We start from the raw sequence: 57671 nt of genomic DNA, 5'->3' as shown, positions 1-57671 counted from the left end.
TTCCAAATCCTGGATTACAATGGTATATTGCCCTTTGCTAAACACCTTGGGAGCAAAAGTATCGGTTGGCATGCGCACAGTATAAACCAACTGTTGTTGTTTGTCAAAAACAGAAATAACTGGTTTTAATCCATTTTCAACCTTTATGGTAGGTAGCCAAGCAACCGCTTTACGTCCGTAATTGTCCATCTGTTTAACGGTAATTGGCCAACCTGGAAATTGTTCCTTTAGACCTTTTGTTGGATCTGAATAGCGGGGCCAGCAAGCTGTTGTGATAGTTCTTTCACTTTTATTAAAAGTTACCAGACCATATCCTGTTGCCCTATTGTGTATTATGGCAGGTTCCAGTGCGGTATCAAAAGGATTGCCTACGGCATGCACGGATATTTTATTTCCAAATCCGTCTTCATGATCCCCTACATATGCAGGGTTTTCATAGGTGTGTTGGCTAGCGTCTACTTCTGGCCAGAATCTTCTGGGCCATATATTGTTCAATGCGGGTCCTGCAAAGGCATAGCCACTATCCCCGTGTTCCTCAACACCATATTGGATAAAACTACCCAAGTGCTGATCACCTGCTATATGAAAGGCAAAACATTTTCGCAATGCCTTAACGGCCCTATCCCGTTCATTTGCAGGCCAGCCATTGGAGTCCATGTCCACAGTGGGCACATCGCCCACAACATATTCCCCTTTTTTAGGAATTGGTAGGGAGGGGACCACATCGTCATTCATAGCTGTTTTGGGTAGGGTAGCCACGGTGGCAAAATTGGTCTGTGAGAGTACTACTTTTAGGGCGGCCCCATTGTTCCAATCCTGGGTCCAATCGTCTATAAAATCGTGCTGTCTCTTTCCTAAAAGTACGGCATCATGGTCCCTGTGTTTTTTTATATCAAAATCTTTGTTCTGTATCCAGCCATTCCTTACTTGGGCTTCTGGCGGCAGAACATGTTTTGGAGCTGATTTAAACTTCCTATCCTCCAATATGGCAAAGCTTATTCCGGCGTAATTCCAATGGGTGTAGTACACCCCTATATCTTGTTTTACAGGGGTAGGGTCATAGGGATCTGGTAAGTGACTTGTTTGTGTAAATTGCACCATATTAACCCATTCTGGGGGCATTTTATAACCACCGGAGTCCTGTGCCAGCATGCCATAACCGGTAGAGGTATCGGCTTTTTTGCCACTTTCGCCCCAAACATTTCCGTGATATACATCATGGTCATCCGGGATTATGGCGCAGGGTTTATGTCTAAAGAGTTCGCGGTAAGACCAGCCGAACATCATCCACTTGCGCAAATAATCCAGACATAGATCGTCCAAGCTTGCGTTTCGCGCTGCCCCAAATCCACCCGTAGCCTCATAGAACTGATCTCCTAAAAAGAGCATAATGTCCGGATTAAGTTTGGTTACATTTCTATGGATATCATTATCGGGGAAACCATAGTGAAAATTGCAACTGAAGACGGCTGCGGAAACCATTTCCTTGTCCATAGGTTCTTTGGCTATGGTACCCTCATAGGTGTAGTGGTGGGTTTCGTTTTTTAAGGGGATCTCAACCAAGATACGGTACGGAACATCCGATTGGGCATTCCAATTTTCCAATTCAAAATTTACCGCCCTTCCTATATGTTTCAGCTCAGTTGTACTTTTTGTTTTCCAACTGCCCTCCTCCTTACATTGCAAATGCACGGAATGGCCGCTAATTTCTTCAATAGGCGCTAGTTGGGCGGTTAGTTTTAACTTTTTGTCATGCAAGGTATACTGGGCAAAACAAATGGGGCCAAAGAGTTGTTCTTTGTGCTGTATAAGTTTTTCAGATATAATAGCCCAATTTGAAAATGCAGCAAAAGATTGATTGCTCATGGATTTGTCTATTGTGGCATCTGCCAGAAGGGCAAAATTGCCCATTACCGTTGCGTTGCTTGTATCAATATCCTTTTGATGGTGCAGTACTTGGTGTGTTTCCGGATCTTTTATGGTTACACTCAAAACATAAGCATCGTTTTTGGGCAGCAGATGGACCACTAGCTTAAAAGAACCTGGAATTTCCTTTAGGGCCGTTTCATAAATGCGTTCTCCTATTTGAAGGGAGCCATTGGCGGTAAGGCCTATATCCAATCCTTTGCCGAAAACAGCTGCAGATCTATAGTCGTCAAAAGGGCCTTTACACCCCAATCGCATACCTAGACACACTTTATCGGTGGGGTTAATACTTGTGGTTTGCAAGGCTATTTCCACGCCAACCTCTAATTCTGAGAGTTGTTCAGTTTTTTGGACCGTCAATAATTGTAAGGTTCTATTTTTTGCTGTTACCTTACAAACGGCCATTCCGTTTTTTAGTTGCCAATCTTGGAGTCGGTTCCCCCAGTATTCAGGACCTACCCACTTCATATCGGGCCAATGGTGCCAATTGCTTTTAAAATTGGTTTTTTCCAGTTGTTTTGAAGCATTATTTACTCCAAAAGGGAATGCGTAGGAGGAAAAAGTGGGTAATAGGGAACCTAGGGCAATGGTTTTTATATATTTTCTTCTGTTCATTTAGCGTGATTTATGTTATGGTTGTATTAATGGATAACTATCGTCGTATTGGGAAAGCTGTCGTTTTTTCCATTGGGCACCTTCCAAGAATAGCGGGTGGGGGAGAGATACATCCCAATTTCCTAATTTTTCCAGTAGGTCTTTGGTGATATCCAAGTTGTCCAGAGCTATGTTATGCTGTTCAGCAATGTCCGAAGGAAGATGAAACAATAAGGGAAATCTATCTGGAAGCCTGATCAATTTATAGTCCCCTTCCCTTATGGCCGCACTAATGGTAAAGCGCCACTTAAGATTGGCATGGGGCGCTTGGCTGTTATCTTCTACTAGATGGGGTATTAGATTGGTACCGCTAAAAGGGTATTCTTTTATACTTCCACCTGCCAAGGCCAAAAAGGTCGGGGCAAAGTCCAGTGAAGAAACCATATGGGAGTAGGTTTTTCCTGAGGGTAGGGTTTTAGGCCAATTTATTATAAAAGGGACATGTATTCCACCTTCCAACAAGCTGCCTTTTTTCCCGTTGTAAGGGGAGTTGATGGAACCGTTGTGAATAGGACCTCCATTGTCACTTATAAAAACGACAAGGGTATTTTTGTCCAAACCATGTTCATTTATAGCATCTATAATTTTGCCCACATTAACATCAAGCCTATGTACCATTGCCGCGTATGTCCTTCTTTTTTTATCCTTTATATGACCGTATAATGACAAATCGGCCTTGGTCGCCTGCATTGGGGTATGGGGAGCATTGAAGGAGGCAAAAAGAAAGAAAGGTTCGTTTTTATGTCGTTTTATAAAATCAACACATTCGTCCCCCTTATCGTCCGTGATATAAGTAATTGGTTGTACCGTCTTATAATTGCATTCTATCGGAGCCAAGTATCGCTTATCATTTGGCTTGGAATTGAAGTAATCGTGTCCGCCTCCGAGATAGCCCCAAAATTCGTCGAATCCTCTATTTAAGGGATGAAATTGGTTCTCATGGCCTAAATGCCATTTCCCTATAATGCCACTTGTGTAGCCCAAAGGTTTTAGATGATCGGCTATGGTCTTTTGTGTTATGGGCAATCCTAAAAACTGGGGATCGAAACCAGGTTGGTTGTTGGCCAGATTGTTGTCATGACCAAATTCTACTTGATTGATGCCCGTTAAAAAACCAGCTCTTGAAGGACTGCAAACGGCAGAAGAAACATAGCCTTCAGAACAAAATACCCCCGTTTGGGCCAATTTATCAATATTAGGAGTCTTTATTTGTGTACTTCCTGTAAAACCCAAATCTCCATAGCCAAGGTCATCGGCAACAATAAAAACAAAATTGGGCCTATCATTTGATTCACGCACTTCGTCAAGGTCTTTTTGGGAAAATAATACTAAGGGGATTAGATAGATTAGAATATGGAAAGTGAATTTCATGGTTGAAGTTTGGACGGTATGAGTTAATATTTTATTGGAATTAAGGATTGTCTTGTAAGGATGGCATTATTAAAAAGGCTTACTCTATTGGCAATATTTCCTATTACTGTTTTCAAGCTTACTTTCATATTAAAGTGCTTCACTGATTTTTGATTTGCCAACAATTTTGAGAAGCCATTATCTGTTGTTAAACTGTAAACGATCAATTAATTTTTATGAGGCCAACTCTAGAGTTGGTTTTCCCAGTATCCATAATTCCTCATTTAAAATTTGGCCAATATAATACTTAGATTATTGCATATGATGAATTTTTCGATATTCAAATGGATGGTCATAAGGTAATTTTTAATGGCATTTTTACGATAACAATTTAGTTAAAAGTAGATAAAAAAATGGTTTGCTAAGGAACTTCAGTTCCCTAGCAAACCATTTTTTGTATTGTCTACTTCCTATATCCTTTAAAGTTTTCCAAATTACCTTTTTGGTACTTATTTTACTTTAAATTGAAAAAGATTGGAATAGGAAATATTTCCTTTAGAGTCCTTAGTTATTATCTTCCAATAGTAATTGGTTGCTGGCTTCACAACAACATTTTCTACTTTAGGGGTGTTAAGGTTTTCTTGATATAGTTCAGGTGGGTTGCTAAATCCAAAATAGATATCATAGGCTACTATATCCTTATCCACATCGCTCCCTGTCCATTCCAATACTATTCCTTCGGAAGAAAAAACTATCTCCTGGTTTATTGTCGGGGAAACTAGAAGGGCTGGGAATGGGGCATAGGAAGAAATAGTTGCATTGGCATTGTAGAATCTCCAGACAGCACTCTCTGAAATTTCTTTGGAATTTTTACTTTTAGAAATAACATACCAAGAATAGGCACTGCCTCTATCCAATTCAATGGTTACTTCATTTTGGATGACATTATAACCTGTTGTAACTCCAGTTGATAGATTTTTTAATTTAAGTTCATAACTGTCCGCGTTGGTGGCATCTTCCCATTGAAAGGTAACCGAACTTTGGGTATCATTTTTTACCACTCCTTCAATACATTCCGAATTATTAGAAGGAAAAATTAGGGATGCTGCAGCCGGTAAACTTAACTCTTCCTCCTTTGGTGTATCCCCACCTTTACTACAAGATATAATTGGGAAAATTAGAAGTAATAGTATTATAGATCGAATCATTTTTTTATAATTTTAAAGTTATGTGTTCCTTGCCTGTCAGTTAGACGAATGGTATACATTCCGCTTGGAACGAAAGCCACATCCAGGTATATCAGGCCGTAGGTAGCACCAAGGGTTCTAGAAAGTATTAACTTACCACCAATATCATACATTTGAATTTGAGTCGGCTCAGAACTATTTCTACCTACATTTATGTAGAGATTGTTCTCGACGGGATTGGGATACACCAATATTTTTTCGTTGAGCGTTATTTGTTTTTCAAATATTCCTTGACAGTCTTTTTCCGTTGTGACCAAAATATGATTGGATCCCTCTTCCAAGGTGGTGGAAAATTCACTTTCTGTTGTTTTCCAGATATTTCCGTTAACGGAAACCTTGTAACTTGTGCCATTGTACATTTTTAAGGATATTTTTTGGGTATCGGGGTCATAATAAGATAATACTGCTATATCCTTAGGTTCACTTACCGTAAGGTCATAACAACGCTCAAAACCAATTTCACCTTCCACATAAATGCATAGCCCATACACTCCTGATTCCAGATCGTCTATTTCAATAGATTTAGTAAAATTATATGAAAGATCCTGCCCGTTATAAGAGATATTTACCTTATAATCCAAGGCTTCCAAGGCAGTAATAATTATTTTACCATTGTTACTCTCCCTACAGGTTTCTGATACCGCTTGCAGTGAGAAATTATTTACCGGCAAGACAAAAATGGAACAACCCTTTACATTTACTTGTGCGTTTAAATCGGATTTGGGGCAATCATCTACTAGGTCTGGAACCCCATCATTATCGTCATCATCATCACATGCATCTCCCAAACCATCATGGTCGAAATCTGCCTGATCTTGATTATCAATATTAGGGCAGTTATCCGATAAACAACCTGTTAATGTTATTTCGGATATAGACGTCCATGCTCCTCCATTAACCTCAGAAAGTGCAACTATTCTCATATATCTTCCTCTTATGGGTTCGGGAAATTTAATTATCTGTGGACTGGAAGAGTTTTCGAATGTTCCAGTTACAGTAGCTGGCCCCCAATTGTTTTGGTCATAGTTAAAATAGATGGCATATTCATTGATTCTTCCGTTTTGACCGTCGGATCTAGGTAAATATTCAAATTCACTAATGCTATATGAATTGCCAAGGTCTATCTGTATCTCATGGGGATGGTGATCGGTTCCTGAACTCCATCTGGTATGCCATATGGTGTTTGGGTCATCATCAAAGGCCATTGTGGCCAAACCAGGGTAATTGGCTTCCTCACTATTTGCATATAATAAGGTCCATTCATTCTTAGGTAATATTCCAGGGTTACTACAATCATTAATGGAAGGGCAAGTAGTTGTGGTCACCATATTCTCTATAGTTTTGGTATATACCTTTCCATTTTGGTTAACAGTCATAATGACCTTGTAGGAACCTGGATTTCCAAGTACTACTTTTGGATTCCTTATGTTAGGGTCACTGATATAAGCGGGTTCAGGTGTTATTTGCCAATTCCACGTGGCACCCTCGTGATTAATCATGGAATGATCATCAAAGTTTAGGGTGTCCAACATACATTTATTTACATTATTTTCTACCCAGGGATTCAATACTGGTTCAAAGTTTTGATCCTGCATGGGAGTTTCCCATACGCCCGCACCTCCAGCAACCCTTATCTTGGCGTCCCTGTAAAAGGGTAGGGCAGTATTGATGTCAAAGTTTTCTGGGAAATTATTGGAAAATAACTCCCAATTGGCCATGGAGGTAGTTTTATAATAAACTTGGGCTGGAACATTTTTTGCCCTTTTGCCAAATATGTAAATAAGGTCTTCATTGTTAGAGGTGGGTTGAATCACTAAACATTTGGTATTGAGATCCAAACCTCCTGTGATATCTTCCCAAGAGTCCCCTCCGTCCAAGGATTTAAACACCTTCCCTTTTTCGGAGGTCCAAGTACCATTGGAATAGGTGGCATATAGGGTATTTTCATCGTAAGGGGACAGCACCATATTAATTCGGCCATTAATATTGGTTCCTGCGTTTGAAGCATCGCTTAGAGATGGTTTGTGTTCCCAGGTTTTACCGCCATCTTCACTTTTATATAAGCCGTTTCCCTTGACGTCTAAATACATCACCTTAGGATTGTTCGCACTGACTTCTATTTCCATTACCAAATCTGAAAATTGATGAAGTGATGAAAAGGTTTGTCCCATATCCGTACTTTTCCATAACGTATTGCCTTCCCCAAGAAAAATTATATGGTGGTAATTGGGATGATGGATAAGGCTTCCCCTATTTCCTCCATATTCCAACATATTAGGATACTTGGAAAAAATAAATCTACCCTGGGGAGCAGATTCCGCCGTCTTTGGTAATATCCAACCATTACCCAGATCATTAAACGCTACGTGACTTTTTTTGCCATGAAGAACCCAGCCAGTGGCAGATTCAGCTCCTCCCATTCTAAGAGCCTTATTTCCATAAAAATCGGCCATCGCAGTATTCCCATTGTGATATCTTCCACCAACAACAATATCTTCGTTCCAACCTTGGTCAAAGCCCCACATATCAGAACCTATCAGACCATTTATCAACGGTTGAAAATCAGTTTCAAAGCCATCTGTGGAAAAACTTATTCCTCCGTCAGTAGCTACGTAAACGGATCCATTTGGAAGCCAAATGAGGTCTTGTATGTCTGGATGAATAGAAAATCGGCCATCATAACCGCCAATTGCATCAAAAGTAGCCCCCCCATTATTGGTTTTGAACAAGGTTACGGTACCTACCATAAAGACATTCTCATCCGTGGGTGAAACTTCAAGTACCAGATCATAATATCCTTGACCGTTATTGTATCCAAAGCTGTCGGTATTACATTCAATTACTTTTCCCCAGGTCCATGCTCCCTCATTAAGTATTCCTTTATACAGTAAAGGAGTATTGTTTTCGCTTAACATGGTTACATAAAGCAAGTTGGAATTAGCTTCCGACATGGCCAACAATCCTCCTGCTACATCTTTAAAATCGGAAGGAAAACTATTTAGTTTTGAAAAAGTATTACCGGCATCCGTGGAAAAAAGTATCTCAAAATTATTGGAATTGCTTTTTGCCAATGCATAAACTTCATTGGGATTTGCTGGTGATACCTGTAAATCATAAACCATATTTGTAGTACGTTGTACCCAATTGTTTCCTGCATCTGTACTCAGGTAAATACCCTTGTCCGAAGAAATAATTAGTTTGTCTGTATTGTTTTCGTCTATGAAAATATGATTAACGTCCAGGTCCATGTTAAGTAAGGGAAACCATGTTTCCCCTCCGTTCAAGGTTTTATGAATTTGTTTGGAAGATGCAGCAAATACTATATTGGGATTGGTAGGGTGTACCACAATACTGGTTATGCCAGATAGAAAAAGGTAATCTTGTGCCATTAAACGCCAAGTTAGTCCTTTGTCGGTAGATTTGTTTATATAGCCAGTTTCCGTACCGGCGTATAGGATATCATTATTGGATTTAGAAATGGCAATTGAATAAACATTTACTTGCCAAGGTGCTATATTAGGAATTTCAGGAGAATTTGATTCGTTTAGCCAATAGGTATTTTTTGGTCCCAAGAAGGACCAATTTGCGTTAGAAGTATCGGAACCTTTTGCTGTTAAACCTGTTTTAGTATTGCCTAGTTTTGTTGAGTTTACTTTTGGTAACACTATGGTTCCATCCGAAATAACATAGTCTGCGATAACCCGCTTCCATATTTTGTAATATCTTTCAATGGGTGTTTTACCCGGATCTTTTGCCTTATAGGCCAAATATCCTTTTTCTATTTCATTGTAGTTAATGGGGTATTCATATAATAGTTTGGCCCAGTCAGGGAAGGAGGATTGGTAGTTTGGTTTATAGGTATTGATAATTCCCGGCAACTCATCATAGGGTGTTGTTTTTAGTTGAGCGTGTAGCTGCTCTCCACATATAATAAGTACAAATGAAGTTAAAATAAACTTGAATTTGGTTGCTATGATTTTCATTGTTTCGGCAGGTTTTATAGGGTTTTTTGGCTAAAAAAAAGAGGGTTGCATACAACCCTCTTTTTTAAATTTATGGAAAAAACTAATCAATTGCTCCCAATACTCTTATTTCACCTAAATAGGTAAAGGTATTTGGCCCTTCAATCGCAACATACTTTACATATTTTGCGGTTGTCAGGGCATCAGCATAAACTAAAGTACCATTGTTGGGATCCAAACCGGAGTCAAGCGTGGCTACTTTTGTAAAGGTTACATTATCGTTACTTACCCAAAATTCATGAACAGTGGCTCCGCCATTAAAACCACTTCTTGTAAAAATCTCAAAACCGGCGACACTTCTTTCTTGTCCTAAATCGATAGTTAAATGATGTGGGTAGGATGAACCAGTACTAGACCAATTCGAATGCCAAAATGTTGCTGTATCTCCATCAATTGCAGCAGTAGCATATCCATTTACAGGACCTTCACCTCCAGCTTCTTCTGTTGAAAAATCAACAATAGACCAATCTGAATTATCCAAAGACGTAATAACATTTAATTCTCCTAGAAAGGTGAAATTTTCTGGGCCTGCCGTAGCTATATACTTTACGTATCTTGCTGTTGTAACTGCATCAGTAGCAACCAGGGTACCATTATTAACATCTATAGGAGCATTAAGTGTTGCTATTTTAGTAAAGGTTATATTGTCATTACTTACCCAAAACTCATGTTCTGTAGCACCACGACTATCTCCACTTCTTGTAAAAATCTCAAAACCAGCGACACTTTTTTCTTCTCCTAAGTCAATAGTTAAATGATGTGGGTAAGATGAACCAGTACTAGACCAGTTTGAATGCCAAAACGTAGCTGGATCACCATCAATTGCTGCTGTTGCATATCCGTTTACTGGACCTTCACCGCCTGCTTCTTCAGTTGAAAAATCAACAATAGTCCAGTTGCCCTTGCCGGCTGCTGGTAAAGGGGTTACAGTGTATGACATTGATTGTGAATTCCCATAGATGTCTGAAATGGTGATTTCAACATCCTGTTCTTCACTTTTCATGCCCTCAAATGTATACGTCCCCGTAGACTCTGACGATGTTACAGTATTTATGACCTCTTGATCTTGTTTGTTCATATTTTTGAAATCAAACGTCATGAGGTCATTTTCTGAATTTTCCCAATTTGCTATTACACCTCCTGAAATTGGCTCCAATGTCATACTTGTAAAGATTGACGAAAACACACTTGGAAATTCATATGTATACCAATCGGATTCAAATTGGTCTATTGAAGTTTCCTCACCTTCTACCGCCTGCGTGGGTACATAATAAGTCCGGTAGGCGATAGGATTGTTTAAAGATATATTCTCCAAAATCACTTGGTTGTCTTCCGCTGAAACCGTTATTATATTTTCAGTATTATTAGTATCGGTGAATCTAAATTCGGTATCCCTTTGTAGTTCACTGCTCAAGGCTAGAACTAATTCAGCGTTGGTCTCATCAAAAGAAACCTTGTTTACAGCTCTTGGTTCTAAATTGGATTGATACTTTTCACCATAAGCCGATCCAAATACTACAACAGGGATGGACTTGTTGCCATCTTCATCCTTACTATAAATATTAAATTCATAGTTGTCCTCGTCTAAATTAGTAACGATTAAGTCAATAGGGTCAGTTTCCTCATCGGATTTCTGATAAGGAAAAACCTGCTGATTCAATCCTTTGTTCCAAGTTACCACTACCTCATTCACGTTAAACCCACCTGTAATATATCCGGATATTTTAACCCTGTTCTTACCGGCAAATGTAGTTAGGGAATCTACTTTGTTTGTGTATATTATTTCACCATCCGCCACATATTGTTCATGAACTTCATCCATATCTTGACATGAAATGATTCCCAATACCAAGACAAGGAGAAACAATTTTATATAATTATATCTTGTTTTCATAATATTATTTTCCATTAGTTAGTAATATTTCCCCAAAAGGTTATTTGAGAGGCATTGATATATCCTGCTCCATCCCATGTTTCAGTTACTGCGATTCGGAAATATCTAATTTCGGGAGCTTCCTCAAAGGTATACTCATCACCAGCATATAGATGATCAATGTCTTCATCAGTATTTTGTCCTATAGGCAATCCAGAAGGTTTTATGGACTCACAATCTTTTAATTCTATCCACCCTTCCATAGTTCCGTTGTCTTCTGGCAGTTCTTTGGCTCCATAAACAGTATACTTCTTGGGGTTGCCATGAGTATAGGCATGCGCAGATCCGTGCGATAACCTCTGATGTAGGGTAAACCTACTTAATTTAACGACTACTCCTAAGTCTATGGAATAGATTTGGGGCATAGGATGATCCCCTTGAGTATGGACTATAGTTTCCATATTATCGTCGTAGAAGTTTGTATAGTCTCCTTCCCACGCATCCCAATTGGTATCATTACTTAAAATGAGTTTCTTAAATTTGGTTTTATCCAATCGTTCCTCAAATAAGGGGACTAGCATTTTATCTTCAGTTGCTGGATAAATAGTATCCGATATATTGTCGTACCGGTCTCTGATCACGGCGGCAAATTTTTGGGGTACCGCATCATATCCTCTTAGTGAATTGCTGGTTTCGGATTGAGAGGTATAGACAGTTTCTACTTCCACCAGGCTACCATCGTCTTCCTGTGCCAGTAAGCCGATTATGATAGGTACTTTTTCTTCATTTACCCAATGAAATTTAGCTCCTCCGAAATCTTCAGTAATGCTCATGGTTTCCTTTATAACATTAACTGGGGACTCCAATGGTTTTGCTGTAAAGGAAATAGCTTCTGATATATTCTCTGACCTGTCCACAACATAGATATCAATTGTTCTATCAGAGGTGTCACCAAATCCCAATATTTGTATTTTGTTATTATAGGAGGATGCTCTTACTTCTGATACTTCACCTTTGGTGTTAATATAGGATGCTTTTACATACAGTATATCCTTGTCATCAGGAATGTCGTACGAAATATTAAAACCCCCATGAATAGGCTCATATTTTAAGTTTTCTATAGGTTTAGGAGCACTAGAATCTGCTGCTATAGGGCTGTGTTCATAATCTTCCTCACAACCAGTTAGTACAAATAAGCTGATAGCTAATAGACTAAATAATTTTTTCATAATTAATATTTTTAAATTAAAATTACCACCCTGGGTTTTGTTGTAGATTGGGATTGTTTACCAATTCCCCTTCTGCAATAGGCCATAAGTAATCTTTTTGAGAAAAAGAAGGATTGTATAAAACCCTAACATTGTAGTAGTCCTCCACATCTTGTTCCAATACGCTCCATCCCTTGATTGGTTTGTTCATGTAAATTTCAGAAAGCTTCCATCTTCTTAAATCCCAGAACCTTCCACCTTCAAAAGCCATTTCGATCAATCTTTCCTGTTGAATGATTTCTCTCATACCCTCTTTAGTAGTAGGCTTATTGGGGTCTTTGGAATAGTTAGACCAACTTTCCACCACTCCGTCAAGACCTGCTCTTTCACGAACAAGATCAATATATTGATATACTTCATTATCAGGAGCACTCTTCATCTCGTTTAAAGCTTCGGAGTAATAGAGGTATAAATCTGCCAGACGAATAATGGGAAAGGCATATCTATTGGTACTTAAACTTGTACCATTTTTTACTGTTGTTTTGATGTTGATCAATTTCTTAGGCCAATAGCCGGTAACGGAATATTGGGAAATTTCGAAAACAGAGGCGAATTCGCCCTTTCTGGAGTGAATATACCATGGGTCCGTGTCCAAATCCCTACCATTACCAAACCAAACTCCTCTGTCAAAAGATAGATCTGCATAAAATCTGGTTTCCCGGTCAAAGTTCAACACGGCAGTTTTTTGTCCTTGCTCAACATGAAAGCGATCTGCACTGGAGGCTTCTTTAATTTTATATCTATTGTTATAGTCAAAATTAACATCCTCGTCAATTGGAACACCGTTTTCCGAATAGTACATTTCTGCGATTCTCAGCGGTGGACTGTGTCTTGAAGCAACCGGATTTGAAGTATACCCATACAATCTTGGCATGGAATTATATTGAATTCCAGAGGTATTTTCTGTATGTCCCCAAAGTATTTCTTTGTTCCATCTTTCGGTTACCCGTCCTCTAAGTGCAGCCTTTAAGAGTGTTGTATCGTTTTGTGGAAAGGGATCTACATAATCTGCTTTTTGATAAAGCGCGGCCCCAACCCCTTCGGCCATATCTATGGCTTCCTTACAGGCTTTTGCAGCTCTTTCCCATTTACTGGCATCATAACTGCTGGGAAACATTGACTTCCCTTCTGAATTTTTAATACTGCTGTATACGGTATTGCCATTAAACAGTGGACTGGCATATGTCATTAGAACCCTCGCCTTTATTGCGGCAGCTATAGGTTTTGTAACCCTCCCCATTTCTTCGTCCTCAAATTGCAATGTCTCGGGTAAGCCACTAATGGCTTTGTCCAAAAGGGAGATTACATACTCAAAAGCTTCTTCTACCGTATTTTTATCTACCTTGACTTCATCTGTAGAGGCAGAGACAGATAAAGCCTCATCATTTATTACAATAGGCCCATACATTCTTAGAAGGTAAAAATGATAATAAGCCTTTAGAAAGTTGACTTCGGCTTTCCATTTCTCTTTAATAAATTTATCCAGTCCGGGTACATTATCAACATTATCCAAAAATATATTGCAATTTCTGATTCCCACGTATAAGGCCTTACCGCCATTATTTCCCCTCCAAAAGTCAAATCTTGGGGTGGTGATATTTTGAAAGCCTTGTGCTACCGTAGGACCGTTGTTGTTGCGCTCCGTTTCAGGATACCAAATTTCATCACCGGCATTTAATGCTGGGTTTTCATTAATGGCACTTGGGCTAGGTAAATACGAATAACAGGTATAAAGGTATTTTTCCGCATTATACTGATTTGTAAAGGCAAGGTCTATTGTTGCCAGATTGTCTGGAACAATGTCCAAAAATTCTTTTTCACATGAAGTGAATATGGATATGAAAAAGAAAACTAATAAATACTTATTATATCTCATGTTATATTTTTTATAATGATAGTTGAACACCAGCGTTGATAACTCTTTGGGTAGGATAACTCAATCCGTTTCCGGCCATTTCTGGATCCCATAGTTTAAAATTGCTGAACGCCAATAAATTGTTTCCGGTAACATAGAAGCGTATACGGTCCATTTTAATTTTATCCAATACATTTTGTGGAAGGTTATAGCCCACTTCCAAGGATTTTAATCTTAGAAAGGAACCGTCTTGCATAAACCAAGTACTGGTTTGGGTATTGTTACCTGAAATATTTGGTGACAATCGGGGCCATTTGGCGTAGAGATCCCTATTGTTTTCAGACCAATGGCTGTCTGCCCATACTTGTAATAATTGATTATTGGTATCCCAGTTAGGTTCACCATCATAGTGAATATCTACAAAGGGAGCTGTTTCATATGGGTTTATCCAAAATGATTCATTGGCCAGACCTTGAAAGAAACAAGAAATATCAAAACCTTTATATCCTGCGGAGACACCAAAACCATAAACAATTTCCGGACTGGTAGGATTACCTATGGGAACCCTGTCCAAGCCTGATATTCTTCCATCCCCATTAATGTCCTTATACTTTATATCTCCTCCTGAATACTCTCCAAAAGTTTGGACAGGAGAGTTATTGACTTCATTTTCGTCTACGAACAACCTTTCGGCTACATAGCCCCATACTTGGTTTATAGGTTGTCCTACTCTTGATAACCAAGGGGTTTCAGAGTAATCAGGTTCTTCAATTTTAACGATTTTACTGGTAGCGTAGGTAAAATTGGCCCTGGCCTGAACCCAGAAATCTTTATTAAAACTATTGTTGTACACCAAGGTTCCGTCTATACCCGTGCTCTTGGCTTCCCCAATATTGGCCCTTACGCCGCTTTCTAAGCCCATACTGGCCAATACAATACGATTCGCAAGAATGTTGGACCTGTATTCCTTGAAGAAGTCTGCTTCTAAATTCCATTTGTCAAATAAGCCTAATTCAAGACCAAGATTAAATTTTTCCGCAGTTTCCCAACTAATTTGATCATTTGCATATCGTTGTATGGAAACCCCGGGAAGGTAATTATCAAAGTCACTACCTGTAACATATCCTCTTCCATCGTCACTTAAATTAACCTGTGAAAGGTAAAAAAATCTATCACTGGCACTACCTATTTGGTCATTTCCTACCAAGCCATAGGTAGTTTTTAACTTTAAGTTGGTAACGACGTCCTTGTAATCTTTAAAAAACTCCTCGTTAGAAATGATCCACCCAAGCCCTAAGGAAGGGAAATAGCCCCAACGTTCTTTCTTGTCAAAACGTTCAGAGCCGTTGTAGCCAAAGGTAAATTCACCAAAATATTTATCCCGACTAGATAAGGTAAAACGTCCTGCCAACCCCATATTTCTAAACGGTAATGATTCCTGCAAATTTCCTGCATTGGATACCCGCCGGTTGTTCATGGTAAACACCAACATACCGGATACATCATATAGCTCATTAATGTTTTTGTTGTAGGTAAGGGAAGACTCAAAATAGGTGGAAGATGTAACAAATTTATTACCTTCATTGTACCCTAAATATTCCGTGCCCGTTTCCTCATTTAAAGGGTTTAATATGAGTTCATTGGTCAACGTACTAATTCGCGGTTGATAGTAGAATGGATTATAGGATCTGTTAACTGCATTGCCAGACTCTCTATTTGCATTAATAACCACTTTACCCATTAAACCTTGAGTTATGGACTTCAAATCTTGCTCTAGTTCTATTTGGGTTATAATTTTGGAAGACCCGGATTCCCTATACCCTTTAACCATATCGGCATAAGGGTTTAGATAGTTGCCATCTCCATAATTTCCGAATAAAATATGGTTGGTATATTCATTGGCGGCATCAGCCTCGTAATAAGGTCTAAAATATACAGGATTACTTCTCATGACCTTTTTATACAGGGCTTCACCAGAATCAAGTGGACCTGTGTAATCATCATAATTTCCTATGAAGCTCATTTTTAACTTTGTGGTTTCCGTAAGACTAATATTAGTGTTGGACCTGAGCTGAAATTGCTGATAATTGATATTACTATTGTAATTGCTAACGGAGGGTACATCTAGAACCCCGTTATCTTGGCTAGCTGCCACCGATACATAATATCTAGCTACTTTACCTCCTCCGTTTACACTGAAGTTAAAACGCTTGTTGAGGGTATAGTCCTTAAATAATTCTTCCTGCCAATTGGTAGTAGGGTATAAAATTGGGTCATTTCCAGCAATGGTTTGATCTACTTTCCTTTGTGAATAAGGCAATATGCCTAAAGGGTCTCTGGTCCTCACTGCTTCATTGTGTAGTTGCATATAAGTAATGGGGTCTGCGAAATCCACATTCTGGGTAGCGCTAGAAATAGATGCTTCAATCCTAGCACTAATTCTAGCAGGTCCTTCAACCCCTTCCTTGGTGGTAACATAAATAACACCATTGGCTCCCCGGGCCCCGTAAAGGGAGGTAGCTGTGGCATCCTTCATAATTGAGAAAGAAGCAATATCATCAGGTTGAAGTCGCGCTAAATCTCTAGTGGTAAGCTCAACCCCATCAATAAGGATTAGGGGACTATTACCGTATCCGAAGGACGTTACTCCTCTAATAAAGAAATTGGCATCGTCGGCACCTGGTTCCCCGGTGCGCTGATAGGCAATTATACCGGCTACATTACCTGCCAAAGCAGTGGTTAGGTTACTGGACGGAATTTTTAAATCAGCTGGTTTTACGGTTGAAATTGAAGAAATTAAACTTTTTTTCTTTTGTTTACCGAAACTTACGAGAACTACTTCTTCCAAAGCTTCTGCACTTTCTTCCATAGTAATGTCTATAGTATCACTATCCCCAACAGTAGCTCTTTTGGTTGCCATACCTAAAAATGAAAACTCCAGTACGTCACCAGTATTGGCTTTAATCTCATATTCACCATCAAAATTAGTAAGAACACCTCTTGCAGTACCCAGAACTACAACGTTGGCACCCATTACCGGTACTCCACTGGCATCTTTTACAACTCCTTTAATGGTTCTGATCTGCTCTGGGAAAATGATTTTTTCATTTGCCCAAACAGTATTGGAGTATCCCAAATGAAAATTAAATGCCAGGGCAAACAATAGTGAGAAAAGCACATATTTATGTTTTCCCCTCTCTCTTGAAGAGCCCAAAACAGGCTTTTCCTTAAACAAAATAAATTTTTGTTTCATAAAAAATGGTTTAAGTTATTTAGTTATTAAAATTGAAAAGTGTTATGATATATTCTTCATCCAGTTATATGGTTTTCTATTCACCTTATTGCCTTTGGTAAAATCCGGGAAGTTATGAGGTTTCCCTTTGTTTCCACAAGGCAGCTTTAAGTATGGTGTTTGATACACCAAACTACAATGTCTTGTATAAATGCCGCAATGGGGGAATTGGACGTTTATCAAAATCTCTTGAACTGTGTTCAAAATTCAAACAAATTTGATTTTTAGTTGCGTGTTGGAAAAAAGACTTTTAGAATGCTAAAAAAATACCCAAATTTTTATTAGTTCATCAGTATTTTTCCTAAATCAACATTTTACAAATATGAAAATAGGAGCGGTGTAAAAGGTGGATATTTTTTGCTTTTTAAGGGTAATTTTTCATAAATTATCCTTCTATGGTCTTAATATTCATAGAATTTGGGGGGAGGAAGAGAAATTTAAATATTAATTATAGAAATTTTCTCCTTTTTGTACTGGAGAGAAATGGAATATATAAAAAAAGTAAAATGGTTTGAACAGGACACGAAGTGGAACTGAACAAACCATAGTTGAATTATTTAATATCAATTAAAGAGACTATCTCAATTTTAGTATTAATTAAATGTGATTAATTCACTCTAATTAGGCTGAGTTCTCCATTGTTTCTTGCAAATAAGATACCTTTGCCACTGGCTAAATTAATATTAGCAGCGTCTTTTATATCACCTTTTGCCCATAGGTTTGCTTTTTGATTTGCTAGGTAATTAAACTCTTTGCCATTTGTTCCCAATAACAGAAAACCATAACTGGCATCGTTTCTGGGTGTTTCTACTTCTGAACCGTATAAGTTTCCCAGCAATAAAATATCCCTTTGTTTGTCTTTGTTGTAATCGTCAACTAATATGCTATTAACAGAGGACAGTTGTACACGGTTGGGTAGGGGAGAAAAAGAAAAGTTACCACCTTGATTATATAATATGGATGTTGAAAAATCAGTAGCCTCATAGGATATGCCCTGCTTTAATTTGTCCCCGTATATTTCGTTTATTGTGGCACTTCCAAAATCGTTATAAGTTTTAAACTTTTCTTTTATAAATGGCATTTGTTCAGAAGAACATTGGCGTCCACGAACAGGGTAAACCGTACTGTCTTGTTGGTAACCTAGGACTATATCTTCTTTTTTGTTGTCATCAAAATCATTGATATACATATAAAATGGAGCTTTAAAGCTAGCCTTGTACTTATAGTTAAGTCCTAAATTTCCTGCTATTATGTCCATGTCACCATCGTCGTCTATATCTTCTAAGGTTAAGCTACTCCACCAGCCAATATTTTTATCAAGCCCATAGTCTTTTGTCATATTTTGCAATATTCCTCCTTCATTTACAAAGAGTTCAATAGGCCCCCATTCATTGGCAACCAAAAGGTCTGGGTAGTTATCACCATTGAAATCGTGCCAAGTAGCGGCAGTCACCATAGTGTGATCTATCATTTCTGGGATGCTGGAATTGGTTACATCTGTAAATTTAAGAATCCCATTTGCACTTTGGTTTTCCAATAAATAGCTTTTTGTTAACCTACCGTAACTGCCGGGCAAAACGCGTCCACCAACAAAAAGGTCCAGGTCACCGTCTTGGTCATAATCGGCAACAGCGGCCCTTAACCCGCTATTTACTACATTTGGTAGGGCAGTAGCCGATTTTAAGAACTTTCCCTCTCCATCATTAACATATAACCGATCCAGATAGTATTGATCATTTGGTGTCTTTTCGGAGCCACCACTGATTACGTATAAGTCTAAGTCTCCATCATTATCGGCATCAAAGAATATTGCACCTACATCTTCATGCTTGCTATCTTTGGCAAAAGGACGTGTAGTAGCTCTAAATTTACCTTCAGAATCCTGAAAAAATAATTGACTAGCTTGATCCTTGGCACCACCAATAAAAAAATCGTCCAAGCCATCATTATTAACATCTGCCACAGCCAAAGCAGGGCCAAGTTGTGACATTCTGTGCGGTAGTAGGGTTTCTTCCGAGAAGTCGTTGAAATCGTTCTCTTTATGGCTGAAGTTGATTTTTGAAGCCTTAGTTATATTTGTGAATATTCCTTCACTGCTAGTAGAATAATTGTAAGGGGCAACTTTTTCTTTGTTGTAGGCCAATGTTACAGTTTTGTTGATGGGTACGTCAACAAAAACTTCATAGGTGCTGTTTGGCCATACAACGACTATACTATCAACTTTTTTGTCTTGGCCAATTCCAAAATGTAAATTATGTGCCATGGCCGATTGGAACCCTCTAGTGTAATAATGTTCCAGATATTGATTACCTGATTTGGACCATAGGATAACTCGGGCTCCAAGTGCATCTACATTGTTGGCTGTACCCTGTAGTTTAAGTCCTACATAATTGTTGTTACTGCTATTGTTTCGGTAAATAAAAGATGAGCTGGATGAATTATTCACTACAATATCTAGATCTCCATCATTGTCAAAATCGGCATATGCAGCTCCATTGGAATTGGATAGGGGCTGAAATATATCCTGTTTTATATATTTTAAGTCCGCTCCATTGTTAAGAAAAAAGTAATTCTCCTTTTCTCGTGTTGGCATTTTGCTAAGGAGATCGGCAATATAACTTTCGGTTTGGATTTCCTTGTTCGCGATAACTTCGGCTTGCTTTTTCTTACGATAATTCACAAAATCGTTGTTTCTAAAGTCCCTTTTAATACCATTGGATACGAAGAGGTCCTTTTTTCCGTCGTTGTCCATGTCAAAGAAAAGGGGAGCCCAACTCCAATCTGTACTAGTTACACCCGCAATTGGAGCTATATCAGAGAATTGTGGGTTTCCACTTTCCTTGTTAATACCACTGTTAAGCTGCAGTGCATTATACATATATTGGTTGTGCAACCCTAAATTCACATGTTTATAAAATTTAGCCGGATTCATACCACTCATACTGGTTTTTTGGGTATAATTGTCTTCTGCCATCATATCTACCGTCATGATATCCAATAATCCGTCGTTGTTAATGTCAGCAATGTCATTTCCCATCGAGAAGTTGGATACATGGCCAAAAGCATCTAAAGATACTTCTCTAAAGCTGCCGTTTTTATTATTTATATATAAGTGGTCTTTTTCCGAAAAATCGTTGCCCACATAGACATCAGGCCAACCGTCGTTATTAAGATCACCTACTGATATACCCAAGCCAAATCCTAATAAACTGTTTATAATACCAGCTTCATCGGATACGTTGACATATTTTCCATTGTCGTTTCTAAATAATCTTTCCCCTCTAAATTCAGATTTCTGATGTATTAAATCTTCCATCACGTTTTCATCGTACAATTCAATACCATGATTGATTACAAATAAATCCAGATCACCATCCTTATCATAATCAAAAAAAGTTGCCTGAGTGGTAAAATCAGGGAAGTCCAGTCCGTAATTGTGAGCCTCATTTTTAAAAACTGGTGTACCTTGGGCATTTACCCCTTTGTTTATCAGTAGTTCGTTTCTTCTTTTGTCAGGATCAGATATTTTGCCTGATTTACAATAATAAATATCCATAAGTCCGTCATTATTGATATCCACTACAGTTACCCCTGTTCCGAATCCATATCCACCACCGGCATTAGCAGCCTTGGAGACATTTTGGAATTGCATGTCGCCTTTATTGAGGTATAATTGATTCTCAGACAAACTACTAATGAAATATATATCGGCTAAATCGTCATTGTTAAAGTCTGCTACAGCTACACCTGCACCATTGTAATAGTATTCGTAAAACAGCCCATTCATATAGGTGTTTTCCTTTAGTTCATTTGAAAAGTTGATACCTGTAGTTTCTGACTCTAAAACAGTATACAGTGCTTCATTTCGTGTAGGAAGCTCCTTTACTTCAGATTTTTTGTGTTGACAGGAAGCTAATAAAATACTTAAAATTAATAAGGTCTTTTTCATGGGGTGAATATACAATTTATAGATACAACAAAAACCCATTTAAACTAGACTTAAATGGGTTTGAGATAATAATTTAGCTTATAATAATCCTAACTTATTCGTAGCCTGGGTTCTGATTCAGGTTGGTATTAATATCAATTTCACTTTGTGGAATTGGCATCAAATAATCCCTATCGTTCCAGTTTCTGGTCTCCCAGATAGTCTTGCCAGTTCCAATTAAGTTACCGTCGCTGTCCATATCCATTTTATAAATATTCAACACTTCCGGATCACCTGCAATTCGCCATCTTCGAATATCCCAAAATCGGTGCTCTTCAAAAGCCAACTCTATCCTTCTTTCATGTCTTACTTTTTCACGAAGTTCACTTTGTGAGCCAAGAGATATTAGAGGCATATCGGCTCTTTCTCTTACTTTATTTATGGCGGCTGTGGCCAAATCTAAATCCTGACCAGCTTCTATCAATGCTTCTGCATAATTTAGATAGACTTCTGCCAATCGGATAAATATCCAATGTTGGGTACTTATTTGATTATGGTTACGGTCTTCCTGAATGAATTTTTTCATGGAATAGCCTGTCCTGGTAAAATCACCACTTGTTGCAATTCCTGCATCCCCGCCCGGTCTATGGTTAATGGTAATTCCCTTCCATTGAGCGCCGTCATATAAGATAGAAGCATAGAATCGTGGATCCCTGCCATCATAGGGCTGGCTCATATCATAGCCCGAACCCGGCTCTTCAGGTTTTAATCCCGTATCCTTCATCTCGTATTGGTCTACCAAATTTTGAGTAGGTCCAGTACCTCCCCATCCACTAATGGGACCAGTAGACTTTGGGGTATTAAATAGATTGGCGTAGTGACCCTTGTCTGGATCTTTAAACTGTACGTCAAAAATTACCTCAGGAGTATTGTCATCCAAGAATACATTTTGGTAGTCCGGGTCCAATGTAAAAGCCTCAGTGTCCAGTAAGGCCTTTGAGGCCACTGCAGACTCCTCATATTTTCCTTGGTACAAAAGAATTCGCCCTTTCAACGCGTTGGCAGCAGCCCAGCTACCTCTTGTACTAGATGCGGCATTGCTATTCTCGAAAATACTCGCAGCCATGTCCAATTCAGAAACAATGAAATCTAAGGTTTCTTCTTCAGTGCTGCGAGATAGCAATAAATCTTCATCTTCCAATGATTGAGGTTGAGTAACAATTGGTACGCCTCCATAGGTCCGCAATAAATATGAATAATAGAATCCTCTTAGGTAATGAGCTTCTGCCTTTAGTCTATTTGTTAATCCTTCTGAACCTTCCAATTGGTCATAGTTTTGAATAAAATTGTTTAACCTTCGTATTTGTTCATATGCGTTAGACCATAACCCATTGAATGGTGAATTATCAGAGGTGATGTTGGAAGGATTAAAAATGGTGTTGGAAGAGGGCCATGGGTATGAGTTTTCTGCATCATCCGTGGCGGCGTCCAACATGTACCATCCACGATTAAAACCATGGGGTATGCCAGAATAAACCTTATTTAGAAATACTTCCGCAAAGGCAGGATCCGTAAAGATTACGTCCGAAGATATAGCGGTTTGTGGATCTAATTCTATGGAGTCGTTGGTACAAGAAAATTGTACGGTAACCAATAAAATTAGGATTAGGAATTTATATATATTTTTCATGATCAGATACAATTATAATTGAATATTAAATCCAAGGTTAACTACTTTTTGCTGTGGGTAGAACCATCCTCTTTGTTGAGGATTTTCTGGATCTAATTGTTTGATTTTGGACCAGGTAGCCAAGTTTCTACCATTAAGGTAAACTCTTAGTTTATCCAGACCTAATTTCTGTGTTACCAATTCAGGGAAGTTATAACCTATTTCGATGTTCTTAAAACGGATATAATCTCCAGATTCTAGCCAATATGAAGAGAATCTTTCGTTTACAGCATTATTGGATAAGGACAGCCTTGGGTAGGTAGCATCCGCATTAATAACGTTTCCGTCTGTCCCGATTTGTGCTCTGTCCAAATGGGCATCAAAGACTTTTCCTCCATTGAAAAAAGCAAAAGCTGCTTCATTTGATAAGTACATATCAAAGTTTCCTGCACCTTGAAAAAGAGCTGAAAAATCCCAATTCCTATACGTAAAACCTAGGTTTAATCCGAATGTTATTTCGGGTATATTCCCTTTGCCGATAACTGTTCTATCATCACTATTAACAATACCGTCACCATTGATATCTCTGTATTTAATATCTCCTGGCTGAGGATTCTGTGTTTGGTATACGGCATTGGTATCGCCTGTTTGCGTTTTGGCATTTTCATTTGCCGCATCTATTTCTGCCTGGGTAAGGAATAAACCATCTGCCATGTAGCCAATTCTAGTTCCAGCTTGGATAGGTTTACCAGTACGCTTAATTAAATCGTTCACAGATTCTGACTCCGCAATATCAATAACCTTGTTTTTTGCCAAACCAAAGTTGAAGTTGGCATAGTATTGAACCTCATTAATATTATTGTTGTGGTTTATAACTATTTCTACACCCCTGTTATCTACGATACCTATGTTTTGTAATGGCAATTGTCCGCCAAAAGTATCAGGAACTTCCAAGGCACTGGTAGTTAAAATGTCCGATGTTCGTTTGTAAAACAAATCTGTCTCTATAGAGAAAAGGTTGTTCCACAATCCTAGGTCTATACCGAGGTTATAGGTTTTCGCCTTTTCCCATGTAGTAGAGGGGTCGGGGATACCGTTACTTGATAGGGTTTTTACAACATTGCCGTTGTCTACAAAAGATTCGTTAAATGAATATACTTCGATATACCGGAATGCTCCAATATTGTCACTCCCCAATTCCCCATAAGAGGCTCTTAATTTTAGGTTGTTTATTACATTTGAATCTTTCAGGAAGTTTTCTTCAGAAATTCTCCAAGCAGAAGAGAATGAAGGGAAAAAACCAAATCTTGATTCCTTGCTAAATTTATACGAACCATCATATCTACCGTTAAATTCCAATAAGTACTTATTGTCAAAGCTGTAGGTCAACCTACCTGCATATCCTAAAATAGCTGTTTCATAGGTAGCATTGCTGTTCGTTCTGGTGGATTCATCTCCAGCCACAAAATAATCAATGGAAGTTCCCAAGAAATTGGTTCTTCCCGCACTTAAGATGTTATACTCGGAAGCGGTCCTGGAGTATACCAATTTTCCGCCAAAATCGTGCTTGCCGATAGTTTTGGCGTAGTCTAAGATAGCTTCTGTTGTTAGTTGGTATCCTTGGGCTTGGGACTCGTACAAACTAGCGGTTTCCCCTCTATCGGCTGGAGTGCTTATAGAGAATTCACCTGTGGTTGGGTCATAGGACGTATAGGAAGTAGGAACACTGAAAGATTTTGATCTTCCTACGAAATTATTGCGATCTGTGTTATTTCCTCCAGCTGATCGGTCATATGCAACTTGGGTAAGTAGGCTTAATCCTTCTGCAAAGGGGAAGTCTATTTTCAAAGCTAATTTAGACTGAAAGGCAAAATCCTCAGAATCGTTATACCCCCCATTTTTGATTTTGGGGGTATTGCTAAAAATGCTGTAACCTCCATTGGAGTATTGGTTCACCTCGGTAGGTGGTGTTCGCATAATGTTGGAAAATAAGGTTCCAGTAGCTATCCCGGGACGATTTTTATCTTCTAAATTCCCGCTGAAATCGGCTTGTAAATTTACGTGATCCGTCACGTCTACATCTATATTGGCCCTGAAGTTAAAACGGTCGTAGCTGTTATTGTCATATAGACCATCTTGGTGCAAGTATCCTAAAGAGGTGTAGTACCTAGCCTTATCGTAACTTCCCATAACACTAATATCATGAGATTGCATCATTGAAAAAGAATCAAGGGTTTCATCTATCCAATCCGTGTCAGGGTGGGTGTCCGGACTTGAGCCATCTTTATATTTCTGTAGATCTTCGGCAGAATAAGCAGCTGGCTTTCCATCGTTGATGTTGGCTTCATTGTAAAGAGTAGCATAGTCATATGAACCCAAGAAATTGGGCATTCTTGTGGGTACCTGGATTCCAGTATATGAATTAATGCTCAATTGAGGTTTGGAAGTTCCTCCTCTTTTTGTGGTAACCAACACAACTCCGTTGGCCGCACGCATACCATAGATGGCAGCAGCTGCAGCATCTTTAAGGACACTAATGGTCGCTATGTCATTTGGATTTAAGGAGTTTATACTTCTTGGTATTCCGTCTACCAAAACCAAGGGTGAGTTAGAGTTCAAAGAGCTTAATCCTCTAATGTTTATACTGGCAACATCTGCTCCCGGTTCTCCGGATGATTGAACAGTAACTACCCCGGCCAACCTTCCGGATAAAGCGCTACTAACATTTGAAGTGTTATTTTTAACAAGATCGTCAGACTTAATAGTGGCAATTGATCCCGTTAAATTAACCTTTTTTTGTTTTCCATAACCTACGACCACTACCTCCTCTAGTTGGGCAGCATCCTCTTCTAAGGCGACGGTATAATTATTTTTGACACCAACAACGATTTCTTTGTTTTTGTATCCCAAATAGCTTACTTCCAGTATGTCGTTTGTTGAGGCTTTAATTGTAAAAAGGCCGTCGAAATCCGTTGCGGTACCAGTGGAGGTGCTCTTTAAAACAATACTTGCCCCAGGTATGGGACTATTAGTCACAGCGTCTATCACTGTTCCTGTAATACTCCTTTCCTGTGCTGTTGCAGTGTGAGAGAGAATTAAGGTGAGAAGGAATAATCCTTGTGCAATTAGTTTTTTCATCTATTTTATTTGCATTAATTTTTTTTCTATTTTGTTTGATTTGTTTTTCTACTTTTAGTTTTGATTCATATTTCTCATTTTTAGGGGGGTTATACAGAATTTGATCTATTGTTATAGGTTGATCGGATTGTTTAAACCCATTCCATTTTCACGGAATGGGTTTTTTAAAAAACAACAAACTCAAACAACTCTAATTCATTTTATCTTTTTGGCATGATACTTTACCTTAATAGGTATCCTTCATCCAGTTATAGGGCTTTCTTTTAATCCAATTTCCTCTTGTGAAATCCGGAAAATCCTGGGGTTCCCCATTGTTTTCAATGGATAGTTCGGAAAGTGGTGTAACGGCACTCCAGGCTGCGGCATCATAGGCATCCATAGGAGGTGCAATATTTTCCTTGGCTGATTCTACAAAGGCGTTCATTACAAAAAAATCTATACCGCCATGACCTGCTTCAGTAGCGCCATCTCCGAATTTTTTCCATAAGGGATGATCGTATTTTTTAAACCATTCGTCCATGTCTTCCCATCCATGACCTTTGGTGGTTCCCTCAATATGTATGCGTTGGGTGTGGTAATCAAAGTCGGTAAGACCTTGGGCACCCTGAACCTTAAATCCTAATGAATAGGGATGGGGGTTGTTTACATTATGGGTTATAATAATGGTCTCCCCGTTGGAGGTCTCTATAGTAGAGGTAATAATATCTCCCTGTTTGAATTTTATTTTGGCATTAGGGTGGTTCTCTCCGGCGGTATCCACAATATACTTATGGAGTCCTACTCCTTTGGTAGCATGTGATGTTAAGGACAAAAATCTATTGCCACGGTTAACATCGGCCATAACGGCTACAGGCCCCAAGCCATGTGTAGGATATACATCGGCATTTCTTAAAACGGAATGTTGTGTTCTCCAGGCCGATTCTGAGATTCCTTTTTCACCAAATTCGGCTCCTTTGCCATAGGCTGTTTTTCCGTCGTTGAATTTTACTCCCCTCAGGTCATGCTGGTAACCACATCTAAAATGTAACAGTTCTCCAAAAACATTTTGCTTTACCATATTTAATACGGCCAGCACATCCCGTCTGTAGTTAACGTTTTCCAGTAACATAAGGTGGCTCCCGGTCTCCTCATGGGTATTTACAAGATCCCAACATTCTTCTAAAGTATTGGCGGCCGATACCTCCAGACCTGTATACTTCCCTGCTTTCATGGAATCAACAGCCATTTTGGTGTGCCACAACCAAGGGGTAGCAATGACCACAGCATCTATATCGCTCAAAGCGAGCATGTTTTTATAATCCAGTTCGTTTTTTCCAAATACCTTAGCTTTCTTTTGCCCGGCTTTTTCTATATGTTCCTGGGCAATGCTAATTCTTCTTGGATCTATATCACAGATTGCAGTTATAACAACATCGTCCCTTTTTAGTAGGTTATCCAAATGGTTGGTACCTCTAAGTCCAACACCGATTACCCCGACTCTTAATTTTTGTGATTTCTTGCTGTCAATATTCCCAAAACTAAGATTTGGAAGTAGCGCTAGTCCCGCTCCGCCTATCGCTGATTTTTTGATAAAATTTCTTCTTTCGTTCATATTTATGTGACTAAGTTTTACATGTATAAGTAGTGCGCTACAAATATTAAATGATTGTTAAATTTAAAAGTGTATTTTTTTGACTTAGTAGGGGTAAATTTTAGGAATTTTGCCTTGTTTGTAGAATTTTTCCACCTTTTTGAGGATTATTCCTCCTTTCCAATGCTGTGATTTATGGGTACATTTGTTGCAGAGGAATAAATACGCTTTGCTAGTTCGTTAGATGAACCTATTAAAAGAAAAAAACAATACTTTGAGTTGTAGGCTTGGGTTGCTTATGGCCTTGGTATATTCTTGCTTTTTAACTGCACAGCATCACTCCAATTTTATTCATTTACCTTTTGCATTAAACAATCAGAACATTAAGGTTTCCCATGCGGTACAGGATAGTATGGGCTTTGTTTGGATGTCTCATGGATCTGGGATATCCAAATATGATGGTTACGATTTTACATTTATTCCCAAGGAAGAAATTTTTGAAAATGAAGATCCATCAGACCGGGTAAAAAAGGTATTTAAGGATGGTAGGGGGATGATTTGGACGGTATCGGTAAACGGACAGTTATCATACTTAGGGAAAAACGGCAATTTCTCATCCATAAATAAAAAAATAAAGGATTTTCAAAAAGGGCAAAAGGTTGATATTGTAATCCATGAGGGTAATAAATTATGGTGGGTCAACAAAAAAGGCAGTATTTATTCCTATGAACATGGAAGCTCAAGGTTGGATAGTATTACCAGTATTCCAGATAACGGATCGGGGCAGGGACTGGTAAACTCCATGGTCATCAGAAAATCCGAGCAACTCATAATAAGTACCTACAAGGGGCCCGTATATAGCTATTATTTAAATAATAAACGATTGGTGCAGCTCAATGTGCCCTATGACTATACGCTGGCCGACAATACACAACTGTTATTGGATATTAAAAACAGGCTTTGGATTGGTTCAACTTATATGGGGCACGGTATTAAAGTGTACGACTTTAATAGGGAATCCTTTGTTGAGAACGATATTCTGGAAGAAGAGGTATTGTCACAACTTAACGAGTTGTTCATATCAATGTACTGTGACGCCTATGGAGCTATTTGGTTGGGTACGGACGGCAATGGGTTGTATAAAATAGATGCGGATACTGGAGTGTTACAAATATACAAGCACAACGACCTAAATAAATTTTCCCTTAGCAGCAATACGGTGATAGGGATAAATGAAGATTTAAAACAAAACCTATGGGTGTTAACAAACTATGGGAATATTAATATCCTAAGAAATAGTAATGATAAAATCTATTATCATTCGGGATCTACCAAAGACAAACCTACCCGAGTGTTGTCCTCGTTCAAGGCCAGTGATGGAACACTTTGGATAGGGACCGATGGGGAAGGTATTACAAAGGTCACAACTGAAGGTAATGAAAAGCAGTATTTTAAAAGTTCTGGTGGAAACAAAGGATATTATATACATTCCATAAATGAAGATGATAAGGGCCATATATGGGTAGGGACCTATAGGAATGGCATGTTGGTATACGATAGGGATAGGGACAGGTTTTCCAAGTTACCCATAAAAAACTCCAAGAACAATAGCGTGATGGACGTGCGCTTTGTTTTCAAGGATTCCCAGGATAGGTTGTGGTTGGCAACAGATTTTGGTATTTACATCTATGCCGACAAGAATACCTTGTTGGCCAGATTTTATAACGGTACTGCCGGACTCCGTGGAAGTATTTCGCAGAGTATCGTAGAGGATGCTTCAGGCAATATTTGGGTGAGCTATGATGGCGGTGGGTTATTTCGTTTCAATGAGGACCTTCAGGATATTTCGCGATCCGATTTCACTAGGTTTACACATGCTGAAGAGGATATCATTTCCAATGAAAACTATAATATATGGTCCATGGCTACAGACGGTACCAAGGCTTTATGGTTGGTCTTGGTAAACGGGAGCTTAGTGAAATTTGATTTAAAGGAACAAGAGTTTAGGGAAATAGAAATCAAAGGCGCCTATGATAGGCCAAACTTTAGGTCGGTTATAGCAGAAAATAGCGACAATTTATGGTTGGGTTCGGCCCATGGTATTTGGCACTATAACCTCAAAGATTCCATTGTAAAGGTTTTTAGGGTCAGGGACGGACTCCAGGACAATTTTTATATGCAACGTAGTGCCCATAAGGGGGCGGATGGTTATTATTACTTTGGGGGGCTTAATGGGGTGAATTATTTTAAGCCCAATCAAATACAAAAAGAAGTTTCGCAAGCAAGCTTGGTGGTTGAGGATCTTACCATATTGAACCAGCCCGCCATGGCGGTCATTCCCCATCAAATTCAAAATGGGGTGGAAAGGTTAAAGCACGTAAAACTCGAACCGGATCAATCTTCATTTTCCTTTCGTTTTTTGGCCATAGACAATGTACTATTTTCCAATTACCACTACGCATACCGACTTAAAGGTTTTAATGATAATTGGATTTTTTCAGAAAAGGAACGTATTGCCACCTATACCAACATACCGCCAGGAAATTATGTTTTTGAGGTTAAAGCAGGATCTGGCAATGGTGAATGGGATATTGATAAAAAATCCGTGAACATTCAAATTTTACAACCTTTTTGGCAAACATCAACGGCCAAATTTATATATGCACTATTGTTCTTTGGCTTATTATATGCAGCTGTAGTTTGGATTAGATTTAGGAATAGGATTATAGCAGAGGAACTGCAGCGCGACCATGAAAGGGAGCTTTATGCCCTTAAAATGGATTTCTTTGCCAAAATGTCCCATGAGATCCAAACCCCATTGACACTTATTTTGATTCCCTTGGAAAATATGTTGCAAGGGGCTTTAAAAAGCGGAAATGTACTGCTACAACAACGTTTAAAATTGATCGCCAACAATGCTGAGAGATTATCGCGAATTGTTTTTGAACTTACTTCACTAAGGGATAAGGAATTGGAAAGGCTGGTATTGCACCCCTCAGAAAATAATATCGTTGAAGATTTAAGGGAAATCTCCAGTTCGTTTCAGGAGCAAGCTACCTTTAAAGGAATTCACTTTAGATGTACATATCCTACTGAGGACTTGAAAGTGTGGTATGATAAGGAAAAGTTGGAACATATCTTTTTTAACCTCTTGTCCAATGCCTTCAAATTTACCCCTAAGGGAGGTTCAATTAGTTTGGATGTAGTGAAAGAGGACTGGGACAATAAGGTGAAAATTTCCGTAACAGATTCTGGCCTGGGTATCCCCGATGAGGAGTTGGACAATATTTTTCAACTGTTTTACCAGGCCGATTCCGGAAAGCAAAAAGAAGGTACAGGGATTGGTTTGGCACTCACCAAGGAGCTTGTTGATTTACATAATGGGCAAATTGATGTAAAATCCGACCCCTCAAAGGGTAGTTGCTTTACGGTAACCCTACCCATGGAAGTGAATAAGGTTAAAGAGGTAGAGCCCGGTATAACCTCCGAAGTTCCTAAGATAGAGAATGTTGAAGAGGATAATGCTGAGTTATCTCAGGCTATTCAAAGGACAGAGCAGCAGGAACTAAGCAAGACCATCTTGGTGGTGGAAGATAATTATGAATTGCAAATTTCACTACGGGATATTTTTTCGGACTATTACAATGTGCTACTGGCGGAAAATGGGGAAGAAGGATACGCTCTGGCACTGGAACATAATCCAGATTTGGTTATAAGTGATATAATGATGCCCAAATTGGATGGCATTGAAATGAGCACCATGCTTCAAAAAAATGAACACACTACCCATATCCCCATCATTCTGCTCACGGCTAAGAAAACATCCAAGGATAAGATAATGGGATTGCGCACGGGAGCGGTAGAGTATATTAATAAGCCGTTTAATATTAGCGAACTGGTCCTAAAGGTGAATAATATTATTACGAGAAGTGATCGAGTTATTTTGAAATATAAAAACGATTTGATCAGTACGCCAAAGGTGGGACCAAATAGGTCACAGGATGAAATATTTTTGGAGAACCTTGTAGAGCTAATAGAAAATAGGATGTCCGATTCCGACTTTAAATTGGAAGATCTTTCACTTGAATTGAATATGAGCTATTCTGCTATTTATAGAAAATTTCACGCTTTGACCGGTAAGAAAATAGTGGACTTTGTTAGAACGATGCGACTTAAAAAAGCGGCCATTTTGATTGCCGATTGTAATTATTCCATATCCGAGGCCGCGTTTATGGTAGGGTTTAATGATCCGAAATATTTTTCAAAATGTTTCAAAAAAGAATTTGGGAAAAGCCCTAGAAAGTTAAAAGACAAAACGGATAGACTAATAATATCTGATAGGTAATCATATAAAGGAGGCAACCGTGCCAATTATTAAAAATTAATCAATATTACATACAAGAAATGAAACGCACTAACTTAGGTAATGATCATGGCCTTACATGGAAAAAAGTAAAGAAAAATAGAATCCCACTTAGCACTAGTTTATTTGCCTTAATCTTACTTCTTGTTTTCTCCTGCAACACTTTGTCCAAACAGGATAGTGCTAAGGACCAACCCGAGACAACAGAATCGTATACAGTATCTATACCTCCTGGAGGGAATAGTTGGGTGGTTAATGATATGGAAGAGAATCACAGCGTAATTTCTGAAGATGGAATTCGGAATTGGAAAAACGGAAGTAGTGTAATAAGAACTTATTTTAAAACAGCAACCAGTGGTAAGATACATGTAGCTCTAAACCTAAAGGTATTGGAGGGCAGCTCTAAACTTAAAGTATCCCTAAATGGGAAGTCCAAAGTGATAAAGGTGTCCAATACGGAAAACCAAACTGTGGAAGTGGGGTCATTTGAGATAGCCCAACCGGGCTATCATTATATAGCACTACAGGGGTTGGAAAAAACAGGGGTGAGCTTTGCAGAGATAGACGAAATACTCTTGGGCGGTACAGCAACAGATGGGGACATTACTTTTGTGAAAGAGGATTTTTATTGGGGAAGAAGGGGGCCTTCTGTTCATTTGTCCTATTCCACCCCTGCCGATACGGATGTATTGTGGTTTTATAATGAGATTACGGTACCTGAAAATGAGGATGTTGTGGGGTCTTACTATATGGCGAATGGTTTTGGCGAAGGTTATTTTGGTATGCAGGTAAATTCGGAATCCGAAAGAAGGGTACTCTTTTCCGTATGGAGTCCGTTTGAGACCCAAGATCCCAAAAGTATTCCGGAAGAATTTAGAATTATAATGTTGGGCAAAGGAGAAGGGGTTACAACCGGTGAATTTGGTAATGAAGGCTCAGGAGGACAAAGTTATAAAGTCTTTAACTGGAAAGCGGGCAATACCTATAAATTTCTTTTAAAAGGGGAGCCTTCCGTAAATAATTCCACCGATTATACGGCATACTTCTATGCTCCTGAAACGGGAAAATGGAATTTGATTGCCAGTTTTAGAAGACCTCATACCAGTAGCTATCTAACCAGACCACATTCTTTTTTGGAGAATTTTAGAACAGAAGTGGGGCATATTTCGAGGATGGGGGAATATACCAATCAATGGATAATGGACACAAAAGGACAATGGCATGAACTAACCAATGCCAAATTTACAGCAGATGCCACGGCAAGAAAAGGCTCTAGGGTAGATTATGCCGGCGGTGCCATAGGAAACAAATTTTTTATGAAAAACTGTGGTTTTTTCAATGAAAAAACCACTATGGATACCTATCACGAAAGAACAGCCAATGGAGTGGCACCAAAAATAGATTTTAGCCTGTTGGAGAAACCAAAAAAATAGAAATAAATCTAGCTTGGTCATAGGTTGCCCAGGACGACTTAAAAGCAATGTTAAAAGTAAATAGAGATCAGTAATCAGTAAACCAATCAATGAAATGAAAAAATTATTAGTTTTTAGTTTATTGCCATTTGTATTATTGTCCTGTAAAGAGGATAGTAAGAAAGAGGCTCTTTTGGAAAAATCGCGAAAGCCCAATATCATCTACATCTTAACGGATGATCTTGGATATGCCGAAGTGGGAGCCTATGGACAGGAAAAAATAGAGACCCCAAATATAGATGCCCTTGCAAAGGAAGGGATGTTGTTTACCCAACATTACACCAGTGCCCCGGTTTGTGCACCAGCACGTTATATGTTGCTCACCGGGACGCATTCCGGACATGCCCATATTAGAGGAAATGAGGAATGGGGAGAACGTGGAGAAGTTTGGAATTACAAGGCAATGGCCAAAGATTCTGTATTGGAGGGACAACGCCCCATGCCGGACAGTACCATTACCATAGCCAAAAAACTCAAAGAAGTAGGTTATCGTACGGCCATGTTTGGGAAATGGGGATTGGGAGCCCCACATACCAACTCTATACCTACAACTATGGGATTTGATTTCTTTTTTGGATATAATTGCCAGCGCCAAGCCCACACCTATTATCCGCTACATTTGTACAAAAATGAAAAAAGGGTTCATTTGAATAATGATACCATTGCCCCCAATACTAAATTGGCAAAGGGTGCAGATATTAATAAATCGGAAAGTTATGCTCCCTTCACTTTAAATGATTATGCTCCAGATCTAATGTTCAAGGAATTAACTGGCTTTGTGGATAGAAATAAAGAGAATCCGTTTTTTGTTTATTGGGCTACTCCAATTCCGCATGCAGCCATCCAAGCGCCACAGAAATGGGTAGATTATTATATAGAGAAGTTTGGAGATGAAGAACCTTATTTAGGAAACAGAGGCTATTTTCCCCACAAAAACCCTAGAGCGGGTTATGCTGCCATGGTTTCCTATCTTGATGAGAATATTGGAAAATTGGTAAGAAAGTTGAAGGAGGACGGACTTTATGATAATACCCTAATTATATTTACCTCTGACAATGGTCCCACTTTTAATGGAGGGACGGACTCCCCTTGGTTTGATAGTGCCAAACCTTTTAAGAGCGAGTACGGACATGGAAAGGGATATGTTTATGAAGGTGGTATCAGGGTGCCTATGATAGCTAGCTGGCCAAAAGAGATTAGCGCTGGTACTAAAACAGACCATATTTCAGTACATTACGATGTTATGGCCACCCTGGCCGATGTTGCGGGCTATAAGGCTCCCAGCTATACAGATGGGATAAGCTTTTTGCCCACCCTCTTATCCAAAGAAGAGCAAATACAGCACGATTTCCTGTACTGGGAATTTCCAGAATATGGAGGGCAGCTTGCCATACGTATGGGTGATTGGAAAGTGGTTAAAAGAAATTTAAAAAATAAGAAAGAGGAGGCTACCTTAGAGCTATATAATCTAAAGACAGACCAACGCGAAACAAATAATGTCGCAGATGAACATCCCGAGATTATAGAAAAGGCGAACAGCATTCTGAAAAGGGAGCACACCGAACCTAGTATTGAAAAATTTAGGATTCCGGCCTTGAGCCAAGGACTGTAAGCAGTACATAATACACTAAATTCATGGTACTTGGGGCAGGATATTTTCTGCCCCAAATGTTTATAACAAGAATAGTTTTATGCTAATAAACCAATTAAAAATAAAAGGTATAGGAATATTAACGCCTGTTTTTTTACTTTGGGCCATTTGTGCAGAAGGGCAGAAAGTGGGGATTGTTCCCCAACCGTCAAAAGTTAATTTAAAAAAAGGGCAGTTCATTATCAACCAGGGTACATCTATTGTTACCGATGGCCCCAACACCGAAAATGCAAATTATCTTCAGGAATTGTTGAAAGTCGACTTTCAGAAAGAATTGCAAATCAAAAATAAAGGTAAAAAAGGAATCGTTCTAGAACTTGACGCAACATTGACCAAGACGTTAGGGGAAGAGGGATATACTATGGAGGTGGATAAAAAAAGTGTACATATTGTGGCCGCTACCTCGGCGGGTGTATTTTATGGTATACAATCTTTACGACAGCTAGTTATTTCAGGAAGGGAAGTAGGGAAGTCAGCTATTAAGGTGCAGGCCATGAAAATTGAAGACAAACCACGTTTTGGATGGCGGGCTTTTATGTTGGATGAAGCCCGTTATTTTAAAGGTATGTCAGAGGTGAAAAAACTGTTGGATGAGATGGCCCTTTTAAAAATGAATGTATTTCATTGGCATTTGACCGATGACCAAGGGTGGCGATTGGAAATAAAACAATACCCAGGGCTCACCCAAATTGGTTCTAAGAGAAGCAATTCCCAAATTGGTGGTTGGGATAGCTCGGAACGATCCAATGCCCCGCATTCCGGATATTATACACAAGAAGATATACGGGAGATCATTGCCTTTGCCTCAGAGCGGCATATAACCATAGTCCCCGAAATAGAGATGCCCGGACATGCCTCAGCTGCCATTGCTGCTTATCCATGGTTGGGTACTGTAGGTGACCTTAAAGAGGTACCAACAGTCTTTGGGAAGTTACCGGACTCTTTTAATGTCTCCGATCCGAAGGTACATGTGTTTCTTAAAAATGTGTTATTGGAGGTTATGGATTTGTTTCCGGCCAATACTATTCATATTGGTGGTGATGAAGTGAAATTTGATGCTTGGAAATCTTCCAATGAAATTCAGGATTTTATGAAGGAAAAGAATCTGGAATCACCAGGAGATTTACATGTTTATTTCACGAATAGTATAGCACAGTATTTAAACGAGAACGGACACAGAATGATGGGGTGGAATGAAATTCTGGGTGAAAACGTACACGAATGGCAGGATGCCGGCGATTTGGAGGTAAAACAGGACCTTGCCAAAAATTCATTGGTCCATTTCTGGAAAGGGGATTTGGAATTGGTATCCAAGGCGGTCAAGGAAGGGTATGATATTGTAAATTCGTATCATGAATACACCTATCTGGACTATTCCTATGATTATATAGCGCTGGAAAAAGCCTACGATTTTGATCCAATTCCCAAGGGTTTGGAAGAACAGTATCACCAGAAGGTTTTGGGTAGTGGTTGCCAAATGTGGGGTGAGTGGATTCCAACTCCCAATGATATGGACAGAATGGTGTTTCCAAGACTGGCAGCCTATGCAGAGGTGGGCTGGACAAATAAAGAACGTAAGGATTATAAGGTTTTTAGAGCTAATTTAAAACCCCTTTTAGAACGTTGGAATGAGCAGGGCATAACATTGCCGGAGAAGTTTGAAAAAATTAATTTTACTGAAAAATAAAAGGGAAAGAGAGTATGAGGATTTATAAGGCTATTGCAATAGCGAGTATTTGTATTAATGTATCCACTGCACAAGAAGAAATCACCACTTCCGAACTAAAAGATCATATTACATTTCTTACTTCGGATCAAAATTCAGGAAGGTATCCAGGTGGAAAAATAAATAAAAGAGTAGTGTCCTATATTAGAAAGGATTTTAAAAATGCTGGTATACTTCCATATGCAAAATCCTATAAACAGACTTTCAAGGCAAAGTTAAGGGTAAAAAAAGGGGACGAGCCCAAAAAAGCCGTTAAAACATGGAATGTCATAGGCGTAATTGAAGGAAGTGATCCCCTGTTAAAGGATGAATTTGTGGTACTTGGGGCCCATTATGATCATTTGGGTATGGGGGGTGGACCTTCATCAAAATCAGATAAAATCCAAATTCACCACGGGGCCGATGATAATGCTAGCGGTACTTCGGCATTGCTGGAAATAGGGGAGAAGCTGGTGGCCCATAAATCAGAATTAAAAAGGAGTGTTTTGCTGGTAGCTTTTGGAGCAGAGGAACAAGGACTTTTGGGTAGTAAGTATTTTACGGAACATCCTGTTGTACCCCTTTCCAAGATAAAATTGATGATCAATATGGATATGGTGGGCAGGTTAAACCAGGCCAACCAAGTGTATATGGGCGGGGCCGGAACTTTTCCGGGAGGAGTGGAACTGATGAAGGAATTAGCCCCCCCATTGGGGTTGTCACCCGTGGTACACGCCGGTTCAGTGGGTGGATCCGATCATGTTTCCTTTTATAAAAAGAAGATATCGGTAATGGGTATTCATACAGGGGGACATCCTCAGTATCATACCCCCGAGGATACGGTTGAACTGATTAATTTTGAGGGGCAAAAGAAAGTATGCAATTATATTTTTAATGCTATCATGAAAGTGGCTGGAACACCATATCCTATGGAGTTCATTTACCAAGATTAAAGATGGGGTGACATTATTCAATTTTAAATGTAACTTTGTTTTTTAAAATAAATTATATTCTATGCAATACGTTAAAATTTTAGGGGTCTTTCTTATGATTGGAGTTATGGTCCAATGCAAGGAGGGGAAGAAACCAACTGGTGATAGTAAAGACAGTACTCCTATATCGGAGGCTGGAAAAGCCCCAAATAAGGATGTGGCGGTTCTGGTTGAAAAACCTGAAAATATTGAAGCACCGGATGGAATGGTTTGGATTCCGGGAGGTGAATTTACCCAAGGAGCCGTACCCCAGGATAAAATGGCAATGGACCATGAAAAGCCTGCCCACAAGGTGAAAATTGACGGGTTTTTTATGGATGCCACAGAGGTAACCAATGCTGAATTTGCCAAGTTTGTGGAAGAAACAGGTTACATTACCGTGGCCGAGCGCGCAATTGATTGGGAAGAAATGAAATCACAAGTGCCTGAAGGTACTCCAAAACCTCACGATTCTATTTTACAACCTGGCTCGTTAACTTTTAAGAAAGCAAAAAGTACCGTGCCGAACCTTTACGATTTTTCACAATGGTGGAGTTGGACCATTGGTGCCAATTGGAAACATCCCAACGGACCTGATAGTTCCATAGAGGGCAAGGAGAACGAGCCCGTGGTACAGGTGGCTTATGAGGATGCCCTTGCGTATTGTGAATGGGCAGGAAGAAGATTGCCTACTGAAGCGGAATGGGAAAGGGCGGCCCGTGGAAATAAGGCCGAAAGTATCTATTTCTGGGGAGATGATGAATCCGTATTGTCACAAATGGGCAATACCTGGGAAGGAGAATTTCCGGTAATCAATAGCAAGGCCGATGGTTTTGAATCTAGAGCCGAAGTAAAATCATATCCTCCAAATGATTTTGGACTTTATGATATGGCCGGAAATGTTTGGGAATGGACCAGTGATTGGTACAACATAAATTACTACAAGGAATTGGACGCCCAAAATAGCGTAGCGGTCAATCCGCCCGGTGCCAGCTCTCCTTATAACCCCAATATGCCCTATGCCAAGGAAAAGGTAATGAGGGGCGGTTCGTTTTTATGTAACGCTTCTTATTGTGCTAGCTATAGGATTTCTTCAAGAATGGCCAGTAGCTTGGATTCTGCTCTGGAACACCTAGGTTTTAGAACAGTTGCTACCGTAGATATGCTGCAAGGCAATTAAAAGTATAATATATTGATGACACCTATTTCCAATTTGGGGATAGGTGTTTTTTTGTTTTATAAACGTAAATTTTACGCTTATAAATTAATGTTATATATTTGTCGTGTAAAAACAGCAAATATAAATGGCTTTTCCAGATAACTTTACCCCTGATTTGGTTGTAGATTCTCCAGGAAGAATTAATCTAATAGGGGAGCATACCGATTACAACCTAGGCTACGTATTGCCAACGGCCATAGAGAAGAAAATCACCTTTAAATTTAAAAAGAACAACTCCAATAAACAATGCAACTTTTATAGTTTAGGCTTTAATAAGGGGTTTGCAGTTCAGTTGGATAAAATAGCTCCCAGTGCAGTAGAGTGGGAGAATTATATTTTAGGGGTTCTAAACGAAATTTTAAAAAGGACTGATAAATTAAGGGGCTTTGATTGTACCATAGAGAGTAAGTTACCTATGGGCTCTGGTTTAAGTTCTTCGGCTGCCTTGGAATGTGGGCTGGCTTTTGGACTCAACCGCCTTTTTGGACTTTCTCTGTCCAATATGGATATTGTTAAACTATCCCAAAGGGCAGAGCACACGTATGTAGGTACTCAGTGCGGGATCATGGATCAATTTGCATCCGTTATGAGTAGGCAAGGACACGTTATATTGTTAGATTGCCAATCATTGGAGCATCAACAAATACCTATACAAATTGCTCCCTATAAGATGATAATGCTGAATACTAAGGTATCCCATAATTTGGCAAGTAGTGAATACAATACAAGGAAGAGAGAATGTGAAGCAGGGGTACAAATAATTAAAGAACGCTATCCAGAGGTTAATTCTTTACGTGATGTTGATACTGCAATGATCCAAGAATATGAAGGGAATATGGATCCTACCATATACAGTAGGTGTTCATTTATTGTGACAGAGAATCAAAGGGTATTGGAAGCTAAGGAGGCCATACAGGAAAACGATCTGAAGCGTTTCGGGGAATTGTTATACCAGGCTCATGAGGGCATTAGCAAAGATTATGAGGTAAGTTGTCCCGAATCTGATTTCTTGGTAGACTTTACCAAAAAATATGAGATGGTATTGGGGGCAAGGCAAACCGGCGGTGGCTTTGGAGGCTGTACACTCAACATTGTTCATAAGGACCAAGCGGACCAATTTATAAAGGAGGCTTCGGCAGCATATAAAGAGGCTTTTAATATAGATTTGGAGGCATTTGAGGTAAAGCCCAGTGCCGGTACAACTATACGTTAATGAGGGGGATTAGGCTATTGGACAGAAATACAATGGAGTTTTCCCTTAGTTGATAAGTTGTTATAAAAGTCTATTTGGTCAATCCCAATAAATACCAAAACTTAAAAGAAATGGAACCTAGTAATTTCAACAGCAACCCCCATAGAAGGTTAAATATTCTTACCGGTGAATGGATTTTAGTTTCACCACATAGAAATAAGAGGCCGTGGCAGGGAAAGACAGAGAAAAGCGCAGAGACCAATCTGCCTAGTTATGACCCTTCATGCTACCTTTGCCCTACCAATAAAAGAATGGGAGGTGGCATTAATCCTGCGTATAAAAAGCCATTTTCCTTTGTTAACGATTTTTCCGCACTATTGCAGGATGTAGGGAACGAATCTTATGAGAACGGCCTACTATATGCTGAATCAGAATCTGGGATCTGTAAGGTTGTTTGTTTTTCCCCAGATCACTCCCTGACCCTACCATTGATGACTGTAGAGGCCATTACCGATGTAATATCGCTTTGGCAGCAAGAATATGCAGAATTGGGAAGTAAAGAAGGTATCAACCATGTTCAAATTTTTGAAAATAAGGGTGCCATAATGGGGTGTAGCAATCCGCATCCCCATGGTCAGATATGGGCACAACACAAAATTCCATTAGAAGTTGAAAAAAAAATAAGACAGCTAAAGAACTATTGGGACAAGCACAACAAAAGTATACTGCAAGACTATTTGGGGCAAGAATTGGAGTTGGATAAACGGATTGTTCTGGAAAATGAGTATTTCGTAGCCCTTGTCCCTTACTGGGCGGTGTGGCCATATGAGACAATGATCTTGCCCAAAAGAAAAATTGCTCACATTGGTTTGCTTACAGAACCTGAAAAGAAAGCGTACGCAGAAATATTAAAAGACTTGACCATTAAATACGATAATATTTTTAAAACTTCGTTTCCGTACTCAGCTGGAATTCATCAGGCGCCAACAGATGGTAAAGAACACCCGGAATGGCATTTTCATATGTCGTTTTATCCTCCCTTACTGCGTTCGGCAACAGTCAAGAAATTTATGGTAGGGTATGAAATGTTTGCCAACCCACAAAGGGATATAACAGCCGAACAGGCTGCAGAGACCCTAAAGGCTTTGCCTAAAAAACATTATACACTTTTTTGATACGGAGAAGTATCAAGAAATAGACTTGTAATGCCATTATTGGCTTTGTGAAACCTGTGTTTTGGACGATCTTTATGGGATGTGAGCGAATAGCCAATTCGGCGTAGTTCCTTTTTTGCACAATCTAGGGTAAATGGATTATTGTAGTCCAGGGATATGGTTTTGTTTATAATATCAATATCCAAAATACGTAAATCACAAATCCGACTTAGATTTCTGGTGATAATATTTTTGCCTTCTTCGGTATTGAGTTGCTTAAGTTTAAAAGATGTAATCATGGAAATTAGGAGTTAGTTAAACATGGTAAAATTATATAACCACGCTCCTAGGTAAAATGATATAGATCAGTTTGGAACCATTTTAAGAAAAAACAAAGTGAATTAGGGGTATAGGGTGTCCCATGTATGAACCACTTAGACCAAATATTTGTAAAGCGTGTTGTTTTAAAATGGAAATGCCCCTAATTTTCGTGATGATATTTTGTGGACTATACTTGTAGGTAGAAGTTATGGCCAATTAAAAATCCTAGTTGATCCATATCTTACTCGTACAGGTCGAGCTTGTTTTTTAAATAAATAATTTCAGCCTGCATTTTCTCTATCCTTTTTAAGAGTTGGGTTATTACTTCAATCCCCTCCAAGTTGATGTCCAATTCTGAATAAAGTCGAACTATTTTTTCCGCCTTGGGCAATTGTTTAAGGGGGAGATAGTATGAGTTCTCCTTTAGTACAATATCTACCAGCCCATTGTCATATAGTTGAAGTATAAAATGGGTCTCTATATCGTGACTCGTACAGAAGTCGGTTATCAATACATATTCCTGTTCCATGAGATGGGTTTTGTGCTTTCGTTTTTCAAAATTTGCATTCAATTTTAATTGGTAGCTATTATTTGTTTTTTCTAAGAGCTGCCAATTCTTTGATAAGGGTTTTTTCTTTTTCGGTTAGGTTTTTTGGCGTAACTATATTATAGGTAATATATAGATCTCCAAAAGCATTGTTTTTTTTATATACGGGAAAGCCTTTGCCTTTCAATTTTACTTGGCTTCCGTTCTGGGTCTCCGGCTTTACCTTAAGTTTTACTTGGCCGTCAAAGGTGTTTACGGTAATTTCCCCACCTAACAGGGCTTTATATAGTTCTAGGTTCACAGTAGTATAAAGATTGTTGCCATCCCGTTTAAACTGGGTGTCGTTTATGATAGAAAATGTAATATATAGGTCACCATTGGGACCACCCTGATGCCCGGGACCTCCATGACCACTGATTTTTATGGTTTGCCCATTTTCTATTCCTGCAGGGACGGTAATCCGTATGTTTTTTCCATTTACTGTCAGGGTTTGTTTATGCGTGGTATAGACATCCCTAAGATGTAGTTTTAGTTCAGCGTTGAAGTCCTGACCTCTAAAGCGCGTGGTTCGTTGTCTGGAAAAATCGGCGGTTGCCCCACCAAACATGGATTCAAAGAAATCTGAAAAATCATGGGCACCATAATTTTGGGAATAACCTTTCCTTCGGCTTTGGCCATATGCCGACTGTTGGGAGGACCTGGCTTTTTCAAATTCTTCCGCATGTTGCCAATCCTTACCGTATTTGTCATATTTTTTGCGCTTTTCCGGATCGCTCAATACCTCATTGGCTTCATTTATTTCCTGAAATCTTTTCTCGGCTTCCTTATCATTTGGGTTAACGTCTGGATGGTATTTACGGGCCAATTTACGATAGGCCTTTTTTATATCATTTGGCTTGGCATCCTTGTTTAGTCCCAATATTTTATAATAGTCTATAAATTTCACTTGTGATGTATTAATTTTAAATGATTTGGGAGTTAATAAGTAGAGGTATACAGCTGTAGATCCAAATCTTATTCCACTCCAACCCCTTATTAATAGTTATTCTGAGCAAATCAAAATTATTAAAAACCAACCTTCATCCAACTGATTAAAATCATATATCGCACCGTATTTTTAAATTAAATTTAGTAGTGTATTTAAGAGTAACATGCAGGACGCAATATTCATTGATTGGGTATGAAACTGTATCCTAATGGCGTAGGCCCTTTGTTTCCCTTCTTTATACTACACCATAGCAGTAAGGCATTTAGGAGTTTAGTTTAACTCCTTTAATAGACCAATAAGAACATCATATCAATTAATCTGTTTAAGAATAAATTGTTGTACAACCTACTGTTATTGACTAACACATAAATATAAAAAAAAAGGATATATGAAGAATATATTGATACCTACCGATTTTTCCGATAATGCGTTTAAGGCCATCGTTTATGCTATTAATCTTTATAATGGTGAAGCGTGTACCATACATTTATTGCACACCTATACACCGGCTATCTATCAATCCGAATATTTGTTACATAGTCCAGGGCAGTTGGGGTTGGGGGATATCTATAGGACGGAATCTGAAACCAAGTTGGATGAGTTAAAAGAGAAGCTTATTACAAATTATGAAAATCCCAATCATCAATTTGTCACACATAGTGCATTCAGTATTCTTATGGAGGCCATTGATGAACTAGTTGAAAGCAAGGGAATAGATCTTATAGTCATGGGCACACAAGGTGCAACCGGTGCCAAAGAAATATTTTTGGGTAGTAGTACTGTCCATACCATTAAAAGAGCAAAGTGCCCTGTTTTGGCCGTGCCGTTTAATTTTGAATATGAAAAACCAGGAAAAATATTATTTCCCACGGATTATGAAATAGACTATAAATCATTACTAATAAAAGAGCTGCTATATATTGCCAAGATACATAAATCCACTATAGATATAATGCATGTTCGTTCCAATTACGAATTGGATAAGGAACGAAAAAAAAATAAAAGCAAATTGGACGACTTATTGCAGGGTACCGATCATCATTTTCATGAACTACCTGATCAGGGTATAATAGAAGCAATCAATTCTTTTCGGCCAAAGCAAAATTCAAATTTGTTGGCTATGGTGAAGAATAAGCACAGTTTTTTGGAAAATTTATTTTTAAAGCCGGTCATTAATCAAATAGGTTTTCATACCACCATACCGTTTTTGGTCTTGCCCTACCACTTACTGGAATAGCGTTTAGGATAGGTCAGGGAGAAACTGTCCCATTCCATCAGAGAAATATACGTAGTTATTAATATCTATTACAATGGCAGCTAAATTTAATGAAGAAGATCAAAGTAGGAAGGTAGCCGTGCTCTATAGAGAGACGCAAAAATGGAAATCTGACCTGAATTTTTTGGAGGTAGAGGCAAATTTTATACAACAACTTCTAAACTCCTATGTGTTTGTACCCAATACCCCCAATTTATTTGAAAGACTACAGAGCTTTTTGGAAAGGACAGAAATTTGTGTAAAGCATAAGGAAGAGGTTGGGGCCATGATTACGAAGCATGAAAAAGTTCTTGGTGGTATGTTGGAATGCAGGGATGAGACCTGCGATTTTTCATACTACAGATTACATGAAAACATTAGGGAAACAGTACTAAAATGCATGCATACTTTTAGGATTCTAAAATCTGAAGTATTTAACTATGCCGGTAATATTCTTAAAAACAGAAAGGAAGAATAATAGAATACAATAATGTAGAACAATGCAATATAAAATGTTAGGGTAGGGGATGGTATAATAGGCTATACAAGTACCTTATGTACTATACCAACGGAAAATAAAAACAAGCAGTTTTCCGTCTCTACTGGAGAAATGTTATCTGTATACCGGACTAGACCGTTCTTAAAGTATAACTTCTATAGTTTTAGCAACTACTTTTATAATAACTTTTTATAACTTTTGGTGTTAGGTTTTTAGTGAAAATCCTACTTTTGTTTTATAACAAGAAATGAAGATTTTGATTATGGCAGAAAAAGTAGAACGTTTAAAGACGTTGATCATTGGTTCGGGTCCGGCAGGATATACTGCGGCTATCTATGCAGCTAGGGCCGATTTAAAACCGGTTTTATATACAGGAATGGAGCCCGGAGGGCAGTTGACCACAACTACCGAAGTAGATAATTTTCCAGGTTACCCTGAAGGAGTAGATGGTCCTACTATGATGGTGCAATTACAAAAACAAGCCGAAAGGTTTGGTACAGAGGTAAGAATCGGCATGGTTACCAAGGTAGATTTTAGTGATGAAGTGGGTGGTATCCATAAATTGACCATAGATGACAATAAGATTATTGAAGCAGAAACAGTAATTATTTCTACTGGGGCAACCGCCAAGTATCTAGGTTTGCCCAGCGAGCAAAAATTAAGGGGAGGTGGAGTTTCTGCCTGTGCAGTTTGTGACGGTTTCTTTTATAAAGGTCAGGATGTGGCCATTGTTGGTGCTGGGGATACCGCTGCGGAAGAGGCTTCTTACTTGGCCAATATCTGTAAAAAGGTAACCATGTTGGTAAGGAAGGATTATATGCGTGCATCAAAAGCTATGCAGCATAGGGTAAACAGCTTGGAGAATATTGAAATTCGCTATAATACCGAAGTAGATACGGTATTGGGTGATCAGGTTGTAGAGGGACTTAGAATGGTGAACAATGTTACGGGAGAAAAAGAGGACATAGCCATAACGGGATTGTTCATAGCCATTGGCCACAAACCTAATACGGAAATATTTAAGGATCAACTGGAAATGGATGATACCGGATATATCATTACAAAAGGTAAATCTACCAAGACCAGTAAGCCTGGGGTGTTTGCCAGTGGTGATGTACAGGATAAAGAATATAGGCAGGCCGTAACGGCAGCGGGTACGGGTTGTATGGCAGCCCTTGATGCTGAACGCTATTTGGCTACTATAGAGTCACCAGAAGAGGTTTCTTCCTAATCTATTAGACACTTATAATACTATAAATGCCCACTGCGCAATTCTGCTCAAGTGGGCATTGTTTTTTATAGCAGCATAATTAAAAGGAATATTAGGTTATTAATTGAGACGCTTATAGTTCTCAGAATTTATGCGGTTACCTTCCTCGTCTACAAATATTTGGCTGTATTTATCGCCTTCAAGTTGTAGTTCCATATGCCATTCCATGTTTTCATTGGCTATTTTTCGCATAGAAGCAGACATATATTCCAATTTTTCGGTCAAGGTACTATCTGTCGCGATGTAAGAACCATACCCAAACCACTCTACAGAGTCTGTGGGGACATACCTGGTCCACATAACCTTACCGTCATAGTACATTTTAATTTGGCGGTAACCATCGGTAGCTGGCAAGGTTTGTACCACCTCATTGCCATCATAATTATTAAAACTTACAAGTTCCCAAGTACCTTCCAAAGTCTTAGGCTCTTGTTTTTCGGGGGATGTTAATTGTGTTGCGGATACTAAAAATAACATCAGGAAGATTATACCAAGTAATTTTTTCATAGTAGTTTCATTTAAAATATTAGATACTAATAAGTTACAATATTTTTAGAAATTTAACACAAAAAATAAAATTTATGTTAAAAAAAAATTCTGTCAGGAATTTTATGATGCTCGTAGCCAACAATTATTTAAATCTAGGATAGTGTAATGTTTCTGTGATAAGAATGCTAAAAAGAAGCTATTATTTTACTTAAATCACATTTATGCTGTTGATTGTTTGATTTTTTTGATTTTTTTAAGACTTTAGCCGGGACTAATTAAATAAACTAATATGATACAAAAACTATTATTGTTGTGTATTCTCATGCTTTCTTGGCATGGATTTGCCCAAAATGTCACTGGTAACGTAAAAGATGAAAGTGGGGCTCCACTTCCGGGAGTTACGGTTTTGATTGTTGGTACCAATACGGGTACTACTACGGACTTTGATGGTAATTTTACTATTGCCGCCGAACAAGGTGACGTATTGCGATTTTCTTATTTAGGGATGAAAACGCAAGATGTTTCGGTAACATCAGCTACCGAATTAAGTGTTGTGCTAATTGAGGATGCCAGTGCTTTGGACGAAGTGGTGGTTACCGCTTTTGGTGTTGAAAAAAAGCAAAAATCCCTTGGTTATTCTGTAACTCAGGTAAATGCCGCCGATCTGGACCTGGCAGGACAGTCCAATCCTATGGAGAGTTTGCAGGGTAGGGTTGCCGGGGTTCAAATAAATAGAACTTCAGGGACTTCCGGTGGTGGAGTGGATATCTTAATTAGGGGTATTACTTCCGTAAATCCAGGTAGGAGCAACCAGCCTTTGATTGTTGTGGACGGGATTGCCTTGAACAACGACACTTTTGCTGGGGAGGTAAGACCTAGTTCAGGGTCCAATTCGCCAAATAGTTCTGAGCAGTTTGCCTTTTCCAATAGGGCAGGGGACATAAATCCTGAAGATATTGAAAGTTTTAATGTGTTGAAAGGAGCTGCCGCAACAGCACTGTATGGGGTGAGAGCTTCCAATGGTGCTATTATCATTACTACTAAAAAAGGAAAAAAAGGAAAGGCCAAGATTAATTTAACGGCTTCTACCACCTTTAGGGAAATAAGAACAACTCCTTCATTGCAAACTACCTATAGGGAAGGTTTCAGTGGAGCGCCCAGGACACTCTACGATCCAGATTCCCCTACAGGTTTTAATAGGGTTCAAAATGCAACCTCCTTTTATAGTTGGGGACCTAAGTATTCAGAAGATTCCTATACCTTGACTGATGGTACGGTTGTTGACTTGTCCAATGATCAATTTTACAGTCCCTATGATATATTTAGGACCGGCTTTAATTCCCAGGTGAATCTGAGCATAAGTGGGGCTAGTGATAAATTGGATTATTTCTTTTCCCTTGGTAAGGACAACGAAAATGGTGTATTGCCAAACACAGATTATGCAAAAAATAATTTAAGGTTAAAAGCGGGATATAAGATTTCTGATGATTTAACCCTTAATACATCTATTTCGTATTCCAATTCTGGAGGACGAAGAGCTAACGGTGGGGATAAATCGGTAATGAGTGCCTTGTCCTACTATTCGGGTACCTTTCCCATCAATGATTATATGAATGCCGATGGTACCGAAAGGGATTACTCTTTTGGAATTATTGATAATCCAAGATATTTAATGGAGACCAGTAGTTTGGTAGACGATGTAAATAGATGGATTGCCAATGCCACTATAAATTGGAACCCCAAGGAATGGGTGAATCTTACCTATTCTGCTCAAATTGATAATTATTCAGATCAAAGAAATAGATATGTTGGTCCTGATTTGGACGGTGGTTCCCAGGTTGGTGGTTTTGTGTTAAACCAAAATATCAATTTTACAGGTTTGGAATCCAATCTTTTAGTGGCTTTTACCAAAGATTGGACCGATGATTTTACAACAGATCTTACATTGGGACATCAGATTTCCGATACCAAAAGGGATTATGCCCAAGCAAGGGGAGAGGGGCTAAATGTACCAGGCATCAATGAAATTGGAAATACGATTAATTACTTTTTGGATAATAGTGTAACGCAATTGCGTAATGTGGGGGCTTTTGGAGAATTGAAGTTGGGCTATAAGGACAAATTGTTTTTAACCGTTACCGGTAGGAACGACTGGCTGTCCACCTTGCCAAAGGAAAATAGATCCTTCTTCTACCCATCGGCAAGTTTAGCTTATGATGTTTCCGATTTGTTTGGAGACAATGATGTGTTCACATTTGGAAAGCTTAGGGCTTCATGGGCAGAGGTAGGTAAAGGTCCTGGATTTGGAGATGTTGGACAATATTTTGTGGTTGATGGCGATTTCCCATTTGGAGGAGCAGGAGGATATAGAAGAAGTACCTTATTGGGAGATTTGGACATAGTGCCAGAGCGTAACCAATCGACTGAATTTGGTGCCGACCTTAGATTTATAAATGATAGGATAAGATTGGATTATGCCTACTATAAGACACGAGTGAAAGATCAAATTTTCACAGTAGGAACGGCGTATTCTTCTGGGCTTTCCGGAATAACTAGGAATGCAGGGGATTATGAGGTTTTTGGACATGAGCTCTTGGTAAGTGCAGATATTATTAGAGGCAATGATTTTAGGTGGGAATTAATTTTAAACTGGTCTACCAGTGAAGGGAAAGTACTTGAAATTCCGGAGGATATTGAAGCCATTATTTTTGCAGATTCTGGGTTTGCAGGAATTACTTCAGAAATTAGAGCCGGAGATAAAATGGGCACACTTTATGGTTATAAGTGGCGCTATGAAGATGGTCAGCGTTATTTGGATGCTGAGGGATATCCAGAAATTGTATTAGATGAAAGGGTAAAGGTTGGTAATGCCTTTCCCGATTTTATATCCTCCTTAGGCAGTAATTTTAAATGGAAAGGATTAGGTTTAAATTTCTTACTGGAATATAAGGAAGGTGGTGATCTTTACGATTCTGGACTTAGAAACGCTGTTCGTAACGGTAATCGCTTATCAACTTTGGTCAGGGATGAGGAGGTAGTATTGTCCGGTGTTATGGATGATGGAAGCGGAGGCTATACCGCTAATACTACCCCAGCTTTAATTGATCAGAATTACTATAGAAATTCCAGTGTGTACAACAGGGCATCCGAAATATTGGTACAGGATGCTTCTTGGGTTAAACTCCGTAACATTAGTATAACCTATGATTTGAGCAGTCAATTTATTAAGGACCTGCATATGGAGAAAGTGAGTTTTTCCGCAAGTGCTGGAAACATACTTTTATGGACTCCGTTTGATGGATTTGATCCGGAAGGGAACCAATATAGTGCTGGTAGTAATGTATACGGTTTCACAGGACTTAGTGTTCCTTTGAGCCAAAGCTACTCTTTGGGTCTAAATATTTCATTCTAAAAATGATAAACATGATAAACAATATTATAAAAACTGGAATTCTATCACTGCTATTGGTTGCACAGGTTTCTTGCAGTGATGACTATTTTGATGTAAATACTCCTTCCAATACAGCAACCTTGGAGGAATTAAGGATGCAGGATTTAATGGCACCGGTTATTCATAGCACAATGGAAGGGCAACGTTCTGCCGAATTGGCTTTTGGAAACTATGTGCAGAATTTCGTTTCTACCGGAGGAGGTGCTGCAGGACAGACTTCTGCGAGTGGATTGTGGAGTCAAGTATACCTTTATATATTGCCTAATATCAAGGCTATTAAAACCAAGGCTATAGAAACCAATGCCACACATATTGGTGCTATATCGGATATTCTTATTGCTATAAATCTTGGGATTGCTACTGATACTTGGGACAATATTCCTTATTCTGATGCTACTGACGGTCCCGATAACAATTTCCCGACCTTTGATACCCAAGAGCAAATTTATACAGAAATATTTTCTTTGTTGGATGCTGCTATTGCTGCCTTGGAAGGACCAGATGACTCTGGCTTTAGTTTAGGGAGTTCCGACCTCATTTATGGTGGGGATACTGAGCAATGGTTGAGGGCGGCCTACACTATTAAGGCAAGATATCAATTACACTTGGTAAACAAAGGTGTTGTTGCGCCCAACGAAGTGTTGTCTTCCATAGCCAATGGGTTTACCTCCAATGATGATAATTTTGAAATGGCATATAACGAGAAGAACATAAACCCATGGTATTCAGCAGAAATATTGGCCAGGTCTACAGGTAACCTTAGTAATGATATTGCCAGTCAATTGGTGAGTTCCATGAACGGGGATTACTATCCTTTTGAAAGTCCTGCCCTAACTATAGATCCAAGATTACCTTTGTTCGCAGAAATTGGGGACGATACGGAATGGAAGGGATTTGTAAGTGGAGGGGCCGGTATAGCTCCTGATGGCAGTGATGCCAATACGCGATTTAAAACCGATGGATATTATACCAGCATAGATTCCCCCTTATTGCTTATAAGCTATGCTGAGGCCAAATTTATTGAGGCTGAGGCTGCATTTTTGGCCAATGGCGGAAACACAAGCAGTACAGGTTCTAGCACAGAGGCATATAATGCTTATTTGGAAGGTATCCAGGCCAGTATGGAAATGTATGATGTGGATGGATCCGATTACTTGGCCGATGGAGCCATTGCCGTTGGTGAAGGACAATTGATGTTACACCATATCATGAAGGAAAAATACATTCATAACTTTTTAAATCCAGAGACTTTTGTGGATTACAGAAGATATGATTTTTCCGATGAAGTATTCACCGGGCTTCAAATAAGGTTAGAAGAGGCAAGTGATGACAGTGAATTCTTTGGTCAATGGTTTAGAAGGGCTATTTACCCCTCAACAGAATTAAATAGAAATGAGGCAAATGTAGTAGCAAATCAACAAACCCCAGTAACAGGAGTTTGGTGGGATAACTAACAATTATCCAAGTATAGAAAAAACGGCCATCCTTTAAAGGTGGCCGTTTTTTTTATAGTAGTTACTGATAAGGTTGCACAATAAATAAATATCCTCTTTTCTATGATGGGCGCTGAGCACAATTCTACTCATGATCGGCGATTCTTCGCTTGGATATCTAAAATTGGTCACCAATACCTTGTGTTGTTCAAGGTAACGACTTAGGCTTTCATCCTGAAAACTAAAGGCTGGGTGTTCCGCAAGGGATATAAACTTGTCTATGGGTTTTATGCAAGCTCTAAAAAATTCAATGTTTTCTTTTAATACTTTTCTTTTCTTGCCAAACAGTTTAAGGCCATCTGTAATACAGGCCATGGCTGCGGGTGCTGCTGGACTGGCCCCACCAAAAAAAGCTGTGTTGGATAATTGTTCCACACGTTTTTTTGTTCCCATAATAGCACCGCCCTGAATCGCAAAACCTTTTCCCAGCGAACAACAAACAATGAGCTCTTTGGGGTTTAATGTCTGGACCGTTTTAAAAACACCTCCACCTTGGTCTCCCACAAGACCTATGCCATGGGAATCGTCTACCACTAGAACAATTTTTTGCAAGGGCAATATCTTTAAGCCCTCAAAATTGGGATAATTGGATCCGGAAAAATCAATGGCATCCATAAACACAACTGCGGTGGTCTCTTTATCTTTTTTTAACTGTTCCCTAAGGGCAATGTTTAAAGCGGAAAAGGAGGCATAGGGCTTATTTTGGGTGTCAGATTCCGTTGGGGTATAGAGGGCAGAGTGGGTATTGGGGGCATAGAAGGGGATATTGTTACCCGTTCCCAATGATTGCCTAACCAACTGCGCTGCCAAATAACCAGAAGAGAGGGTGATACAGGATTCGCTCCCTACCAGATTGGAAAGGAGCTGCTCCACTTCTTCATATATGGATAAACGGATATTGGATTTTCTGGAAGCTCCGTAATGGGTACCATATTTTCTTATGTTGGCTATATAGATGTCCTGAAAGGCCGGATCTTCCTGTAACCCTAGGTAAGAGGTACCACCGAAATACAAGTATTTTATTTGGTTGATCTCTATTTCCCTCCCTGGAAAGCCGTCTATTTGGTAGGTCATTATCGTAAGCTTACACCACTTCCTCCCTGAGAAGGAAAAATTACTTTACCGTCATCTTTTATAATAACTCCATCTGCAATGTCTTCTTTAAGTAACATGGCGCCATCCATATCTACGTAGTCCAATTGGGGAATTAACTGGGCAATGGCAGAGATACCAACGGTAGATTCGGTCATACAGCCAACCATTACTTTGAGCCCCATTTCCTTTGCTTTCGCAATCATACGTCGGGCAGGGGTGAGTCCGCCACATTTGGTTAGTTTTATATTGACCCCTGTAAAATGAAGACCACATTTTTCAACATCAGACTCCACAATACAGCTCTCATCAGCAACAATAGGCAGTACACTTTTATGTATTACCTTTTCCATACCCTTCCAGTCATCTGCTTTTAAAGGTTGCTCAATAAATTCTACTCCCAATTCCTTTAAATAGGGAGCATTTAAGATGGTTTCTTCCGCAGTCCATGCACAGTTGGCATCTACCCTAAATATGGCATCGGTATGTTTGCGCAATTCCCTGACAATTTCCACGTCCTGTTGGGTCCCAAGTTTTATCTTATAGATTGGCCACGGCATTTCCTTCATTTTTGCCACCATTTTATCAACTGTGTCCAGACCTATGGTATAATTGGTTACTGGGTAGCTACTGTTGTCGGTTTGCCAAATTTCGTATAATGGTTTTCCCAATAGCTTTCCATACAGATCATTGGCGGCCAGATCCAAAGCACAGATAGCAAAATTGCTAAGATTCTTGGAAACTAGGAAGGCGTGAAAGGCCTCTGGCTCTTTAAAATTATAGTTCTCAATTTCCTCTCGAACATTTTCAATTTCGGCCTGCATGGTACTGAAAGTAATTTTATAGTAAGGATTGGAGGTGGCCTCTCCATAGCCTGTTTTACCATTGTGTTTCAGAGCTACGATCATTGAGTCCTGAAAATCGTGGGACTCCCTAGATATACTAAAGGTATGTTTTAGAGGGAGTACATATTTTTTGATCGTTATTTCCATAAATATAAATTAAGGAACGAATATAAAGAAAGAAGGTTGAATGAAAAATCAAAACCCCATTGAAATAACAATGGGATTTTGATAGTGGTTAACATCTCTTGGAAAAAGAAATATAGTAGGTAAATTAAAGCTGCTTTACTTTTCCTGAACTGGATTTTTTTTGCTCTACTTTAGCATCGCCCTTATATCTTATATCCCCTCCACTACTGGCTTCCGCAATAAGGGATTGGGATACATTTAGGGTTATATCTGCACCACTACTGGCATTTGCGCGACAAACAACAGCACTTAAATCCTCTGCTTTTATGTTAGAACCACTACTTGCACTGCTCACCATGTTTTGGGCGGCTCCAGCAACAGTAATTTTGGCCCCACTGCTCGTATCAATATTAAGCTGATCAACCAAAAGTTCCTTTATCTGTAGCTTGGATCCACTGGTTGCACTTAAATCCAAACGCTCGGTCTTTATATCGGTATTGGTCGTCATATGTGCACCACTGGTTGTTATCAGGCTTGTAATAATAGGTAAGCTTACATAGACCTTTTTGCTGGCCCGACCAATACTTTCAATAGAGTGAATATGCAATACGCTATTCTTAATATCGGTAGCAATCAAGTCAATAACATTTTCATCGGCCTCCACCAATATTTCCAATTCGCTTCCTTGGGTGATATACACGCTAATGCCTTCTGAAGCACTAACGCTTGTAAAGTTGGAAGTCACTTTTCTATGTTCTTCTTCAACAACTCCATTTCCCCTTTTTCCGTTCCCAATATTGATATCGAATCCGCATGAAGAAAATAAAATTGCCAAGATAAGTGTAATGGTAATTCTTGCTAGTGTTGTCATGATAGTTGTTCGTTTTTGCCCATATAGTTTTCCAGTGGGGGGTAGGTACTTTGGGTGCGATTGATTAATGTGTTCAAAAATATTAAATGTGATGAGTAGATAATAGGATATGTTGCTGAACTGTAAATGATTATGGTTGTATTGTATCTATTTCACTTCGAGTTGAATTAGCTTCATTGGTCTTAATTTCAACTCCCTGCTCATTGATCTTTAGTTTAAAATTGTCCCCGTCTCCTTTAATGTCGATATCCACTCCGTCTTCATTGATGATAATTTTTCCCTTACCTTCCTGAGTCGTATTCTCCTTATTGTCCTCTGTACAATCCAGACATTTAAGTTCTCCATCTTCACCCATAACCCAAGTCTTATCCCTAATGGCACAGGGGCCCATATTCTGATCGTTGCTGGCCCTGTATGTCCAACAGTTCCCAATCGATTTTTCAAATAGAATCCTTGTATCTTTTGGGAGGTAAAGGTATACTCTTACTTCTTGGTCCCTATATTTATTGGCCTTTGGGGTAGTAAGATAATCGTCCAATATTATGGTATTACCCTCAATGGTGTAGCCATAGTTGATATTAGCGGCTGTTTCAGTTGCATTTTTAAAAGAGCTGCCATTCGCGTTTTTACGAATTTCTATACGGGGAATTGAATCTCTTGAAACCCGCAGGTTAATACGTACATCCTCGGATATTAAAACCTCTTCACCGTTTTCAGTATAATCCAGTACAATACCGCTTAAGCCAAACTTATTACTATTGCTGTCCTTATCGGACGAGCTTAGACTTATGCTTACAGGCTGGGAATTCTGAATAAGGACAAACTCTTTCTCTGTGGAGACATTGCCAGTATAGGCATGCTCTGCCGCTTGTCGTATACCAAATACCACCAATAAAATTATGGATATCAACCACAGGCCCAATAGGGTAAACTTGGCAATGTTCCCGATAGATTTTAAGTTGTTGACCAGTATTTTAAGACCAAGGTACATTAGAAAGAAAAACGGGATTCCCATTGCAAAAAAAACCAATAAGGATACCAACCATACCGGGGTGTTGGCACTATTAATAAGATCATAGAAATCTATTCCGGGAATGTGGAAAATATCCAGGATGCCAACCGTGAAAAGGCCAATGAAGAGGCCCACAATTCCGGTGGCACCTATAACGATAAGGATTATTCCAATAAATTTTCCAATTATTTTAAAGAAGAACATAATGATGTCTGCCAAGGCATTGAAAAAGCTTTTACTACCATCCTTAACTTTATTGCCTACTTTTTCATAGTCTACACTTTTTACCTTTTCGGCCACATCATCAAAACCTTCCTTAACTTTTTTTTCAATATTACTGATATTGACGGCTTCCCCACGCATATCCAATTTTTGGACGGTGGTCACCGCTTCGGGAATCAAAATCCATAATAGACCGTAAATGAATACAAAACCTCCCCAACTAAAAATAGTCAACAGTACCCACAATAAACGTATCCATAGGGCGTCTATCCCAAAATAGTGACCCAAGCCGGCAGAGACACCACCAATATATTTGTTTTCAATATCCCTGTATAGTTTTCTAACCCTTTTGCTTTTATGGGTAGAAATGGGTTCATCCTCAAAAATATCCTCGTCTACCATGTAGTCTTCGGGTTGGCCCATTATGGCAATGACCTGGTCTACTTCCTTTTCTGTAATAACCTGTCTTTCATTTTCCATTTTTTCATGGAACAATTCTGCTATCCTGGCCTCTATATCAGCTATAATCTCATCACTGCCACTGGTATTGGCAAACGAACGTTTAATAGCCTCCAAATACCGTTGTAATTTGGTGTAGGCCACTTCATCTATATGAAAAAATAGATTGGCAAGATTTATATTGATTGTCTTATTCATTTTTAGCTTTTTTTATTTTTGGTAACCAGATTTGTGGCGTTTCTTAATTCATCCCAGGTAGTATCCAATTCCTTTAGGAACAATTTACCGGTCTCGGTTAATTTATAGTATTTCCTTGGGGGACCTGAAGTGGATTCTTCCCAACGGTAGTTGAGCAATCCTGCATTTTTAAGTCGTGTTAATAAAGGGTATATAGTGCCCTCTACCACTAGCATTTTAGCGTTCTTGAGGGTGTCCAGTATTTCGGAGGTATACTTATCCTCCCCATCCAAAATAGAAAGAATGCAGTATTCCAATACACCCTTGCGCATTTGTGCTTTTGTATTTTCAATATTCATAGTTCCATGATTATAATAATTTGACTGTCCGTTTTTTTGATGTTTGCATTTGTTGCATTTCGATTTTTTGATTGATTTGATGAATAAACTCTGTAATTAGTGTGATGAGTACTAATTTTAATTACTTAATAAATGGTATGCTTATAGGGTATTTAAATTCTTGGCCTTCACCAGTCTTAATTGTTGCCAAAATAGTATAGACTATGTTTACAATAAATAGCCCAGACTGTATTAGGGCAGCAATACCCAAAGGCCATATTACCCTTCCAAACCCTATGTTTTTAAAATCCAAATTTAAATTAAGGCCATTGTATTCGTTGAGATTTAATAGGTTTATAGAACTATGATAAAATAGTTCCGGAATAAATCCCAGGACAAAGGGCAATGTAAAAACACCAATTAGAAGGGAGTATAATAATAGACTTATTTGAAAATTTAAGGCTCGTTTACCATTCAGATCTACGAATGGGTTATTTTTTTTGTTAGCAGTCCAAAAAACTAAAGGCAGAATTAAATTCCCAAAGGGTATGAAATACTTTGAAAAGGTGGAGGCATGGATTAGAGCCGATAGGTTTCTTTCGTGTTTACTAAGTGCTGGTGTCATGAGTCTATAGATAATAGGTGCTTTTTGCTACGCTGGTGTTCTTAAAAACATTAGGACTAGGTTCTGTATTAT

35 protein-coding genes (1 of these 35 running past the window's edge) are annotated in these 57671 nt (G+C 38.9%); 13 read left to right on the top strand and 22 right to left on the bottom strand.

All coding sequences use genetic code 11. From position 1 onward, the window contains the following. The 12 genes from EHW67_RS19570 to EHW67_RS19515 form a co-directional block, all read right to left on the bottom strand. A protein-coding gene (locus EHW67_RS19570) for an alkaline phosphatase D family protein (protein ID WP_126164065.1) crosses the window boundary here: on the bottom strand, positions 1 to 2541 show its 5' portion. It extends 78 nt beyond the left edge of the window; the window shows 2541 of its 2619 coding nt (coding positions 1-2541); it begins with the start codon at positions 2539 to 2541; its stop codon lies off the left edge, out of view. A gap of 15 nt (positions 2542 to 2556) precedes the next feature. After that, positions 2557 to 3951, bottom strand: coding sequence for a sulfatase-like hydrolase/transferase (locus tag EHW67_RS19565; protein ID WP_126164064.1), 1395 nt, complete (start codon positions 3949 to 3951; stop codon positions 2557 to 2559). A gap of 488 nt (positions 3952 to 4439) precedes the next feature. After that, positions 4440 to 5138 (bottom strand): fibronectin type III domain-containing protein, encoded by a 699-nt coding sequence (locus EHW67_RS19560; protein WP_126164063.1) that lies wholly within the window; start codon positions 5136 to 5138, stop codon positions 4440 to 4442. Next, positions 5135 to 9160 carry a discoidin domain-containing protein gene (locus EHW67_RS19555; protein ID WP_126164062.1) on the bottom strand — a complete coding sequence of 1342 codons (4026 nt, stop codon included), beginning with the start codon at positions 9158 to 9160 and terminating at the stop codon, positions 5135 to 5137. The genes EHW67_RS19560 and EHW67_RS19555 overlap by 4 nt, the downstream gene beginning before the upstream one ends. A gap of 82 nt (positions 9161 to 9242) precedes the next feature. Continuing rightward, on the bottom strand, positions 9243 to 11108 hold the full coding sequence (locus tag EHW67_RS19550; RefSeq protein WP_126164061.1) for a DUF4998 domain-containing protein: 1866 nt from the start codon (positions 11106 to 11108) through the stop codon (positions 9243 to 9245). After that, positions 11108 to 12301, bottom strand: a complete 1194-nt coding sequence (locus tag EHW67_RS19545; RefSeq protein WP_126164060.1) for a DUF5000 domain-containing lipoprotein — start codon at positions 12299 to 12301, stop codon at positions 11108 to 11110. Before EHW67_RS19545 ends, EHW67_RS19550 begins: the two co-directional genes overlap by 1 nt. Before the next feature lie 22 nt (positions 12302 to 12323). Then, positions 12324 to 14216, bottom strand: a complete 1893-nt coding sequence (locus EHW67_RS19540; RefSeq protein ID WP_126164059.1) for a RagB/SusD family nutrient uptake outer membrane protein — start codon at positions 14214 to 14216, stop codon at positions 12324 to 12326. A gap of 10 nt (positions 14217 to 14226) precedes the next feature. Continuing rightward, entirely contained in the window at positions 14227 to 17448 is a 3222-nt protein-coding gene (locus EHW67_RS19535) for a SusC/RagA family TonB-linked outer membrane protein (protein WP_126164058.1), read from the bottom strand. A gap of 646 nt (positions 17449 to 18094) precedes the next feature. Then, positions 18095 to 21436, bottom strand: a complete 3342-nt coding sequence (locus EHW67_RS19530) for a VCBS repeat-containing protein (RefSeq protein ID WP_158285155.1) — start codon at positions 21434 to 21436, stop codon at positions 18095 to 18097. Positions 21437 to 21530: 94 nt separating this feature from the next. Next, positions 21531 to 23105 (bottom strand): RagB/SusD family nutrient uptake outer membrane protein, encoded by a 1575-nt coding sequence (locus EHW67_RS19525; protein ID WP_126164056.1) that lies wholly within the window; start codon positions 23103 to 23105, stop codon positions 21531 to 21533. 12 nt (positions 23106 to 23117) lie between these two features. After that, positions 23118 to 26222 carry a SusC/RagA family TonB-linked outer membrane protein gene (locus EHW67_RS19520; RefSeq protein ID WP_126164055.1) on the bottom strand — a complete coding sequence of 1035 codons (3105 nt, stop codon included), beginning with the start codon at positions 26220 to 26222 and terminating at the stop codon, positions 23118 to 23120. Between the two features lie 226 nt (positions 26223 to 26448). After that, complete coding sequence (locus EHW67_RS19515; protein WP_126164054.1) at positions 26449 to 27813, bottom strand: Gfo/Idh/MocA family protein; 1365 nt, start codon at positions 27811 to 27813, stop codon at positions 26449 to 26451. Between the two features lie 223 nt (positions 27814 to 28036). Between EHW67_RS19515 and EHW67_RS19510 the strand changes: the two genes are divergently transcribed. The 8 genes from EHW67_RS19510 to EHW67_RS19475 all read left to right on the top strand — a co-directional run bounded on the left by EHW67_RS19510 (position 28037) and on the right by EHW67_RS19475 (position 41540). Continuing rightward, positions 28037 to 32137 carry a hybrid sensor histidine kinase/response regulator transcription factor gene (locus tag EHW67_RS19510; protein ID WP_126164053.1) on the top strand — a complete coding sequence of 1367 codons (4101 nt, stop codon included), beginning with the start codon at positions 28037 to 28039 and terminating at the stop codon, positions 32135 to 32137. Positions 32138 to 32196: 59 nt separating this feature from the next. After that, a complete protein-coding gene (locus tag EHW67_RS19505) occupies positions 32197 to 33588 on the top strand; it encodes a DUF3472 domain-containing protein (protein ID WP_126164052.1) in 1392 nt (463 codons plus the stop codon). Between the two features lie 94 nt (positions 33589 to 33682). Further along, a complete protein-coding gene (locus tag EHW67_RS19500; RefSeq protein ID WP_126164051.1) occupies positions 33683 to 35239 on the top strand; it encodes an arylsulfatase in 1557 nt (518 codons plus the stop codon). A gap of 79 nt (positions 35240 to 35318) precedes the next feature. Next, a complete protein-coding gene (locus EHW67_RS19495) occupies positions 35319 to 36965 on the top strand; it encodes a beta-N-acetylhexosaminidase (protein WP_126164050.1) in 1647 nt (548 codons plus the stop codon). A gap of 14 nt (positions 36966 to 36979) precedes the next feature. After that, positions 36980 to 37936, top strand: coding sequence for a M28 family metallopeptidase (locus EHW67_RS19490; protein ID WP_126164049.1), 957 nt, complete (start codon positions 36980 to 36982; stop codon positions 37934 to 37936). A 61-nt stretch (positions 37937 to 37997) separates the two neighbouring features. Next, positions 37998 to 39134, top strand: a complete 1137-nt coding sequence (locus EHW67_RS19485; protein WP_126164048.1) for a formylglycine-generating enzyme family protein — start codon at positions 37998 to 38000, stop codon at positions 39132 to 39134. 124 nt (positions 39135 to 39258) lie between these two features. Further along, positions 39259 to 40386, top strand: coding sequence for a galactokinase (gene galK, locus EHW67_RS19480; protein ID WP_126164047.1), 1128 nt, complete (start codon positions 39259 to 39261; stop codon positions 40384 to 40386). A gap of 110 nt (positions 40387 to 40496) precedes the next feature. Further along, complete coding sequence (locus tag EHW67_RS19475; RefSeq protein ID WP_126164046.1) at positions 40497 to 41540, top strand: UDP-glucose--hexose-1-phosphate uridylyltransferase; 1044 nt, start codon at positions 40497 to 40499, stop codon at positions 41538 to 41540. Here EHW67_RS19475 and EHW67_RS19470 read toward each other — a convergent pair. The 3 genes from EHW67_RS19470 to EHW67_RS19460 all read right to left on the bottom strand — a co-directional run bounded on the left by EHW67_RS19470 (position 41525) and on the right by EHW67_RS19460 (position 43333). After that, positions 41525 to 41818: a hypothetical protein gene (locus EHW67_RS19470; RefSeq protein WP_126164045.1), complete on the bottom strand. Its 294-nt coding sequence runs from the start codon at positions 41816 to 41818 to the stop codon at positions 41525 to 41527. The genes EHW67_RS19475 and EHW67_RS19470 overlap by 16 nt on opposite strands. Before the next feature lie 263 nt (positions 41819 to 42081). Beyond that, positions 42082 to 42369, bottom strand: coding sequence for a chaperone modulator CbpM (locus EHW67_RS19465; protein WP_126164044.1), 288 nt, complete (start codon positions 42367 to 42369; stop codon positions 42082 to 42084). A 58-nt stretch (positions 42370 to 42427) separates the two neighbouring features. Beyond that, the gene (locus tag EHW67_RS19460) at positions 42428 to 43333 is read right to left on the bottom strand and encodes a DnaJ C-terminal domain-containing protein (protein ID WP_126164043.1); all 906 of its coding nucleotides are present in this window, start codon (positions 43331 to 43333) and stop codon (positions 42428 to 42430) included. A 430-nt stretch (positions 43334 to 43763) separates the two neighbouring features. Between EHW67_RS19460 and EHW67_RS19455 the strand changes: the two genes are divergently transcribed. The 3 genes from EHW67_RS19455 (at position 43764) to trxB (ending at position 46360) form a co-directional block, all read left to right on the top strand. Then, positions 43764 to 44612, top strand: coding sequence for a universal stress protein (locus tag EHW67_RS19455; protein ID WP_126164042.1), 849 nt, complete (start codon positions 43764 to 43766; stop codon positions 44610 to 44612). Positions 44613 to 44685: 73 nt separating this feature from the next. Next, positions 44686 to 45108: a hypothetical protein gene (locus EHW67_RS19450; protein WP_126164041.1), complete on the top strand. Its 423-nt coding sequence runs from the start codon at positions 44686 to 44688 to the stop codon at positions 45106 to 45108. Positions 45109 to 45391: 283 nt separating this feature from the next. After that, on the top strand, positions 45392 to 46360 hold the full coding sequence (gene trxB / locus EHW67_RS19445) for a thioredoxin-disulfide reductase (RefSeq protein WP_126164159.1): 969 nt from the start codon (positions 45392 to 45394) through the stop codon (positions 46358 to 46360). A gap of 99 nt (positions 46361 to 46459) precedes the next feature. On the opposite strand, the gene EHW67_RS19440 is transcribed toward trxB, so the two are convergent. Beyond that, positions 46460 to 46906 (bottom strand): hypothetical protein, encoded by a 447-nt coding sequence (locus EHW67_RS19440; RefSeq protein WP_126164040.1) that lies wholly within the window; start codon positions 46904 to 46906, stop codon positions 46460 to 46462. Between the two features lie 271 nt (positions 46907 to 47177). On the opposite strand from EHW67_RS19440, the gene EHW67_RS19435 reads away from it, so the two are divergent. Both EHW67_RS19435 and EHW67_RS19430 read left to right on the top strand, forming a co-directional pair. After that, the gene (locus EHW67_RS19435; RefSeq protein ID WP_126164039.1) at positions 47178 to 50300 is read left to right on the top strand and encodes a SusC/RagA family TonB-linked outer membrane protein; all 3123 of its coding nucleotides are present in this window, start codon (positions 47178 to 47180) and stop codon (positions 50298 to 50300) included. Between the two features lie 11 nt (positions 50301 to 50311). Then, complete coding sequence (locus EHW67_RS19430; protein ID WP_126164038.1) at positions 50312 to 51793, top strand: SusD/RagB family nutrient-binding outer membrane lipoprotein; 1482 nt, start codon at positions 50312 to 50314, stop codon at positions 51791 to 51793. 33 nt (positions 51794 to 51826) lie between these two features. On the opposite strand, the gene EHW67_RS19425 is transcribed toward EHW67_RS19430, so the two are convergent. The 6 genes from EHW67_RS19425 to EHW67_RS19400 all read right to left on the bottom strand — a co-directional run bounded on the left by EHW67_RS19425 (position 51827) and on the right by EHW67_RS19400 (position 57599). Next, the gene (locus EHW67_RS19425) at positions 51827 to 52906 is read right to left on the bottom strand and encodes an aminotransferase class I/II-fold pyridoxal phosphate-dependent enzyme (RefSeq protein WP_126164037.1); all 1080 of its coding nucleotides are present in this window, start codon (positions 52904 to 52906) and stop codon (positions 51827 to 51829) included. Continuing rightward, complete coding sequence (locus EHW67_RS19420) at positions 52906 to 53916, bottom strand: dipeptide epimerase (RefSeq protein ID WP_126164036.1); 1011 nt, start codon at positions 53914 to 53916, stop codon at positions 52906 to 52908. The genes EHW67_RS19425 and EHW67_RS19420 overlap by 1 nt, the downstream gene beginning before the upstream one ends. Positions 53917 to 54040: 124 nt before the next feature. Continuing rightward, positions 54041 to 54766: a head GIN domain-containing protein gene (locus EHW67_RS19415; RefSeq protein WP_126164035.1), complete on the bottom strand. Its 726-nt coding sequence runs from the start codon at positions 54764 to 54766 to the stop codon at positions 54041 to 54043. 130 nt (positions 54767 to 54896) lie between these two features. Further along, positions 54897 to 56657 carry a PspC domain-containing protein gene (locus EHW67_RS19410; protein ID WP_126164034.1) on the bottom strand — a complete coding sequence of 587 codons (1761 nt, stop codon included), beginning with the start codon at positions 56655 to 56657 and terminating at the stop codon, positions 54897 to 54899. Positions 56658 to 56659: 2 nt separating this feature from the next. Next, a complete protein-coding gene (locus tag EHW67_RS19405) occupies positions 56660 to 56995 on the bottom strand; it encodes a PadR family transcriptional regulator (protein ID WP_126164033.1) in 336 nt (111 codons plus the stop codon). 121 nt (positions 56996 to 57116) lie between these two features. Continuing rightward, positions 57117 to 57599 (bottom strand): DUF4870 domain-containing protein, encoded by a 483-nt coding sequence (locus EHW67_RS19400; protein ID WP_126164032.1) that lies wholly within the window; start codon positions 57597 to 57599, stop codon positions 57117 to 57119. Positions 57600 to 57671: the final 72 nt, after the last annotated feature.

This window comes from Arenibacter aquaticus (assembly GCF_003957295.1).
Taxonomy (GTDB): domain Bacteria; phylum Bacteroidota; class Bacteroidia; order Flavobacteriales; family Flavobacteriaceae; genus Arenibacter; species Arenibacter aquaticus.
This window is presented reverse-complemented; position numbering and strand designations above follow the sequence as displayed.

Coding starts and splice junctions, on each gene's coding strand:
- EHW67_RS19565 (WP_126164064.1), bottom strand. CDS start 3,951: ATGAAATTCACTTTCCATATTCTAATCTATCTAATCCCCTTAGTATTA.
- EHW67_RS19560 (WP_126164063.1), bottom strand. CDS start 5,138: ATGATTCGATCTATAATACTATTACTTCTAATTTTCCCAATTATATCT.
- EHW67_RS19555 (WP_126164062.1), bottom strand. CDS start 9,160: ATGAAAATCATAGCAACCAAATTCAAGTTTATTTTAACTTCATTTGTA.
- EHW67_RS19550 (WP_126164061.1), bottom strand. CDS start 11,108: ATGGAAAATAATATTATGAAAACAAGATATAATTATATAAAATTGTTT.
- EHW67_RS19545 (WP_126164060.1), bottom strand. CDS start 12,301: ATGAAAAAATTATTTAGTCTATTAGCTATCAGCTTATTTGTACTAACT.
- EHW67_RS19540 (WP_126164059.1), bottom strand. CDS start 14,216: ATGAGATATAATAAGTATTTATTAGTTTTCTTTTTCATATCCATATTC.
- EHW67_RS19535 (WP_126164058.1), bottom strand. CDS start 17,448: ATGAAACAAAAATTTATTTTGTTTAAGGAAAAGCCTGTTTTGGGCTCT.
- EHW67_RS19530 (WP_158285155.1), bottom strand. CDS start 21,436: ATGAAAAAGACCTTATTAATTTTAAGTATTTTATTAGCTTCCTGTCAA.
- EHW67_RS19525 (WP_126164056.1), bottom strand. CDS start 23,105: ATGAAAAATATATATAAATTCCTAATCCTAATTTTATTGGTTACCGTA.
- EHW67_RS19520 (WP_126164055.1), bottom strand. CDS start 26,222: ATGAAAAAACTAATTGCACAAGGATTATTCCTTCTCACCTTAATTCTC.
- EHW67_RS19515 (WP_126164054.1), bottom strand. CDS start 27,813: ATGAACGAAAGAAGAAATTTTATCAAAAAATCAGCGATAGGCGGAGCG.
- EHW67_RS19510 (WP_126164053.1), top strand. CDS start 28,037: ATGAACCTATTAAAAGAAAAAAACAATACTTTGAGTTGTAGGCTTGGG.
- EHW67_RS19505 (WP_126164052.1), top strand. CDS start 32,197: ATGAAACGCACTAACTTAGGTAATGATCATGGCCTTACATGGAAAAAA.
- EHW67_RS19500 (WP_126164051.1), top strand. CDS start 33,683: ATGAAAAAATTATTAGTTTTTAGTTTATTGCCATTTGTATTATTGTCC.
- EHW67_RS19495 (WP_126164050.1), top strand. CDS start 35,319: ATGCTAATAAACCAATTAAAAATAAAAGGTATAGGAATATTAACGCCT.
- EHW67_RS19490 (WP_126164049.1), top strand. CDS start 36,980: ATGAGGATTTATAAGGCTATTGCAATAGCGAGTATTTGTATTAATGTA.
- EHW67_RS19485 (WP_126164048.1), top strand. CDS start 37,998: ATGCAATACGTTAAAATTTTAGGGGTCTTTCTTATGATTGGAGTTATG.
- galK (WP_126164047.1), top strand. CDS start 39,259: ATGGCTTTTCCAGATAACTTTACCCCTGATTTGGTTGTAGATTCTCCA.
- EHW67_RS19475 (WP_126164046.1), top strand. CDS start 40,497: ATGGAACCTAGTAATTTCAACAGCAACCCCCATAGAAGGTTAAATATT.
- EHW67_RS19470 (WP_126164045.1), bottom strand. CDS start 41,818: ATGATTACATCTTTTAAACTTAAGCAACTCAATACCGAAGAAGGCAAA.
- EHW67_RS19465 (WP_126164044.1), bottom strand. CDS start 42,369: ATGGAACAGGAATATGTATTGATAACCGACTTCTGTACGAGTCACGAT.
- EHW67_RS19455 (WP_126164042.1), top strand. CDS start 43,764: ATGAAGAATATATTGATACCTACCGATTTTTCCGATAATGCGTTTAAG.
- EHW67_RS19450 (WP_126164041.1), top strand. CDS start 44,686: ATGGCAGCTAAATTTAATGAAGAAGATCAAAGTAGGAAGGTAGCCGTG.
- trxB (WP_126164159.1), top strand. CDS start 45,392: ATGGCAGAAAAAGTAGAACGTTTAAAGACGTTGATCATTGGTTCGGGT.
- EHW67_RS19440 (WP_126164040.1), bottom strand. CDS start 46,906: ATGAAAAAATTACTTGGTATAATCTTCCTGATGTTATTTTTAGTATCC.
- EHW67_RS19435 (WP_126164039.1), top strand. CDS start 47,178: ATGATACAAAAACTATTATTGTTGTGTATTCTCATGCTTTCTTGGCAT.
- EHW67_RS19430 (WP_126164038.1), top strand. CDS start 50,312: ATGATAAACAATATTATAAAAACTGGAATTCTATCACTGCTATTGGTT.
- EHW67_RS19425 (WP_126164037.1), bottom strand. CDS start 52,906: ATGACCTACCAAATAGACGGCTTTCCAGGGAGGGAAATAGAGATCAAC.
- EHW67_RS19420 (WP_126164036.1), bottom strand. CDS start 53,916: ATGGAAATAACGATCAAAAAATATGTACTCCCTCTAAAACATACCTTT.
- EHW67_RS19415 (WP_126164035.1), bottom strand. CDS start 54,766: ATGACAACACTAGCAAGAATTACCATTACACTTATCTTGGCAATTTTA.
- EHW67_RS19410 (WP_126164034.1), bottom strand. CDS start 56,657: ATGAATAAGACAATCAATATAAATCTTGCCAATCTATTTTTTCATATA.
- EHW67_RS19405 (WP_126164033.1), bottom strand. CDS start 56,995: ATGAATATTGAAAATACAAAAGCACAAATGCGCAAGGGTGTATTGGAA.
- EHW67_RS19400 (WP_126164032.1), bottom strand. CDS start 57,599: ATGACACCAGCACTTAGTAAACACGAAAGAAACCTATCGGCTCTAATC.